The 56,380-nt window shown below is 54.2% G+C and carries 56 protein-coding genes, 4 tRNA genes, 1 other RNA gene, 1 pseudogene and 1 other annotated feature (1 of these 63 cut by a window edge); of the genes and pseudogenes, 32 read left to right on the top strand and 30 right to left on the bottom strand.

Annotated elements, in window-relative coordinates; all coding sequences use genetic code 11:
• Window positions 1–283: the end of a murein hydrolase activator NlpD gene (gene nlpD, locus ACUTSW_RS14945; protein WP_062791335.1), read on the top strand. Its footprint begins 704 nt before the window's first position; 283 of the gene's 987 nt are visible here — the last part of the coding sequence; its start codon lies off the left edge, out of view; its stop codon occupies window positions 281–283.
• 54 nt (window positions 284–337) lie between these two features.
• A complete protein-coding gene (gene rpoS, locus ACUTSW_RS14940) occupies window positions 338–1,336 on the top strand; it encodes an RNA polymerase sigma factor RpoS (RefSeq protein WP_004950287.1) in 999 nt (332 codons plus the stop codon).
• Window positions 1,337–1,416: 80 nt separating this feature from the next.
• Here rpoS and mutS read toward each other — a convergent pair whose 3' ends face one another.
• Window positions 1,417–3,972: a DNA mismatch repair protein MutS gene (gene mutS, locus ACUTSW_RS14935; RefSeq protein ID WP_062869665.1), complete on the bottom strand. Its 2,556-nt coding sequence runs from the start codon at window positions 3,970–3,972 to the stop codon at window positions 1,417–1,419.
• Between the two features lie 863 nt (window positions 3,973–4,835).
• Between mutS and ACUTSW_RS14930 the strand changes: the two genes are divergently transcribed.
• From ACUTSW_RS14930 to chbG, 5 genes are all read left to right on the top strand, one after another.
• Window positions 4,836–5,153, top strand: a complete 318-nt coding sequence (locus ACUTSW_RS14930; protein ID WP_006317708.1) for a PTS sugar transporter subunit IIB — start codon at window positions 4,836–4,838, stop codon at window positions 5,151–5,153.
• Window positions 5,154–5,164: 11 nt separating this feature from the next.
• Window positions 5,165–6,526: a PTS N,N'-diacetylchitobiose transporter subunit IIC gene (chbC, locus tag ACUTSW_RS14925; RefSeq protein ID WP_013811541.1), complete on the top strand. Its 1,362-nt coding sequence runs from the start codon at window positions 5,165–5,167 to the stop codon at window positions 6,524–6,526.
• Between the two features lie 48 nt (window positions 6,527–6,574).
• Window positions 6,575–7,960, top strand: a complete 1,386-nt coding sequence (locus ACUTSW_RS14920; RefSeq protein ID WP_445584773.1) for a glycoside hydrolase family 1 protein — start codon at window positions 6,575–6,577, stop codon at window positions 7,958–7,960.
• Window positions 7,960–8,823 carry a transcriptional regulator ChbR gene (gene chbR / locus ACUTSW_RS14915; RefSeq protein ID WP_013811543.1) on the top strand — a complete coding sequence of 288 codons (864 nt, stop codon included), beginning with the start codon at window positions 7,960–7,962 and terminating at the stop codon, window positions 8,821–8,823. The genes ACUTSW_RS14920 and chbR overlap by 1 nt, the downstream gene beginning before the upstream one ends.
• A 153-nt stretch (window positions 8,824–8,976) precedes the next feature.
• The gene (gene chbG / locus ACUTSW_RS14910; RefSeq protein WP_445584772.1) at window positions 8,977–9,738 is read left to right on the top strand and encodes a chitin disaccharide deacetylase; all 762 of its coding nucleotides are present in this window, start codon (window positions 8,977–8,979) and stop codon (window positions 9,736–9,738) included.
• A 34-nt stretch (window positions 9,739–9,772) separates the two neighbouring features.
• Here chbG and ACUTSW_RS14905 read toward each other — a convergent pair whose 3' ends face one another.
• On the bottom strand, window positions 9,773–11,158 hold the full coding sequence (locus tag ACUTSW_RS14905) for an MFS transporter (RefSeq protein ID WP_006323665.1): 1,386 nt from the start codon (window positions 11,156–11,158) through the stop codon (window positions 9,773–9,775).
• 250 nt (window positions 11,159–11,408) lie between these two features.
• Here ACUTSW_RS14905 and pncC point away from each other — a divergent pair, with 250 nt between their 5' ends.
• The 14 genes from pncC to luxS all read left to right on the top strand — a co-directional run bounded on the left by pncC (window position 11,409) and on the right by luxS (window position 21,232).
• Window positions 11,409–11,897: a nicotinamide-nucleotide amidase gene (pncC, locus tag ACUTSW_RS14900; protein ID WP_013811546.1), complete on the top strand. Its 489-nt coding sequence runs from the start codon at window positions 11,409–11,411 to the stop codon at window positions 11,895–11,897.
• 112 nt (window positions 11,898–12,009) lie between these two features.
• Window positions 12,010–13,074: a recombinase RecA gene (gene recA, locus ACUTSW_RS14895; protein WP_004950320.1), complete on the top strand. Its 1,065-nt coding sequence runs from the start codon at window positions 12,010–12,012 to the stop codon at window positions 13,072–13,074.
• A 64-nt stretch (window positions 13,075–13,138) separates the two neighbouring features.
• Complete coding sequence (gene recX / locus ACUTSW_RS14890; protein ID WP_004950322.1) at window positions 13,139–13,645, top strand: recombination regulator RecX; 507 nt, start codon at window positions 13,139–13,141, stop codon at window positions 13,643–13,645.
• Window positions 13,646–13,777: 132 nt separating this feature from the next.
• Window positions 13,778–16,405 (top strand): alanine--tRNA ligase, encoded by a 2,628-nt coding sequence (gene alaS, locus ACUTSW_RS14885; protein ID WP_445584771.1) that lies wholly within the window; start codon window positions 13,778–13,780, stop codon window positions 16,403–16,405.
• Window positions 16,406–16,657: 252 nt separating this feature from the next.
• Entirely contained in the window at window positions 16,658–16,843 is a 186-nt protein-coding gene (gene csrA, locus ACUTSW_RS14880) for a carbon storage regulator CsrA (protein WP_004950328.1), read from the top strand.
• Between the two features lie 309 nt (window positions 16,844–17,152).
• A tRNA-Ser gene (locus ACUTSW_RS14875) sits at window positions 17,153–17,245 on the top strand.
• Window positions 17,246–17,248: 3 nt separating this feature from the next.
• Window positions 17,249–17,325, top strand: a tRNA-Arg gene (locus ACUTSW_RS14870).
• Between the two features lie 60 nt (window positions 17,326–17,385).
• A tRNA-Arg gene (locus ACUTSW_RS14865) sits at window positions 17,386–17,462 on the top strand.
• A gap of 50 nt (window positions 17,463–17,512) precedes the next feature.
• Window positions 17,513–17,589, top strand: a tRNA-Arg gene (locus tag ACUTSW_RS14860).
• A 31-nt stretch (window positions 17,590–17,620) separates the two neighbouring features.
• Window positions 17,621–17,737, top strand: a non-coding RNA gene (locus ACUTSW_RS14855) — RtT sRNA.
• A 176-nt stretch (window positions 17,738–17,913) separates the two neighbouring features.
• On the top strand, window positions 17,914–18,480 hold the full coding sequence (yqaB, locus tag ACUTSW_RS14850; RefSeq protein WP_445584770.1) for a fructose-1-phosphate/6-phosphogluconate phosphatase: 567 nt from the start codon (window positions 17,914–17,916) through the stop codon (window positions 18,478–18,480).
• Window positions 18,477–18,905, top strand: a complete 429-nt coding sequence (locus ACUTSW_RS14845; protein ID WP_037430245.1) for a YqaA family protein — start codon at window positions 18,477–18,479, stop codon at window positions 18,903–18,905. The genes yqaB and ACUTSW_RS14845 overlap by 4 nt, the downstream gene beginning before the upstream one ends.
• Before the next feature lie 82 nt (window positions 18,906–18,987).
• Window positions 18,988–20,550, top strand: coding sequence for a glutamate--cysteine ligase (gshA, locus tag ACUTSW_RS14840; RefSeq protein ID WP_445584769.1), 1,563 nt, complete (start codon window positions 18,988–18,990; stop codon window positions 20,548–20,550).
• 166 nt (window positions 20,551–20,716) lie between these two features.
• Complete coding sequence (gene luxS, locus ACUTSW_RS14835) at window positions 20,717–21,232, top strand: S-ribosylhomocysteine lyase (RefSeq protein ID WP_004950350.1); 516 nt, start codon at window positions 20,717–20,719, stop codon at window positions 21,230–21,232.
• A gap of 70 nt (window positions 21,233–21,302) precedes the next feature.
• Here luxS and ACUTSW_RS14830 read toward each other — a convergent pair whose 3' ends face one another.
• Window positions 21,303–22,592 carry an HlyC/CorC family transporter gene (locus ACUTSW_RS14830; RefSeq protein WP_062869672.1) on the bottom strand — a complete coding sequence of 430 codons (1,290 nt, stop codon included), beginning with the start codon at window positions 22,590–22,592 and terminating at the stop codon, window positions 21,303–21,305.
• Between the two features lie 42 nt (window positions 22,593–22,634).
• Window positions 22,635–23,426, bottom strand: a complete 792-nt coding sequence (locus ACUTSW_RS14825; protein ID WP_445584768.1) for a cytochrome C assembly family protein — start codon at window positions 23,424–23,426, stop codon at window positions 22,635–22,637.
• Window positions 23,427–23,595: 169 nt separating this feature from the next.
• Here ACUTSW_RS14825 and ffh point away from each other — a divergent pair, with 169 nt between their 5' ends.
• The 5 genes from ffh (at window position 23,596) to rplS (ending at window position 27,220) form a co-directional block, all read left to right on the top strand.
• Complete coding sequence (gene ffh, locus ACUTSW_RS14820; RefSeq protein WP_062869673.1) at window positions 23,596–24,957, top strand: signal recognition particle protein; 1,362 nt, start codon at window positions 23,596–23,598, stop codon at window positions 24,955–24,957.
• Window positions 24,958–25,173: 216 nt separating this feature from the next.
• Complete coding sequence (rpsP, locus tag ACUTSW_RS14815) at window positions 25,174–25,422, top strand: 30S ribosomal protein S16 (protein ID WP_004932501.1); 249 nt, start codon at window positions 25,174–25,176, stop codon at window positions 25,420–25,422.
• An 18-nt stretch (window positions 25,423–25,440) separates the two neighbouring features.
• On the top strand, window positions 25,441–25,989 hold the full coding sequence (gene rimM / locus ACUTSW_RS14810; protein ID WP_004950368.1) for a ribosome maturation factor RimM: 549 nt from the start codon (window positions 25,441–25,443) through the stop codon (window positions 25,987–25,989).
• Between the two features lie 52 nt (window positions 25,990–26,041).
• A complete protein-coding gene (gene trmD, locus ACUTSW_RS14805) occupies window positions 26,042–26,809 on the top strand; it encodes a tRNA (guanosine(37)-N1)-methyltransferase TrmD (RefSeq protein WP_006323688.1) in 768 nt (255 codons plus the stop codon).
• Between the two features lie 54 nt (window positions 26,810–26,863).
• Window positions 26,864–27,220 carry a 50S ribosomal protein L19 gene (gene rplS / locus ACUTSW_RS14800; RefSeq protein ID WP_004950372.1) on the top strand — a complete coding sequence of 119 codons (357 nt, stop codon included), beginning with the start codon at window positions 26,864–26,866 and terminating at the stop codon, window positions 27,218–27,220.
• Window positions 27,221–27,383: 163 nt separating this feature from the next.
• Here the strand turns inward: rplS and ACUTSW_RS14795 are convergent, their stop codons facing one another.
• The 21 genes and pseudogenes from ACUTSW_RS14795 to ACUTSW_RS14695 form a co-directional block, all read right to left on the bottom strand.
• Window positions 27,384–27,602 carry an ogr/Delta-like zinc finger family protein gene (locus ACUTSW_RS14795; RefSeq protein ID WP_013811552.1) on the bottom strand — a complete coding sequence of 73 codons (219 nt, stop codon included), beginning with the start codon at window positions 27,600–27,602 and terminating at the stop codon, window positions 27,384–27,386.
• 89 nt (window positions 27,603–27,691) lie between these two features.
• On the bottom strand, window positions 27,692–28,846 hold the full coding sequence (locus ACUTSW_RS14790; protein ID WP_062869674.1) for a contractile injection system protein, VgrG/Pvc8 family: 1,155 nt from the start codon (window positions 28,844–28,846) through the stop codon (window positions 27,692–27,694).
• Window positions 28,843–29,304 (bottom strand): phage tail protein, encoded by a 462-nt coding sequence (locus ACUTSW_RS14785; protein ID WP_445584767.1) that lies wholly within the window; start codon window positions 29,302–29,304, stop codon window positions 28,843–28,845. The genes ACUTSW_RS14790 and ACUTSW_RS14785 overlap by 4 nt, the downstream gene beginning before the upstream one ends.
• A gap of 12 nt (window positions 29,305–29,316) precedes the next feature.
• Window positions 29,317–31,374 (bottom strand): phage tail tape measure protein, encoded by a 2,058-nt coding sequence (locus ACUTSW_RS14780; RefSeq protein WP_445584766.1) that lies wholly within the window; start codon window positions 31,372–31,374, stop codon window positions 29,317–29,319.
• Window positions 31,367–31,501 (bottom strand): GpE family phage tail protein, encoded by a 135-nt coding sequence (locus ACUTSW_RS14775; RefSeq protein WP_013811556.1) that lies wholly within the window; start codon window positions 31,499–31,501, stop codon window positions 31,367–31,369. Before ACUTSW_RS14775 ends, ACUTSW_RS14780 begins: the two co-directional genes overlap by 8 nt.
• Window positions 31,502–31,521: 20 nt before the next feature.
• Window positions 31,522–31,809: a phage tail assembly protein gene (locus ACUTSW_RS14770; RefSeq protein WP_012005306.1), complete on the bottom strand. Its 288-nt coding sequence runs from the start codon at window positions 31,807–31,809 to the stop codon at window positions 31,522–31,524.
• 63 nt (window positions 31,810–31,872) lie between these two features.
• Entirely contained in the window at window positions 31,873–32,382 is a 510-nt protein-coding gene (locus ACUTSW_RS14765; RefSeq protein WP_006323695.1) for a phage major tail tube protein, read from the bottom strand.
• A 13-nt stretch (window positions 32,383–32,395) separates the two neighbouring features.
• Window positions 32,396–33,565 carry a phage tail sheath protein gene (locus ACUTSW_RS14760; protein ID WP_062869677.1) on the bottom strand — a complete coding sequence of 390 codons (1,170 nt, stop codon included), beginning with the start codon at window positions 33,563–33,565 and terminating at the stop codon, window positions 32,396–32,398.
• 141 nt (window positions 33,566–33,706) lie between these two features.
• Complete coding sequence (locus tag ACUTSW_RS14755) at window positions 33,707–34,261, bottom strand: tail fiber assembly protein (RefSeq protein WP_445584765.1); 555 nt, start codon at window positions 34,259–34,261, stop codon at window positions 33,707–33,709.
• A gap of 1 nt (window position 34,262) precedes the next feature.
• Window positions 34,263–35,927: a phage tail protein gene (locus tag ACUTSW_RS14750; protein ID WP_445584764.1), complete on the bottom strand. Its 1,665-nt coding sequence runs from the start codon at window positions 35,925–35,927 to the stop codon at window positions 34,263–34,265.
• Between the two features lie 2,768 nt (window positions 35,928–38,695).
• Window positions 38,696–39,217 (bottom strand): annotated as a pseudogene (locus ACUTSW_RS14745) (phage tail protein I); the annotation flags it as partial.
• Window positions 39,210–40,118, bottom strand: a complete 909-nt coding sequence (locus tag ACUTSW_RS14740) for a baseplate assembly protein (protein ID WP_006323702.1) — start codon at window positions 40,116–40,118, stop codon at window positions 39,210–39,212. The pseudogene ACUTSW_RS14745 and the gene ACUTSW_RS14740, both read right to left, overlap by 8 nt.
• A gap of 4 nt (window positions 40,119–40,122) precedes the next feature.
• Window positions 40,123–40,473 (bottom strand): GPW/gp25 family protein, encoded by a 351-nt coding sequence (locus ACUTSW_RS14735; protein ID WP_063198802.1) that lies wholly within the window; start codon window positions 40,471–40,473, stop codon window positions 40,123–40,125.
• A complete protein-coding gene (locus ACUTSW_RS14730) occupies window positions 40,470–41,105 on the bottom strand; it encodes a phage baseplate assembly protein V (protein ID WP_445584763.1) in 636 nt (211 codons plus the stop codon). The genes ACUTSW_RS14735 and ACUTSW_RS14730 overlap by 4 nt, the downstream gene beginning before the upstream one ends.
• An 88-nt stretch (window positions 41,106–41,193) precedes the next feature.
• Complete coding sequence (locus ACUTSW_RS14725; protein WP_006323705.1) at window positions 41,194–41,658, bottom strand: phage tail protein; 465 nt, start codon at window positions 41,656–41,658, stop codon at window positions 41,194–41,196.
• A 69-nt stretch (window positions 41,659–41,727) separates the two neighbouring features.
• Window positions 41,728–42,240: a lysozyme gene (locus tag ACUTSW_RS14720; RefSeq protein WP_062869683.1), complete on the bottom strand. Its 513-nt coding sequence runs from the start codon at window positions 42,238–42,240 to the stop codon at window positions 41,728–41,730.
• Window positions 42,224–42,442, bottom strand: coding sequence for an HP1 family phage holin (locus tag ACUTSW_RS14715; protein ID WP_062869684.1), 219 nt, complete (start codon window positions 42,440–42,442; stop codon window positions 42,224–42,226). The genes ACUTSW_RS14720 and ACUTSW_RS14715 overlap by 17 nt, the downstream gene beginning before the upstream one ends.
• A gap of 3 nt (window positions 42,443–42,445) precedes the next feature.
• Entirely contained in the window at window positions 42,446–42,649 is a 204-nt protein-coding gene (locus ACUTSW_RS14710) for a tail protein X (RefSeq protein ID WP_037430256.1), read from the bottom strand.
• Between the two features lie 207 nt (window positions 42,650–42,856).
• Window positions 42,857–43,042: a hypothetical protein gene (locus tag ACUTSW_RS14705; protein WP_063198812.1), complete on the bottom strand. Its 186-nt coding sequence runs from the start codon at window positions 43,040–43,042 to the stop codon at window positions 42,857–42,859.
• A gap of 338 nt (window positions 43,043–43,380) precedes the next feature.
• Window positions 43,381–43,602 (bottom strand): TraR/DksA C4-type zinc finger protein, encoded by a 222-nt coding sequence (locus ACUTSW_RS14700; protein WP_062869685.1) that lies wholly within the window; start codon window positions 43,600–43,602, stop codon window positions 43,381–43,383.
• 75 nt (window positions 43,603–43,677) lie between these two features.
• Window positions 43,678–43,986, bottom strand: a complete 309-nt coding sequence (locus ACUTSW_RS14695; RefSeq protein WP_445584762.1) for a hypothetical protein — start codon at window positions 43,984–43,986, stop codon at window positions 43,678–43,680.
• A gap of 229 nt (window positions 43,987–44,215) precedes the next feature.
• On the opposite strand from ACUTSW_RS14695, the gene ACUTSW_RS14690 reads away from it, so the two are divergent.
• Window positions 44,216–45,112, top strand: coding sequence for a helix-turn-helix domain-containing protein (locus ACUTSW_RS14690; protein WP_445584761.1), 897 nt, complete (start codon window positions 44,216–44,218; stop codon window positions 45,110–45,112).
• Window positions 45,113–45,158: 46 nt separating this feature from the next.
• Here ACUTSW_RS14690 and ACUTSW_RS14685 read toward each other — a convergent pair whose 3' ends face one another.
• Window positions 45,159–45,923, bottom strand: coding sequence for a DUF481 domain-containing protein (locus ACUTSW_RS14685; protein ID WP_006323713.1), 765 nt, complete (start codon window positions 45,921–45,923; stop codon window positions 45,159–45,161).
• Window positions 45,924–46,488: 565 nt separating this feature from the next.
• Here ACUTSW_RS14685 and ACUTSW_RS14680 point away from each other — a divergent pair.
• Both ACUTSW_RS14680 and tyrA read left to right on the top strand, forming a co-directional pair.
• Window positions 46,489–47,562 (top strand): 3-deoxy-7-phosphoheptulonate synthase, encoded by a 1,074-nt coding sequence (locus tag ACUTSW_RS14680; protein ID WP_006323715.1) that lies wholly within the window; start codon window positions 46,489–46,491, stop codon window positions 47,560–47,562.
• 6 nt (window positions 47,563–47,568) lie between these two features.
• Window positions 47,569–48,690 carry a bifunctional chorismate mutase/prephenate dehydrogenase gene (tyrA, locus tag ACUTSW_RS14675; protein WP_445584760.1) on the top strand — a complete coding sequence of 374 codons (1,122 nt, stop codon included), beginning with the start codon at window positions 47,569–47,571 and terminating at the stop codon, window positions 48,688–48,690.
• A 40-nt stretch (window positions 48,691–48,730) separates the two neighbouring features.
• Here tyrA and pheA read toward each other — a convergent pair whose 3' ends face one another.
• The 4 genes from pheA to bamD form a co-directional block, all read right to left on the bottom strand.
• On the bottom strand, window positions 48,731–49,888 hold the full coding sequence (pheA, locus tag ACUTSW_RS14670; protein ID WP_013811572.1) for a bifunctional chorismate mutase/prephenate dehydratase: 1,158 nt from the start codon (window positions 49,886–49,888) through the stop codon (window positions 48,731–48,733).
• A 41-nt stretch (window positions 49,889–49,929) separates the two neighbouring features.
• Window positions 49,930–50,055 (bottom strand) — a sequence feature (Phe leader region).
• A complete protein-coding gene (locus ACUTSW_RS14665; protein ID WP_193378397.1) occupies window positions 50,007–50,054 on the bottom strand; it encodes a hypothetical protein in 48 nt (15 codons plus the stop codon). (Overlaps the previous feature by 48 nt.)
• Window positions 50,056–50,178: 123 nt before the next feature.
• Entirely contained in the window at window positions 50,179–50,520 is a 342-nt protein-coding gene (gene raiA, locus ACUTSW_RS14660) for a ribosome-associated translation inhibitor RaiA (protein ID WP_004950387.1), read from the bottom strand.
• A 313-nt stretch (window positions 50,521–50,833) separates the two neighbouring features.
• A complete protein-coding gene (bamD, locus tag ACUTSW_RS14655; RefSeq protein WP_006323718.1) occupies window positions 50,834–51,565 on the bottom strand; it encodes an outer membrane protein assembly factor BamD in 732 nt (243 codons plus the stop codon).
• A gap of 131 nt (window positions 51,566–51,696) precedes the next feature.
• Between bamD and rluD the strand changes: the two genes are divergently transcribed.
• The 3 genes from rluD (at window position 51,697) to clpB (ending at window position 56,109) form a co-directional block, all read left to right on the top strand.
• Window positions 51,697–52,674: a 23S rRNA pseudouridine(1911/1915/1917) synthase RluD gene (rluD, locus tag ACUTSW_RS14650; RefSeq protein ID WP_004950391.1), complete on the top strand. Its 978-nt coding sequence runs from the start codon at window positions 51,697–51,699 to the stop codon at window positions 52,672–52,674.
• The gene (gene yfiH, locus ACUTSW_RS14645) at window positions 52,674–53,405 is read left to right on the top strand and encodes a purine nucleoside phosphorylase YfiH (RefSeq protein WP_445584759.1); all 732 of its coding nucleotides are present in this window, start codon (window positions 52,674–52,676) and stop codon (window positions 53,403–53,405) included. Before rluD ends, yfiH begins: the two co-directional genes overlap by 1 nt.
• 130 nt (window positions 53,406–53,535) lie before the next feature.
• Window positions 53,536–56,109, top strand: a complete 2,574-nt coding sequence (clpB, locus tag ACUTSW_RS14640) for an ATP-dependent chaperone ClpB (protein WP_006323719.1) — start codon at window positions 53,536–53,538, stop codon at window positions 56,107–56,109.
• The last annotated feature ends 271 nt before the right edge of the window (window positions 56,110–56,380 follow it).

Here is a 56,380-nt window from a genome sequence, read left to right as displayed (position 1 = left end):
CTCCCGTGGGCAGCCTATCTTCGCTACCGCCGATGGTCGCGTAGTGTACGCAGGCAACGCTTTACGGGGTTACGGTAATCTGATCATCATCAAACACAATGATGATTACCTGAGCGCCTACGCTCACAACGACACAATGCTGGTCCGGGAACAACAAGAAGTGAAGGCGGGTCAAAAAATAGCCACCATGGGTAGCACCGGAACCAGTTCAGTACGTTTGCATTTTGAAATTCGTTACAAGGGGAAATCCGTAAACCCGCTGCGTTTTCTTCCGCAGCGATAGATTGGGCAGAATACGCTGATATTCTGCTCGCGGTATCACGGGTAGGAGCAGCATATGAACCAAAATACGCTGAAAGTTAACGAGTTACAGGATGATGCGGATTTCGACGAGAACGCAACGGAAGCGGAGTCATTCGACGAAAAAGCACTGGTCGAAGAAGAGGCCAGTGAGAGTGATTTAGCGGAAGAAGAGTTGCTGTCTCAAGGCGTTACCCAACGCGTATTGGATGCGACGCAGCTCTATCTGGGTGAAATCGGTTATTCTCCGCTGCTTACCGCAGAGGAAGAGGTTTATTTTGCGCGGCGTGCACTGCGTGGTGACGTGCCGTCCCGCCGCCGAATGATCGAAAGCAACCTGCGGCTGGTGGTGAAAATCGCCCGTCGCTACAGTAATCGCGGCCTGGCGCTGCTGGATCTGATTGAAGAGGGCAACCTCGGTCTGATCCGTGCAGTGGAAAAGTTTGACCCGGAACGCGGTTTCCGTTTCTCAACTTACGCAACCTGGTGGATCCGTCAGACGATTGAACGGGCGATAATGAACCAAACCCGAACCATTCGTTTGCCTATCCATATCGTTAAAGAACTGAATGTCTATCTGCGCACGGCGCGCGAGCTTTCTCATAAACTGGATCATGAACCGAGCGCTGAAGAGATTGCCGAGCAACTCGACAAGCCGGTCGATGACGTCAGCCGTATGCTGCGTCTGAACGAACGTATCACTTCCGTCGATACGCCGTTGGGCGGTGATTCAGAGAAAGCGCTGCTGGACATTCTGGCTGACGAGAAAGACAACGGTCCGGAAGACACCACGCAAGACGATGACATGAAACAGAGCATCGTTAAGTGGCTGTTCGAACTGAACGCCAAGCAGCGTGAAGTGCTGGCTCGTCGTTTCGGCCTGTTGGGCTACGAAGCGGCGACGCTCGAAGATGTGGGCCGTGAAATTGGCCTGACTCGCGAACGCGTTCGTCAGATCCAGGTTGAAGGTTTGCGTCGCCTGCGTGAAATTCTGCAGTTGCAGGGCCTGAGCATTGAGGCGCTGTTCCGCGAATAACGTCGGCAGTTGAATCGCATCAAAATAAAAACGGTGAGCATAATGCTCACCGTTTTTTTATGCCCGTAGCGCTGGCGGATTTACACCATTTTCTTCAGGCGGTAAAGCCACTCCAGCGCCTGGCGCGGCGACAGAGAGTCCGGGTCCAGCGCCTCGAGCGCTTCCACCGCCGGCGAGGTTTCTTCATTCAGCAGCGTCATCTGTGTGGCGTCAACGGTACCGGAGGCGGTATGGCTGGAGATGGCTTCCAGCTCACGCAGCTTCTGGCGTGCGCGTTTGATCACCTCGCGCGGCACACCGGCCAGCGCCGCAACCGCCAGACCATAGCTTTTACTTGCCGCGCCGTCCTGCACGCTATGCATGAAGGCGATGGTGTCGCCATGTTCCAGTGCATCCAGGTGAACGTTAACCACACCTTCCATTTTCTCCGGCAGGGTCGTCAGTTCGAAGTAATGGGTGGCGAACAACGTCATGGCCTTAATGCGGCTGGCCAGGTTTTCTGCGCAAGCCCAGGCCAGGGAGAGGCCGTCGTAGGTCGACGTGCCGCGACCGATTTCATCCATCAATACCAGGCTGTGCTCGGTGGCGTTATGCAGAATATTGGCCGTCTCGGTCATCTCCACCATAAAGGTAGAGCGGCCGGAGGCCAGATCGTCCGCGGCGCCAACGCGGGTAAAGATACGGTCCACCGGGCCGATAACGGCTTTGGCTGCCGGCACGTAGCTGCCGATGTGCGCCATCAGAACGATCAGCGCCGTTTGACGCATATAGGTGCTTTTACCGCCCATGTTGGGGCCGGTAATGATCAGCATTCGACGCTGAGGCGACAGTGACAGCGGGTTGGCGATAAACGGCTCGCTCAGCACCTGCTCCACCACCGGGTGTCGGCCTTCGGTAATGCGCACGCCCGGCTGCTCGCTCATGGTCGGGCAGGTATAGTTCAGCGTTTCCGCACGCTCCGTCAGGTTAGCCAGTACGTCCAGTTCAGCCAGCGCAGCGGCGCTTTGCTGCAATTCCCCGAGGTGCGGCAGCAGCAAATCGAACAGTTCGTCATACAGGCCTTTCTCGATCGCCAGCGCTTTGCCTTTGGAGGTCAGGACCTTGTCTTCATACTCTTTCAGTTCAGGAATAATATAGCGTTCGGCGTTTTTCAGCGTCTGGCGGCGCACGTAGTGGATCGGTACCAGGTGGCTTTGTCCGCGGCTGACCTGGATGTAATAGCCGTGCACGCCGTTGAACCCCACCTTCAGCGTGTCCAGCCCCAGCTTTTCGCGTTCGCGGATCTCCAGCCGGTCGAGATAGTCGCTGGCGCCGTCGGCCAATGCGCGCCACTCATCCAGCTCGCTGTTGTAACCGGGGGCGATGACGCCGCCGTCGCGCACCAGCACAGGCGGGGCTTCAACCACCGCTCGTTCCAGCAGATCCTGCAGTTCATTAAACTGGCCGACTTGCGACAACAGATGTTGCACATGCGGAGTTTCCACACCCTGGAGCAGAGCGTGAATATCCGGCAATTGCTGGAATGCATGGCGCATGCGTGCCAAATCGCGCGGACGGGCAGTACGCAACGCCAGACGCGCCAGTATGCGTTCCAGATCGCCCACCTGTCGCAGCGAAGGCTGCAGATCGGCATACAGATCCTGCAGTGCGCCAATCGCCTGCTGGCGGTTGTTCAGTACCTTGATGTCGCGGGTCGGCATATGCAGCCAACGCTTGAGCATACGGCTGCCCATCGCCGTTACGGAGCGATCGAGAATGGCCGCCAACGTATTGTCGCTGCCGCCAGACAGGTTCTGGGTCAGTTCAAGATTACGACGCGTTGCGGCATCCATGATGATGCCGTCTTGCTGACGCTCCATGGTGATGCCGCGGATATGCGGCAATGCCGTGCGCTGAGTATCTTTGACGTACTGCAACAGACAGCCGGCGGCGCGCAATGCCTGATGGGCCTGTTCCACGCCAAAACCTGTGAGATCGCGGGTGCCAAATTGCAGGTTAAGCTGCTGTCGTGCGGTTTCGGGTTCAAACTCCCACAATGGACGACGGCGCAGGCCGTGGCGCTTCTCGATAAGCGCCATGTGTTCAAAGGTTTCCGGATAAAGCAGCTCGGCAGGATTGGTGCGCTGCAACTCGGCCGCCATGGTTTCAATGTCTTCCGGTTCGGCGACGCGAAAACGGCCGGAGCTGATGTCCAGCGTGGCGTAGCCAAAGCCTCTTGCGTCCTGCCAGATCGCCGCCAACAGGTTATCCTGGCGCTCCTGCAGCAGCGCCTCGTCGGTAATGGTGCCGGGCGTGACGATACGCACGACTTTGCGCTCGACCGGGCCTTTGCTGGTCGCCGGATCGCCGATTTGTTCGCAAATGGCGACGGACTCGCCGAGCTGAACCAGCTTGGCAAGGTAGTTTTCGATCGCGTGGTGCGGCACGCCGGCCATTGGGATTGGCTCACCCGCCGAAGCGCCGCGTTTGGTCAGCGAAATATCCAGCAGTTGAGAAGCGCGTTTGGCGTCATCGTAGAACAACTCATAGAAATCGCCCATGCGGTAGAACAGCAGAATTTCGGGATGCTGCGCTTTAAGGCGCAGGTACTGCTGCATCATCGGCGTGTGTGAATCGAGTTTATCGGTGCTGGTCATAACGTTACCGTTTCCAATCCATTGAATTTAAAGTTAATTGTGATCTTCATTGTCATCATTAGGTATCACGCCGTTTCACAAAAAATCACTAAATCTGTGGGTTGCGAGCAAAATAGACGATAGCTCATGTAAATCAATCAGTTGGTCTAAAACGGAGCTTATATGACAGGCAAACAGGCTGGCAAATTTTTGTCGCCCGGGTCATCAAGATGATGAGGCTTGCGTGTTACTTGAAGCGCTACGAATAGAGGACCTTTTTCCACCGCTATACTAGCCCAGTGGGCAATCCGCTGTCACAGGTAAAAATTGGAAGCTTTGCGCAAAGTTGGCTTGCAATGAAAGGATGAAGTTGCAGATCAATCTGCCGGTCGGCACCAAAGTTCCATGATTTTTCCCTTCGCTGTTTTACTTTCCCTTTCCGTTGGCGTATGCCCGTTCGCTACAGATTTTCGGATGCTCCCTGTACCGCGACATAATCAACTATGAACTATTTTATACTGTTACCTTGAAGGCTATAAGACAAAGCCGCCGATAAGGCATATATATAGCATGTGTATTTACAACTTATTGTTTATAGATAATATTTAATGGTTCTCTTCGTTTTTATTTCGTCATGTGTATTTATTTGTTAAGCCGATCACATAATTTTTTTGCCCGAAATGTGAAGAGGGTCAAGCTGTCAGGTCAAGGAGAGACGGTTATGTAGAGCGGTGAATTACTTATCCGCGCCCGCGGCTCCGTATACTGTTCGCAACCAGGGCAACATTCATGGAGTCTTCACAAGGAAAGTGCGTAGGGCAATCGTCATTGCATCTGGCATACAAATGACATGTGGCTTTTTTGATTATCTCAAGGTGCTTGGTATGGAAAAGAAAAAAATCTATCTGTTCTGTTCTGCCGGTATGTCCACCTCTCTGCTGGTTTCAAAAATGAAAGCGCAAGCGGAGAAGTACGAGGTGCCGGTGATCATTGCCGCTTATCCCGAAGCTCTGGCTGCGGAGAAAGGCGCTGAGGCAGATGTGATCCTGCTGGGGCCACAGATTGCCTACACGCTTGCCGAAGTGCAGAAACAGTTGCCGCATAAGCCGGTCGAAGTGATCGACTCCGTTTTGTACGGCAAACTCGATGGCCTTGGGGTGCTGAAGGCGGCGGTTGCCACAATAAAAAAAGCTAACCAATAAGGGGCGTTGCCGTGAATACGTTAATTGCCTCGTTGGAAAAGGTCATTCTGCCCTTTGCCGTGAAAATTGGTAAGCAACCCCATGTTAATGCCATCAAAAACGGGTTTATCCGGTTAATGCCGCTGACGCTGACCGGGGCGATGTTCGTTCTGATCAACAACGTGTTTCTCAGCTTCGGTGAGGGATCGTTCTTCTTCTCCCTGGGAGTGCGGTTGGATGCATCCACCATTGAAACGCTGAATGGCCTGAAAAGCATCGGCGGCAGCGTGTATAACGGCACCCTGGGGATCATGTCCCTGATGACGCCCTTTTTTATCAGTATGGCGTTAGCTGAGGAAAGAAAGGTTGATCCGCTGGCAGCCGCGTTGTTGGCCGTTGCGGCCTTCATGACCGTAACGCCGTTCAGCGTGGGTGAAGCCTACGCCGTGGGGGCGAACTGGCTGGGGGGCGCCAACATCATTTCCGGTATGGTGATCGGCCTGGTGGTGGCGGAGATGTTTGCCTTTGTGGTGCGCCGCAATTGGGTGATCAGCCTGCCGGACAGTGTACCTTCTTCGGTATCACGCTCTTTCTCCGCGTTGATCCCCGGCTTTATTATCCTGTCGATTATGGGCGTGCTGGCTTACTGCCTGACGCTGTGGGGCACCAACTTCCACCAAATCATTATGGACAGCATCTCGGCTCCGCTGGCGAAAATGGGCAGCGTGGTGGGGTGGGTGTATGTGATGTTCTCCTCGCTGCTGTGGTTCTTTGGGGTACATGGCTCGATGGCGCTGGCGGCGTTGGACAGCGGCATCATGACGCCATTCGCGCTGGAGAACGTGGAGCTTTACAACAAGTACGGTTCCGTCGAGGCGGCGGTTGCTGCGGGCAAAGAGTTCCACATGTGGGCGAAGCCGTTCGTCGACTCTTACATTTACCTTGGCGGGACCGGCTCGACGCTGGGGCTGATTATCGCCATCTTTATCGCCTCACGCCGCGAAGACTATCGTCAGGTTGCCAAGCTGGCTACCCCGTCGGGCATCTTCCAGATCAATGAACCTATCCTGTTTGGTCTGCCGGTGATTATGAACCCGGTGATGTTTATTCCGTTCATCCTGGTTCAACCGGTATTGACGATTATCACCACGGTGGCCTATTACACCGGGATGATCCCGCCCATCACCAACATTGCGCCCTGGACCATGCCGGTCGGGTTGGGAGCGTTCTTCAACACCAACGGCAGCATCGTCGCCATGTTGCTGAGTTTCTTCAACCTGGGCGTTGCGACCTTGATTTACCTGCCGTTCGTAATGATTTCCAACAAGGCGCAAAGCCAGATCGATCAGGCGACCGAGAGCGAAGAAGATATCGCCAAGGCGCTGAAATTCTAACTGTCGGAATGGGGCAGCGTCTGCTGCCCCGGTTTTAGGGGCGTTTGAATGAAATATCACTTTGCTGACGATTTCTGGTGGGGAAGCGCCACGTCTGCGCCACAGTCGGAAGGGGCCTCTGTGCAGGATGGCAAGAGCCGGAACATCTTCGATTACTGGCATGAGACCGCTCCCGAACGTTTTCATCATCAGGTGGGTCCCTCCGAGGCGTCCACGTTTTATGACAATTTCCGCGACGATATCCTGCTGTTAAAAACGCTTGGACATAACACCTTCAGAACGTCCATCTCCTGGTCCCGGCTGATCCCGGAGGGCGATGGCGAAGTGAACCCTAAAGCGGTCGCCTTCTACAATGCGCTGATTGATAGCCTGTTAGCGCAGGGCATCACGCCATTTATCAATCTCTACCACTTCGATATGCCGCTGTGCATGCAGCAGAAAGGCGGCTGGGAAAGCCGGGCTGTGGTCGAAGCCTATGCTCGCTACGCCAAAACTTGCTTCACCCTGTTCGGCGACAGAGTCACCCACTGGTTCACGTTCAATGAGCCGATTGTGCCGGTTGAGGCGGGCTATCTGAACGATCTGCATTATCCGTGCGTGGTCGATTTCAAAAGGGCCGTCGTGGTGGCTTACCACAGCGTTCTGGCGCACGCCAAAGCGGTGAGTCATTTCAGGGCGCTGGGTAACGAGGGCACGATAGGCATTATTTTGAACCTGAGTCCGACCTATCCCCGCTCGACCCGTCAGGAAGACCTCCTGGCAGCCAACTATGCGGATCTGTTGCTGAACAAGAGCTTCCTCGATCCAGTAACAAAAGGGCGTTATCCGCAAGAATTGGTGGATTTGCTGAAAGCCAACGGGCTGCAACCACAGACCGAGCCTGAGGATGCACAGCTGATTACCGACGGGGTTGTGGATATCCTGGGCGTCAATTATTACCAGCCTCGCAGGGTTAAAGCGAAAGAAGGTTTTCGGACCACCGATAGGGTGACGATGCCGGAAGATCTGTTCAGCTACTATGAGATGCCGGGCCGGAAGATTAACCCGCACCGGGGCTGGGAGATCTACGAAAAAGGGCTGTATGACATTCTGATGGACCTGAAAGAAAACTACGGCAATATTCCCTGCTATATTTCAGAAAATGGCATGGGCGTAGAGGGGGAGGAAGCCTTTATCGGCGCTTCCGGCCGGGTGGAGGATGACTATCGCATCGACTTTATACGCGATCATCTCAAATGGTTGCATCAGGCGCTGGCAGAGGGGTCTCAGTGCAAAGGGTATCACTTATGGACCTTTATTGACTGTTGGTCCTGGCTCAATGCCTATAAGAATCGCTACGGACTAGTCAGGCTGGATAGGGAAAACCAACAGCGCACGCTTAAAAAGAGCGGCTACTGGTTTGCCGAAACGGCCAGACAAAACGGTTTCGACTAATGGGAGCGTATGCGGTGACTGATAATCAGGTTTCGCTGAATGCGAACGACGTTAAGCTGATTCGGGAGCAGGATTTTTTTAACTGCAAAGACTTTCATCTGTTTATCTATAACAAGGTGGAGAGTGCGACCGGGCTGCATCAGCATGACTACTATGAGTTCACCATTGTCCTGAGCGGTAAATGCTATCAGGAGATCAACGGCAAGCGGGTGCTGTTGGAGCGGGGAGACTTTGTTTTTATCCCTATCGGCTCACGTCACCAAAGCTTTTACGAGTTTGGCGCCGCGAAAATTTTCAACGTGGCGGTCGGCAAGGTCTTCTTTGAGGAGCATTACCTGCAGCTTTTACCGCGCTGTTTTGTCGCCTCGCAGGCCTATAGCCTCAAGAACGAGTTTTTGGCCTATATCGAGTCGGTGGTCGGCTCACCGCAGTTTCGCGAAGATGATTTTGCCGAGTTCCTGGAAACGCTGACTTTTTATATCGTCAGCCGCATCCGTCATTACAAGGAAGAGTGCGGCGAAGGCGATGACATTCCCCAATGGCTGAAGAACACGCTGGCGGGCATGCATGATAAAGCGATGTTTGGCGAAAAGGCGCTACTGAATATGGTTGAGCTGTCGGGGAAAACGCAGGAATACCTGACCCGGGCGATGCGGCGTTACTACCATAAAACGCCGATGCAGGTGATTAATGAAATCCGCATCAATTTCGCCAAAACGCAGCTTGAGGTGACGAACTATTCCGTGTCGGATATTGCCTTCGATTCAGGCTACGGTGACGTGAGCCTGTTTATTAAAAACTTTAAAAGACTCACCGAAGTCACCCCGGGCAATTACCGAAAAAAGTTCTACGGCCCTATTTAGGGCCGCTCCCGATAAGCATTAACGCCGATATTCCGAATACCTTTCAGGCCACTCATAGCCTGATGAAATAAGTTTCTTTGTAGACGTGAAGGGGACCTGTCGTACCAGACAGACGGCTTCCCCTTGCCAAAAATTTGTTAAATGGATGCCAAAATGGAAAAGTTACTGATAGTGAACGCCGACGATTTTGGCCTGAGCAAGGGCCAGAACTACGGCATTATCGAGGCGTTTCACTACGGGGTGGTCTCTTCAACTACCGCCATGGTGAATGGTGAGGATGTACACCACGCGGCGCAGTTAAACAGGATTTTTCCTGGGCTGCAGGTGGGGCTGCACTTTGTGTTGACTCATGGGCGCCCCTTGACCGTCATGCCGTCATTGGTCAATGAGCGGGGGGAATTGGGTAAGTGGCTGTGGGAAAGGGCCGAATCTGCAATGTTGGATTTGGACGAAATCTACAATGAGCTGGTAGGGCAGTACGACAAGTTTACGGCCGTTTTCGGTAAAGCGCCGACTCATATCGACAGCCACCATCATGCGCACATGCTGCCGCAGATCTATCCGTTGGTGGAAGCCTTCGCTCAGTCCAAATCCATTCCGCTGCGTATTGACCGCCAGGCAGTGGATCGACAAGGAATTCCGTTGCGTTGTGATCGCAGCACCGAGTGGTTTGATTCGGGTTTTTATGGCGAGGCTATATCCGAAGCCCTGTTTTTGCAGGTGCTTGACCGGGCCGACGAACGTGGCGTCGGCTCAGTAGAGTTGATGTGCCACCCGGCATTCCTGGATAAGACTCTGTTGGAGAGCAAATACTGCTATCCGCGGCTTGCGGAGGTGGAGGTATTGACCGCGCCAGGCATTAAAAACGCGATTGCGGAGCGCGGTTACCGCCTGGGATCCTTCCTGGATCTGTGATGCGCGGATACCGGCTTCAAGAAGGGGCCGATGATTAAAGCATCGAGTGGGCCTTTTTCAACCCCGTATCTTCATCGGGGTCTGCGCCCTGCGGGATGGGCTCCTCCGCTGCCGGCGTTTCGCTGGGTTGATCATCTACCGGATCCGGTGCGGCCTCCGGAGGCGGCATGGTATCGTGGATGATCTGCTCATCGAAGGTTGGGTTCAGTGCCGGGGAAAGCGGCGAACTGGTCAGACTGTCCGGCAGGGGAATATGCGGTAACGGCGCATCCTGCACAAACTGCGATTCGTCTTCTTTTACCGTACGGCTAAAGGCCACCAACAGCACGCCGCAAAGCGAGAAGAACGCATACAGAATGTTGCCGCCCAGGGGCTGAATCAGCGCACCGACCGCCAGTGGCCCGATGCTGGCACCGACGCCGAATGCCATCAGCAAACAGGCTGCCAACGATACGCGTCGCTCAGGTTCGATCAGATCGTTCGCCAATGCCACGACCAGTGGATACAGCGTGAATTGCAGCATGCTGACGATAAACCCCACCACCAGCAGCACCGGAAAATCAATGTGTGGCACCAGAGCCAGCGGCAGCGCCGCCACGATCAGTAAAATGGCATTGATGCGCATCAACAGCGTACGGTTATAGTGATCTGACAGCCAACTGAGCGGGAACTGCGCCACCAGCCCGGCAAAGATGGAGATCGCCATAAACAGGCCGGTTTGTTGGGTAGTTAGCGCCTGCATGCTGGCGTAGACCGGCGCCAGCCCATAGAAAGAGCCGACGACCATGCCGATCACCAGCGTGGTCGCCAGTACCTTGGGAATGGCGCCGATAAAATAGCGCAGTTCCATTGGCGCCGGTGACATATGACGCGCATTGGTGCGGGTGGTGAGGGCGATTGGCACCAGACAGAGTGCAAAACACAGTGCGATCACCAACAAAGTGGTGATGCCGAGATTGGTCTGCAGCATCAGAACCACCTGGCCCAGCGACATGCCCAGGTAGGTAGCCGCCATGTAGAAACCGAAAACCCTACCGCGCTGATTGGATTCCGATTGGTCGTTCAGCCAACTCTCCAGCACCATAAACTGACACATCATGCACAGGCCGATAATCAGGCGCAGCACCACCCAGGCCGGAATGTATTCCGTCAGGCCGTGCCCCAGTACTGCGGCGGTAATGATGCCGGCGCAGGAGACGTAAGCGCGGATATGGCCGACGCGGGCAATCAGGAAATGACCGACTTTACCGCCGATCACCAGGCCGATGTAGTTGGCGGCGATAATCGCGCCGATCAGCGCGCCGGTGACGTGGATTGAGGTTAAGCGCAGGGAGATGTAAGTGGTGAGCAACCCTGAACCCAGCAACATCAGCAGGGTGGTGGTATACAACGGAAAGAAGACGCCTAACGTTTTTTTCACTCTATCATCCTAATCTTTTGTCCTGGTTTGCCTGGGGCCAGCCATGCCGGCAGCATAGACAGCCCTGTGAGATCCCTCATCTGGAAACGCCTCTCGTAACCCGCGCGTTACATTTGATACTAGCAGTTTGACCCACGGCTTAACACTGCCTCTCCTGCGAAGCACTGCGCATTTATGTCATCGCGCCGTCGGCCAGGCATTGATAAGTGCTACTATCGGGCGCATATACCTGATTCGCTATGGAGGGGTTATGAGTGAAAATCAACTGCGAGAACTCAGCATTGCCGTAGGGGAAAAACTGAAGGCCAAAGGTCTGTGGATCACCTGTGCGGAATCCTGTACCGGCGGCGGCATCGCCAAAGCCATTACTGACATTGCCGGCAGCTCCGCCTACTTCGATCGTGGGTTCGTCACCTACAGCAACGCGGCGAAACACGAGTTGCTGGGCGTGGCTGAAGCGACTCTTGCCGCCCACGGTGCCGTGAGCGAGGAAGTGGTTCGCGAGATGGCGCAGGGGGCATTACACGCGGCGCAGGCCAGCCTGGCGCTGTCGGTCAGCGGCATTGCCGGCCCGGACGGCGGCAGTGCGGAAAAACCGGTGGGTACCGTATGGTTTGGTTTCGCCGAACGCTCTGGGCAGGTGTTGGCGCACAAGATGCAATTTGCCGGCGATCGTGATGCAGTGCGGCTTCAGGCGACGATCTTCGCGCTGCAAACCGCACTTGACGAATTTTTGTAAAATTAGGCTTGATACTGTATGACCATACAGTATAATTAGCGACATTTCCTGCACAACATACATTCCGTGGCAGTGTGGGGTAACACCGGCATTGCGAAACGAAGGAGCAAAAATGGCTATTGATGAGAACAAGCAAAAGGCGTTAGCTGCGGCACTGGGCCAGATTGAGAAACAGTTCGGCAAAGGCTCCATCATGCGTCTGGGTGAAGACCGTTCTATGGATGTAGAAACGATCTCTACCGGCTCACTGTCACTCGATATCGCACTGGGTGCGGGCGGCCTGCCAATGGGCCGTATCGTTGAAATTTATGGCCCGGAATCCTCCGGTAAAACCACTCTGACGCTGCAGGTTATCGCTGCCGCACAGCGCGAAGGCAAAACCTGCGCATTTATCGATGCCGAACACGCGCTGGACCCGATTTATGCCAAAAAACTGGGCGTCGATATCGACAACCTGCTGTGTTCCCAGCCGGACACCGGTGAGCAGGCTCTGGAAATTTGTGATGCCTTGACCCGTTCTGGTGCGGTTGATGTGATCATCGTTGACTCCGTAGCGGCGTTGACGCCAAAAGCGGAAATTGAAGGTGAAATCGGTGACTCACACATGGGCCTTGCGGCACGTATGATGAGCCAGGCGATGCGTAAGCTGGCCGGTAACCTGAAAAACGCCAACACGCTGCTGATCTTCATCAACCAGATCCGTATGAAAATCGGTGTCATGTTCGGTAACCCGGAAACCACCACCGGCGGTAACGCACTGAAATTCTATGCCTCCGTTCGTCTGGATATCCGCCGTATCGGTGCGGTTAAAGAAGGCGATGAAGTGGTGGGCAGTGAAACCCGCGTTAAAGTGGTGAAAAACAAAATCGCTGCGCCATTCAAGCAGGCTGAGTTCCAAATTCTGTACGGTGAAGGCATCAACAGCCGCGGTGAACTGGTCGATCTGGGCGTTAAGCACAAGATGATCGAGAAAGCCGGCGCCTGGTATAGTTACAACGGCGATAAAATCGGTCAGGGCAAGGCGAATGCCTGCAACTTCCTGAAAGAAAACCCGGCTGTTGCCGCTGAGTTGGACAAAAAACTGCGCGATCTGCTGCTGCACAGCAACGGTGAACTGGTTACTGCTACCAATGAAAGCTTCGATGATGGCGAAGCTGAAACCAGCGAAGAGTTTTAATCGCTGTTGAGGCTGGTGCGTGTCGTTTAGGCAGCACCAGCGTCGATTAAATCAGGCTTGAATAATGAATGATTTGCTGAGCCGCGCAATGCGCCTGCTGTCGCAACGCGATCATAGTGAAGCTGAACTGCGCCGCAAACTTGCGGCGCAGCCATTTATGGCGAAAGCCAGATTCGGCTCCAAGACCCCCAGCCCCTCAGCACCTCCTCCTGAAGAACCCGTAGATCCCGCCGTTATCGAACAGGTTATTGCCTATTGTTACCAGCACAACTGGCTGGACGATCAACGCTTTGCCCGCAGTTATATCGGCAGTCGCAGCCGTAAAGGTTACGGCGCGCAGCGCATTCGCTCGGAACTGATGCAAAAGGGCGTGGATAAAGAGCTGACTCAGACGGCGCTGGCAGACTGTGATATCGACTGGTGTGAACAAGCCAAACTGGTGGCGCAGCGTAAATTTGGCGACGAGCTGCCAACGGACTGGAAAGAGAAAGCCAAAGTGCAGCGTTATCTGCTCTATCGGGGCTTCTTTCAGGAAGAAATTCAGTCAATTTACCGTGATTTTGCGCAATGAGCGCACACGGGGTTTTACTTCCCTCTGAAGAAAATTTATCTTATCCCCACTTTTTGTTCGTGAGCCAGATGCCATCGTCAGGATGCCGCGCTCTTGCTCACGTGTCGTTATTCTAGCCTTTCCGGGAAAATTATGAGCAAGAGCACCGCTGAGATCCGTCAAGCGTTTCTCGATTTCTTTCATAGTAAAGGCCACCAGGTTGTAGCGAGCAGCTCCCTGGTACCTAACAATGATCCGACATTGTTGTTTACCAATGCCGGCATGAACCAATTTAAAGATGTTTTCCTGGGGCTGGACAAGCGTGCCTATTCCCGCGCCACTACCTCACAGCGTTGCGTGCGTGCGGGCGGTAAGCATAACGATCTGGAGAACGTCGGTTATACCGCGCGTCACCATACGTTCTTTGAAATGCTGGGTAACTTCAGCTTCGGCGACTATTTCAAACACGATGCCATCAGCTACGCATGGGAACTGTTGACCGGCGAAAACTGGTTTAACCTGCCGAAAGAAAGGTTGTGGGTGACCGTTTATGAAACCGATGACGAAGCCTTCGACATCTGGCAGAAGCAGATTGGCGTACCGGCGGAACGCATTATCCGTATCGGCGACAACAAGGGGGCGGCCTTCGCGTCCGACAATTTCTGGCAAATGGGCGATACCGGCCCATGTGGCCCGTGCACCGAGATCTTCTACGATCACGGCGATCACATCTGGGGTGGCCCGCCAGGCAGCGCGGAAGAGGATGGCGATCGTTACATCGAGATCTGGAACATCGTTTTCATGCAGTTCAACCGTCAATCTGACGGTACTATGTTGCCTCTGCCAAAACCTTCGGTAGATACCGGTATGGGCCTGGAACGCATTGCCGCGGTGCTGCAGCATGTGAACTCCAACTATGAAATCGATCTGTTCAGCAAGCTGATTACCGCTGTGGCGGAAGTGACCGGCGCGGTTGATTTGGATAACAAATCCCTGCGTGTTATCGCCGACCATATCCGTTCCTGCGCCTTCCTGGTGTCAGACGGCGTAATGCCGTCAAGCGAAGGCCGCGGCTACGTGCTGCGTCGCATCATCCGTCGCGCTATCCGCCATGGCAACATGCTGGGCGCGAAGGAGAGCTTCTTCTATAAACTGGTTGCGCCGCTGATCGAAGTCATGGGCCCGGCAGCCGACGAATTGAAGCGTCAGCAATCGCTGGTTGAGAAAGTGTTGAAAACCGAAGAAGACCAGTTTGCCCGTACGTTGGAGCGTGGTCTGGCGTTGTTGGATGAAGAACTGGCCAATCTGCAGGGCGATACCCTGGATGGAGAAGCCGCCTTCCGCCTGTATGACACTTACGGTTTCCCGGTCGATTTAACCGCAGACGTGTGCCGTGAGCGCGGTTTGAAAGTGGATGAAGCCGGCTTCGAACAAGCTATGGAAGCGCAGCGCCGCCGTGCGCGCGAGTCCAGCGGCTTCGGTGCTGACTACAACAGCATGATCCGCGTTGATGGCGCCAGCCAGTTCAGCGGGTATGACCACGAAGAACAGCAGGCTACAGTGACGGCGTTGTTCCGCGACGGCCAGCCGGTGGATGAGATCCACGCGGGCGAAGAGGCTGTTGTCGTACTGGATGAAACGCCATTCTACGGTGAGTCAGGTGGTCAGGTTGGTGACAAAGGCGTGCTGAAAGCCGCCGGCGCGGACTTTGTGGTTAGCGATACGCAGAAATACGGCCAGGCTATCGGGCATCAGGGCAAGTTGTCCCATGGCGTGCTGAAGGTGAAGGATCGCGTCGATGCGCAGATTGATATCGCCCGCCGTAACCGTATTCGTTTGAACCACTCAGCTACCCACCTGCTGCATGCCGCATTGCGTCAGACGCTGGGCGAGCACGTGGCGCAGAAAGGCTCGCTGGTTAACGATAAATATCTGCGTTTCGATTTCTCGCATTTTGAAGCGATGAAACCGGAACAAATCCGCGTTGTGGAAGATTTGGTTAACCAGCAGGTGCGTCGTAACCTGCCGGTGCAAACCGAAGTGATGGCGCTGGACGATGCCAAAGAGAAGGGCGCGATGGCGCTGTTTGGCGAGAAGTACGACGACAGCGTACGTGTACTGACCATGGGTGACTTCTCTACCGAACTGTGTGGCGGTACTCACGCCAGCCGTACCGGTGATATCGGCCTGTTCCGCATTCTGACCGAATCAGGTACCGCAGCGGGTATTCGCCGTATTGAAGCCGTAACCGGCGAGGGCGCAATTGCGACCCTTCATCAGCAAAACGATCTGTTACAGGACGTTGCGCAGCTGGTGAAAGGTGACAATAGCAACCTGACGGACAAGGTGCGTGCGGTGCTGGATCGTACTCGCGCACTGGAGAAAGAGTTGCAGCAGTTGAAAGATCAGCAGGCTGCGCAGGAAAGCGCTTCGTTGTCCAGCCAGGCGAAAAAAGTCAATGGCGTGCAGCTGTTGGTCAGCCAGCTTGATAACGTTGAGGCGAAAATGCTGCGGACCATGGTTGACGATCTTAAAAATCAGCTGGGTTCCGCAATTATCGTGCTGGCCACTACGGCTGACGATAAGGTTAGCCTGATTGCCGGCGTGACCAAAGATTTGACCGACCGGGTGAAAGCCGGCGAGTTGATCGGCCACGTAGCGCAGCAGGTTGGCGGCAAAGGGGGTGGGCGCCCCGATATGGCGCAGGCCGGGGGTACCGATGTCGGTGCCCTGCCTGCGGCCTTAAACAGCGTAGAGGCCTGGGTGGCTTCGAAACTGTGAATATAAATAAATAGCACTTATAAACGCCATAACTCATTGCTGATTATGGCGTTTTTAGCCTGTGCTAACACAATTTAGTTACAATTCCGGGAACAAAGTTTTTCAGGTCGGCTAAACTTATTATTATCTGAGGTGAGACCAAGCCTGCTTACACTTATTGTGGGTTAGATGGCTTACGTTTTCGCAGCATATGATGGATAATGACGGGGAAACTGAGAGACCCGACTCTTTTAATCTTTCAAGGAGCAAAGAATGTTAATTCTGACTCGTCGAGTTGGTGAAACCCTCATGATTGGCGATGAGGTCACTGTCACAGTGTTAGGGGTCAAGGGCAACCAGGTTCGTATTGGTGTGAATGCCCCTAAAGAGGTGTCAGTGCACCGCGAAGAAATCTATCAGCGCATTCAGGCAGAGAAGTCTCAACAGACGACCTTCTGATTTCGAAGCAGCGTCTCGTTGCTTGGCGAGACGCTACTGTGCTTTTTTGTGCCCATCATTATCCTTTCCCGCTTTCTTCTTCTCATTTCCCGATTGCAGCCATTCGCTTTGTTTGCGGTTTTACCTTGGTTGCCTGTTGATAAAACACTCCTTTTGCCGTGAAATTGCCCATGTTGAGCGTGAATTGCTCAAACGCACGTGAGTTGGGAAAAATTGTTTGACTTAAAAGTCGGAGAAAGTAATATGTGCGCCACGCAGTGCCGATGAGCTTCTCTAAAGCAAGTTAGGCACAATTCGAAAGAAGCGTATGGTGAGGTGGCCGAGAGGCTGAAGGCGCTCCCCTGCTAAGGGAGTATGCGGTCAAAAGCTGCATCCGGGGTTCGAATCCCCGCCTCACCGCCATTTGCATCCATAGCTCAGCTGGATAGAGTACTCGGCTACGAACCGAGCGGTCGGAGGTTCGAATCCTCCTGGATGCACCATATTTTGCAGTATGGTGGGGTAGTAAAACGTACCATACGGTATCAAAAAAGAATTCCTGTGCATCCATAGCTCAGCTGGATAGAGTACTCGGCTACGAACCGAGCGGTCGGAGGTTCGAATCCTCCTGGATGCACCATTCTTTCTGTCAAACTTGTTTCTTCAAGCAGACAAAACAAAAATAGTAATGCATCCATAGCTCAGCTGGATAGAGTACTCGGCTACGAACCGAGCGGTCGGAGGTTCGAATCCTCCTGGATGCACCATCTAAGAAAAACCCGCTTCGGCGGGTTTTTCGCTTTTCTGACCGCTAGGAGAGCGGTTGGAGGTTCGAGCCGAGCGCAGCGAGACAACGTTGCTTCAGCAACGGCCCGCAGGGAGAGGCGCAGCCGAATCATCCTCCTGGATGCACCATCTAAGAAAAAACCGCTTCGGCGGGTTTTTCGCTTTTCCGGCTTTGGCAAAATACTTTCAGCACTTCTCTTCTCACCGGACTTTTCGCAGAGCACATTCCGCCATTACGCGATCAGCGACAACCTTCCGGCTTTACGCTAAAGTAGTTTTCTTTCCTCAACGATCATGGAGTAACGATGTACGACCGCTATCAGGGTCTGATCTTCGACATGGACGGCACTATCCTTGATACCGAGCCGACGCACCGTAAAGCGTGGCATGAGGTGTTGGCCCGTTACGGTATGACGTTTGATGAAGCGGCTATGGTGGCGCTGAACGGTTCTCCGAGCTGGCGCATTGCCCAGTCGATTATTACCCGCCATCAGGCCGATCTCGATCCCCATCAACTGGCTGCGGAGAAAACCCGTGCGGTGGAAACTATGCTGCTGGATACCGTGCGCCCATTGCCGCTGATTGAGGTAGTCAAAGCCTATCACGGCCGTCGTCCAATGGCGGTTGGCACCGGCAGCGAACACCGTATGGCGGAGTCTTTGCTACGCCATTTGGGCCTGTTCCACTGTTTTGATGCGATCGTGGGTGCCGATGACGTACTGCGGTACAAGCCCGAACCCGATACTTTCCTGCGTTGCGCCGAGCTGATGGGTGTGCCGCCGGAAAAATGCGTGGTGTTTGAAGACGCAGATTTCGGTATTCAGGCGGCGAAAAGCGCCAATATGGCTGTCGTAGACGTTCGCACGCTTTGAGTAGTACGCTGGCGGTTATGTCGTTATTCGGCAGCAGCTTCCTCAGTGCGACGCTGCTGCCGGGAAATTCAGAGATTGTTTTGGTTGCCTTGCTGACCAACAGCCGTGTCTCACCGGAATTACTGGTGTTGGCCGCGACGTTGGGGAATACGCTCGGTGGGTTGACCAATGTCATTATAGGACGCTTGTTGCCGGCGTTGAAACCGCAGCGGGGGCTGGAGACAGCGCTCGGGTGGATGAAGCGCTTTGGCCCGGCTGCGCTGTTGCTCAGTTGGGTGCCGGTAGTGGGCGATTTGTTGTGCGTGTTGGCAGGTTGGCTGCGCATGCCCTGGGGCCCTGTAGCGCTGTTTCTGTGTATCGGAAAGGCGCTGCGTTACATCATTTTGACTATGATAACGTTACAGGGAATGGCCTGGTGGCATTAACGAAGTGAATATAACTCAATATTCACTCGGGTGCAGATTCAGTATGCTTACGAGTTATTGTTTTTAGAAGCGGGAGGTCAATTTGATCCCGGACGTATCACAGGCGCTTTCTTGGTTGGAAGCCCATCCCCATGCATTAAAAGGTATTCGTCGCGGCATTGAGCGTGAAACGCTGCGTGTCACTGCGGACGGAAAACTGGCGACAACCGGACATCCGGAAAAGTTGGGGGCGGCATTAACGCACCATTGGATTACTACAGACTTTGCCGAGGCGCTGTTAGAGTTTATTACGCCGGTTGACGATAACCTCGACCATCTGTTGACGTTCCTGCGCGATATCCATCGTCACGTGGCGCGTAATCTGGGTGATGAACGCATGTGGCCGCTCAGCATGCCGTGCTTTATTGAAGCCGAGCAAGACATTGAGCTGGCGCAGTTCGGTTCGTCGAATATTGGCCGCATGAAAACGCTGTACCGTGAAGGATTGAAAAATCGCTACGGTGCGTTGATGCAGACCATTTCCGGCGTGCATTACAATTTCTCGCTGCCGCTGGAGTTCTGGCAGGCATGGGCCGGCGTTCAAGACGCAGAAAGCGGTAAAGAGCAGATTTCTGCGGGCTACTTCCGCTTGATCCGCAATTACTACCGTTTTGGCTGGGTGATCCCGTATTTGTTCGGCGCGTCGCCGGCGATCTGTTCCTCGTTCCTGAAAGGGCGTGAAACCGCATTGCCGTTCGAGCGTACTGAACAGGGGATGTGCTATCTGCCGTATGCCACTTCGCTGCGATTGAGCGACCTGGGCTATACCAATAAATCTCAGAGCAATCTGGGCATTACCTTCAACGATCTGCAAAGTTATGTCGCCGGTCTGAAGCGGGCGATTGTCACGCCTTCCGAAGAGTTCGCCGAATTGGGTGTAAAGGACGGCGATCGTTACCTGCAATTGAACAGTAACGTGCTGCAGATTGAAAATGAACTGTATGCGCCGATCCGGCCGAAGCGCGTGACCAAAAGCGGTGAGACGCCGTCAGATGCGCTGCTGCGCGGCGGTATCGAATATATCGAAGTTCGTTCGCTGGACATCAACCCGTTCTCGCCAATCGGCGTGGATGCGGTGCAGGCGCGCTTCCTGGACCTGTTCCTGGTGTGGTGTGTACTGGCCGATGCGCCAGAGATGAACAGTGATGAACTGCTGTGCACGCGCAAAAACTGGAATCGGGTGATCCTCGAAGGACGCAAGCCTGGCCAAACCATAGGTATGGGCTGTGATGACAGCCGTGAGCCGCTGGAGAAAGTCGGTAAGGCGTTGTTTGACGATCTGCGACGCGTAGCTGAGGTGCTGGATAGCGAAGCCGGCGATCGCCAGTATCAGCAAGTTTGCGATGAACTGGTTGCGGCGTTTGACGATCCGGAGCTGACGTTCTCTGCTCGAATCCTGAAAGCGATGAAGGAAGAGGGAACCGGCCGTGTGGGCTTGCAATTGGCCGAGCAGTACCGTCAGATGCTGATGGAAGAGCCGTTGGAAATTCTGACCGAAGCCGATCTGGCGAAGGAACAGGAAGCCTCATGGCAGCGTCAACGCGACATAGAAGCCAGCGATACGCTAAGCTTTGAAGAGTTCCTGAAGCAACACGGCGGGGGCTGAAAAAGAAAAAGGCCACATCAATGTGGCCAAATATGCATCTCTGATGACAGGGATGATGATAACAAATGCGCGTCTTTCACATACTCAGACTCGCTGGGTTGGAAAAGGTTTCCTGGTTAGTTAAAAAAGTTTCGAAATAAATACTCTTTCACGAGGAGGTAACGAAATGCCACTGCTGGATAGCTTCACCGTAGACCATACCCGCATGGCAGCCCCGGCTGTCCGCGTCGCGAAAACCATGAAAACTCCTCATGGCGATACCATCACCGTGTTCGATCTGCGCTTCTGTCGGCCGAACCTGGAAGTGATGCCAGAACGCGGCATTCATACGCTGGAACACCTGTTTGCCGGCTTTATGCGCGATCATCTGAACGGCCAGGGCGTTGAGATTATCGATATCTCCCCGATGGGATGCCGCACCGGTTTCTACATGAGCCTGATCGGCGTGCCGGAAGAGCAGCGCGTTGCCGATGCGTGGAAAGCGGCGATGTCCGACGTGCTGAAAGTGACTGACCAGCGCAAAATTCCTGAGCTGAATGAGTTCCAGTGCGGGACTTATCACATGCACTCTTTGGAAGAGGCGCAGGAAATCGCCAAGCACATTCTTGATCACGACGTGGTAGTGAACCACAACGAAGAGCTGGCGCTGCCGAAAGAAAAGCTGCAGGAACTGCATATCTAGTTCACAGCCACAGGCTACAGCGATAAAAAAAAGACGCGAGGTTCGCGTCTTTTCTCTTTCTGGCGGGCAGTCAGCGCTGTTGAACGCTGGATTGCAGCGACTTTATCGGTGTGACCCGCACCTGTTTTATCATATTGTCTTGCACGTCGAGGATATCGACGTCGTAGTGACTTACGCGCACACGGGTACCGATCTCGGGGATCTCTTCCAACTCTTCCAGCAGCATGCCGTTAATGGTGCGAGCCTCGGTGGCCGGCAGTGTCCAGTTGAACGCCTTGTTTAACTCGCGCACGTTGGCAGTACCGTCTATCAGTACGGAGCCGTCGCTCTGTGGATTAACTTCCTCCGCCAGCGTGGGTGACATGGAGGTCGTGAAATCACCTACGATCTCCTCCAGAATATCTTCCACCGTTACCAGCCCCTGAATATCACCGTACTCGTCCACCACGATGCCGACTTTCTCTTTATTCCGCTGGAATTTGACCAGTTGGACATTGAGTGGCGTACCTTCAGGCACGTAGTAAATTTCGTCAGCGGCGCGCAGCAAATTCTCTTTGTTAAACTCTTTCTTCTCGGTCATCAGCCGGTAAGCTTCACGCACCCGCAGCATACCGATGGCGTCATCCAGCGAGCTGCGATACAGCACGATGCGGCCGTGCGGCGAGTGGGTAAGCTGGCGCATGATCGACTTCCAGTCGTCGTTGACGTCGATACCGACGATTTCGTTGCGCGGTACCATGATGTCATCGACCGTCACCTTTTCCAGGTCCAGTACCGAGATCAGCATATCTTGATTGCGGCGGGAAATCTGCGAGTGGGATTCATTGACGATGGTGCGCAGCTCGTCCTTGCTCACCGCATCGCTGACGCGCACGTTGGTGCGAATGCCGAACACGCGCAATATCAGCGTGGTGATGCCATTGAGCAGCCACACTAGCGGGAACATCACCTTCTGCAGAGGTGCCAGTAAAAAGCTGCTGGGGAAGGCGATGCGTTCCGGGTACAACGCCGCGAAGGTTTTTGGCAGCACTTCGGCGAACAACAGCACGGCGAATGTCAATATGCCGGTAGCGATGGCTACGCCGAGGTCGCCATACAGGCGCATGCCGACGATGGTCCCCAGTGCCGACGCGAGAATGTTCACCAGATTATTGCCGATCAACACCAGGCCAATCAGGCGATCCGGTTTTTGCAGCAATTTCTCGACCCGGCGGGCAGAGCGGCTACCCTGCTTGGCGAGATGACGGAGACGATAGCGGTTGAGCGTCATCATGCCGGTTTCGGATGCTGAGAAGTAAGCGGAGACCACAATCATGATCACCAGAATAATGATCAGGGTCCCTGTCGAAACGTGCTCCAACGCGGTATTCCTTATATAAGGGAAAAGAGGGCCTGAGGCGGCTTAGCGCACCATGACTTGTTGAATCAGACGGCTGCCGAAGTAGGCCAGCGTCAGCAAGAAAGCGCCGGCAAAGCTGAACCAAACGACGCGGCGTCCGCGCCAACCTTCATGATAATGGCCCCACAGCAGAACGATGTACACAAACCAGGCCATAATGGACAGCACAGCTTTATGAACGTTCTCTTTACTGAACAGGTTATCCATATAAAGCAGACCGGTGCACAGTGTGAGCGTGAGCAGCACTACGCCGATCTGGGTGATGTGGAACATTTTGCGTTCGATACTCATCAGCGGCGGCATGTCGGCACTGAAGGACAACTTTTTGTTTTTTAGCAGGTAGTCCAACCAGGCAAGCTGCAGCGCATACAGTGCGGCAATAATCAGCGTAGCGTAAGAGAACAGCGCCAGACCTATATGCACCATCAGCTCCGGGCTGGCTTCCAGATGGGTGATGAACTCGCCCGGCATAAAGCTGGCGAAGGCCAGATTGATCATCGCGAAGCTATAAACGATGGGCAGCAAGAACCAGCCGCGATTGCGTGAAGCGACAAAGGTCATGATCGAACAAATGATCAGGCTGACGATGGAACCGATGTTCAGCAGGCTGAGATTTTGCCCGGCGCTGACGTCAAAGATACGTTGCTGCAGTGCGATGGCATGGCAAACTAGCGCCACCACCGCCGAGACGATAGCAAGCCGACGGTATGCGCTGTTCTTCCGCAACAAGCTGGGAATAATCAGTCCAAGGCTGAGCAGGTAGGCCATCAAAGCCACAATGGAGAAAACTGGCATAGCGTTTAATTTTGCTTCGGCATGGTTAATTGGATTGCCAGTATAGCGTTGAGCGCGTTCCACTCCAACCGATCTCCAACGCTGAGGCAGAGATCCTGTACGCTTCGTGTTATCATCGCCGCAATTGTGTCGCCAAAGCGGCCTGTCATTACACGTTGAGCATGAGACGATGTTTGAAAATTTAACCGATCGATTGTCGCGCACACTGCGCAATATCAGCGGCCGTGGGCGGCTGACCGAAGAGAATATCAAGGAAACCCTGCGTGAAGTGCGCATGGCGTTGCTGGAAGCGGACGTTGCGCTGCCGGTAGTGCGCGACTTTATCAACCGCGTCAAAGAGAGTGCGGTGGGGCATGAAGTCAACAAGAGCCTGACGCCGGGGCAAGAATTCGTCAAGATCGTCAAGAGCGAGCTGATTGCCGCGATGGGCGAAGTGAATACCGAGCTGAATCTGGCGGCGCAGCCACCGGCCGTGGTGCTGATGGCGGGCCTGCAAGGTGCCGGTAAAACCACCAGCGTCGCCAAGCTCGGTAAATTCCTGAAAGAAAAACAGAAGAAAAAAGTGTTGGTGGTTTCCGCGGACGTTTACCGTCCGGCGGCGATCAGGCAGTTGGAAACGTTGGCGGAAGGCGTCGGCATCGATTTCTTCCCGTCGGATGTCAAAGAAAAACCGATCGACATCGTTAACCGTGCATTGCAGCAGGCCAAGCTGAAATTCTACGACGTGCTGATCGTCGATACCGCCGGCCGTTTGCACGTAGACGAAGCGATGATGGACGAGATCAAACAGGTGCATGCGGCGATCAAGCCGGTGGAAACCCTGTTTGTGGTCGATGCCATGACCGGTCAGGATGCCGCCAATACGGCCAAGGCCTTTAACGAGGCGCTGCCGCTGACCGGCGTAGTGCTGACCAAGGTCGACGGCGACGCGCGTGGCGGTGCCGCGCTGTCTATCCGTCACATCACCGGCAAGCCGATCAAGTTCCTCGGTGTGGGCGAGAAGACCGATGCGCTGGAGCCATTCCATCCAGACCGCGTAGCGTCACGTATTCTCGGCATGGGCGATGTGTTGTCGCTGATCGAAGATATCGAAAGCAAGGTTGACCGCGAGCAAGCGGAAAAACTGGCTAACAAACTGAAGAAGGGCGACGGTTTCGATCTGACCGACTTCCTGGAGCAGTTGAAGCAGATGCGTAACATGGGCGGCATGGCGAACATGCTGAGCAAATTGCCCGGTGCCGGCCAATTGCCGGACAATGTGAAATCGCAGATGGACGATAAAGTGCTGGTGCGCATGGAGGCGATCATCAACTCGATGACGCTGAAAGAGCGCGCCAAACCGGAAATCATCAAAGGTTCGCGCAAACGTCGTATCGCGATGGGCTCCGGCATGCAGGTGCAAGATGTTAACCGCTTGTTAAAGCAGTTCGACGACATGCAGCGCATGATGAAGAAGATGAAGAAAGGCGGGATGGCGAAGATGATGCGCGGCATGAAAGGTATGATGCCGCCGGGCTTCCCAGGCCGCTGACAGGCGCTTGCCCCCTGGGGTGAGCGTGTTTAAGCATTTGCCGTTCGCGGCAAAAACCGCCCGAAATAGTGCTGGCCGAAAAAAGTTGTTGACGGTGATCTACGCTTTAGATTGCTTTTTGCGCCAAAATGAGTAAAATTTTCGGGCTTTTTATATTGCAACCGGGCCCCGTTCCCTCAATGGGGCCCGGCTGTTTTATTAACTAAAGAGGATGTTATGGTAACAATTCGTTTGGCACGTGGCGGCGCTAAAAAGCGTCCGTTCTATCAAGTAGTAGTGACCGACAGCCGCAATGCTCGTGATGGTCGCTTCATCGAGCGCGTAGGCTTCTTCAACCCGATCGCATCTGGTCAGGCTGAAGCACTGCGTCTGGACCTGGACCGCATCGAACATTGGGTCGGCCTGGGTGCAACCGTTTCTGATCGCGTTCACGCGCTGATCAAAGACGCTAAGAAAGCAGCTTAATCTGTCGCGGTGGTGGCAATGAGCAAGCAACTCAAACCGGTAGCACCGATCGCGCCGATTGTACTCGGTAAAATGGGGTCTACTTACGGCATCCGTGGTTGGCTCAGAGTATTTTCATCCACCGAGAATGCCGAAAGCATTTTTGACTATCAGCCCTGGTTTATCCAGCAGGCGGGTCAATGGCAGCTTGTCGAGTTGGAAGACTGGAAGCGCCACAGTCAGGACCTGATCATCAAAGTCAAAGGCGTTGACGATCGGGATGCTGCGAATCTACTGACCAATCGCGAGATTGTCGTGGATTCCGAACAACTTCCCGAGCTGGAAGGTGATGATTACTACTGGAAAGACCTTATGGGCTGCCAGGTAGTCACTACCACCGGCTACGAGCTGGGTAAAGTCGTCGATATGATGGAAACCGGTTCGAATGACGTGATGGTTGTGAAAGCTAACCTGAAGGATGCGTTCGGCATGAAGGAGCGGTTGGTCCCGTTTCTTCATGGGCAGGTTATCAAGAAAGTCGATCTCACTGCTCGCGTGATTGAGGCAGATTGGGATCCTGGTTTTTGACCTCCGAATTAAACGGTCGAAACAAGTGGAATAACGGTATGGGGATTGGCTTGTGTTCATTGGTATTGTAAGCCTGTTTCCTGAGATGTTCCGCGCGATCACCGATTACGGGGTGACTAGCCGGGCAGTAAAAAATGGCCTGCTGAGCGTGCAGTGTTGGAGTCCGCGTGACTTCACCTACGACCGGCATCGTACCGTGGACGATCGCCCTTATGGCGGCGGCCCGGGAATGCTGATGATGGTGCAACCCTTGCGGGAAGCTATTCATGCAGCAAAAGCAGCGGCAGGCGAGGGAGCAAAGGTGATTTATCTGTCACCTCAGGGGCGCAAGCTGGATCAAACCGGCGTGTGCGAACTGGCGGCCAACTCGAAGATGATTCTGGTTTGTGGCCGTTATGAAGGGATAGACGAGCGCGTAATCCAAACCGAAATTGATGAAGAATGGTCAATCGGCGATTATGTTCTCAGCGGTGGGGAACTGCCGGCAATGACCCTGATCGATTCTGTCGCCCGTTTTATACCGGGTGTACTGGGCCATCAGGCTTCAGCAGAAGAGGATTCTTTTGCCGATGGATTGCTGGACTGCCCGCACTATACCCGTCCTGAGGTGTTGGAAGGGATGGAGGTTCCGCCGGTTTTACTGTCGGGCAACCATGCCGAGATACGTCGCTGGCGCTTAAAGCAGTCGCTGGGCCGTACCTGGCTTAGAAGACCTGAACTTCTGGAAAGCCTAGCTCTGACTGACGAGCAAGCGGTGTTGCTGGCTGAGTTCCAACGGGAACATCAGGCCAAGCAGCAGGACTATGAAGGGAACGTCTGAGCATTTGGCTCGACGGGACCGATATATCAGTTTACCTAGGGTAAGAGACATATTATGAGCAACATTATTAAGCAAATTGAACAAGAGCAGATGAAGCAAGACGTACCTGCATTCCGTCCGGGTGATTCCGTGGAAGTGAAGGTATGGGTCGTTGAAGGTAGCAAAAAACGTCTGCAGGCATTCGAGGGCGTGGTTATCGCTATCCGTAACCGCGGTCTGCACTCTGCATTCACTGTTCGTAAGATTTCCAACGGCGAAGGTGTTGAGCGTGTATTCCAGACTCACTCCCCAGTAATCGACAGCATTACTGTTAAACGTCGTGGTGCCGTTCGTAAAGCCAAACTGTACTATCTGCGTGAGCGTACTGGTAAGTCTGCTCGTATCAAAGAGCGTCTGAACCGCGTCGGCTAACGCTGCATCCAAAAGTTAATAGCTATGAAGGGGTTGGCAATATGCCAACCCCTTTTTTTATGTTTATTGTTTTTGAGTTTCATATACAAGATTTTATTTCGCAAATGCGATATTCAGGTTGTATTTGGAAGATATAAAAAAGCCTGCTGTCGCAGGCTATGCATTAGAGTGCGGCAGCGCGCTGTTTGCCTTTTTCCGTGTGCGGCTGAGCCGGGATGATATCACCGGGCTTTACGATCACCCGCGCGACGGACTCGTGCGTGGCAAAGGTGCAGCTGCAGTTAATGTTCTGGCATTGATGATAGCGCTCCTTGGTCGACTCGCTCAGGTAGCGGCTGGAGCGAGTGTGGGCCACGTTACCGCATAGTGGACAGTGCATCATAGTTGAATCCCCCTTTCGACTGCATCAAGTTATGTGACTTATAATAACTCATTAACTTGCAAAAGCAAGTTAATGTGATGAAAGAGATCTCAGGTTTCTTTAGTGGCGATATCGATCCCCTCAATGTAGACATTGAGCTCCAGGTTGCTGAAGAAGCCACCGTTGCTTAAGGTATGACTGACTTTATTTACCACCCAGAGCTGTCGATCGATAGCTTCTTTGAAACCGAATACCTTGACGGGCGTCTCCGGGAACAAATCGGGTTGGCCGGTAGCCAGAGTGATGCTGAAGGTGGCTATTCCCCTTTGCAACTGTTCAAACAACGATTTTGCCGCCCGCATGGCAGTTTCTTTGTCACTGAAGATCTTGGCAATGTGATAGACCTGTTTTTCCTTACCGACCATATAGCTGTTGGTATGCTGCTGTTCGGTTGTGGCATGGTTACTTGGCCTGGCAGCGGGATGCTGGGTGACGCGGGCATTTTCCAAGCGATTTGTTCGCTCAATTTGTACGCTGCTGCTTGCCCGTTCAGGCTGTTCGGTATTTAGCCAGCTGGCGCTGACCCCGGTGTAACTGCCGCGATCTTTTAGTTCAAAGCGATGGCTGTCTCCGTCGTTGCGGGTCAGTGTTTTAAACGGGTTTGGTTCTCCCCGAGGGCTGCGGCCGTATCCGGGGCGGATAAACTGCAGGCGTTGGTATTTGACGGTCACCCGGGCACTGTTTGCCAGAGCCAGCCGGGAAAGAAACTGAACGTCAGTTTCATCCGTTTGGTCGACATGTGGGATTCGGGTTGCCGCCAGCTCATTGCTCAAATAGGGTTCGCGCAGCCCATTGCGGGTTGAGATTTGTTGCACTATTTCGCCAAAGGTTGCATTTGAATAGGACTGGGTGCGGGATTCGTTCAGTGAGCCGCGAAAATCGATGCTGCGCGCCGTGATCATGATCATGTCAGGGGCACCTGAATGGACGACGGTATCGACGATGAATTTTCCTTGGCCAACCAGCGCCGAGTTCTCCCACCCCAGGAACAGTTCTAGAATGGCTCCCCTTGTGGGCAGGGCCATCAGGCCATCGCTGTCGTCCAGGGAAATACTCAATTGGTCCGCGCTCAGGCCACCGTTATCCACCATATTCAGTGAAATAAGCCTGTTACGGATATCGCTGGTAATATCTTTGTCAGCCAGAGTCAGGATAAAATCGGGAGCCGGCTTGGCCCCCATTGGTTGAAATACATCGGCGATCATAATGAAATCCCCGTCGCTTTTTGCGCTTTATTCAACAGATCGCCGGCTTGCTGACGTAAATCGCCGAACATGGCATACAGCGACTCATCCACACGCTTCAAAGTAATGCTGAAGTTGATTTCGCGAGGCTGACCGTTGGCAAAAAACTGTTTGTTGTCCTGCGTGATTTTTTCGATCACAAACATGCCGTAAATAGTGCCGGTACCTTCGATAAGTGGCCAGGCCCGTCCTTGTTCTGCCATGGTTTGCAGGGCGAGCAACGAAAGTCGACCACCGGTCAGTTCAGGCAGCAACTGTCCGCTCAGGGTGATTGTTTCTGCGTCCATCCCCAGAAACTGAGCACTGGGCCGTTGGCCTACGCGGTTCCCTGTCGGCCAACGATAGCTCAACTGGCGGTTCATGCTTTGGTAGGGTAGGGTACGCAACATAAATACGAACAACCCCAATGTTAGCATCATGAGTCTGGCTCCTTATGTAAGCGCATAAGCGCTGAGGTTTTGATTACGGCGGGTATTCTCGACGTCCATCATGGCGGTACGGACGATATGCTCCATTTCCTCACGCGTACTCCCCGCAGGTACACTGATGGCGACGTTATTGGTCAGCACGCTGTGATCGGTAACGACAGGGCCACTCGTTGGGCGAACGGCACGATAGTTTTCGTTCCCCAGACTCAACACACCACCGCTGGGAGAAAGGCTGCTGTCGTATTCTGGTGAAGTAGGATCCGCTTTTTCATTGCCAAACCACCCGATGGCTTTATCGATAAACCCCCTTGCCTTACCTATTAAGCCGATGAGTTGGTTAAGCGCATCGCCGGGCAACCTAAAGGCCCAGGCCAGCCATTCACCCAGCTTCTTTCCGTAAGCTGCAGCGGTGTCCAGTTCTTCTTGCGTGCTTTTGATTGGTGTCAACAAGGCCTTGAACCAGTCGTATACTGGCCTTAACGTATCCATCACGCTGTTGAAAGCGGCAATAACTGGAGAAAATGCATCGCTGATCGGCCCCATAGCCGCGCTGAAACTTTCTGCTACTCCCCCTATAAAGGCACTTATAGGCTCCCAATATTTATAAATTAAAGCGGCACCGCCGATAATGGCCGCCACTACGGCGACGATCGGCAGGCTGAGAGCGGCAAAGGCACCGGCAATAACCGCACCAACGGAGGTAAATACGCTGCCCAGCAGGCCAGCACCGGCCATCAACATGTTGATGGCACTCAATGCCGGGACGATAAAGGTGCCAATAGTCGACAGGCCGCCAAGCAGTGCGGTAATGGCAATACCTACCGTCATTAAGCTGTTGGCCAATGCGGGGTTTTCTGTCGACCATTGAGCGAGGGTGTTTAACCAGCCGGTCGCGGTCTGCGTCAGCTGACGTAGGGACGAGTCTTGGCCGGTAAACAGATCGATGCGGATACTGTCCCATGAGGCGAACAGCTTTTTGATATCGCCATCCAGATTGTCACCCCTGACGGTGACGATAGCCTGAGCGGCACCGTCTACTTTCCCCAGGCTACGCCCCTGAGGCGCCAATTGCGCGGTGGTTTGCTCCAGCCCCATGCCGTTCTTTAGGGCTGCCGGAGCGGCGGCCTGCATTTTTTTATCGAGATCGGAAAGGCTCAACTGATAACTGCTGCTGGCCTTGGCCATCACATCGGCGATGTTTTCCGCCTGATCGGCAGGCAGTTGAAAAGCCTGCTGGATGCCCGACAGCGCTTTTACTGCTTCATCAATGCTGCTACCACTAGCCTTGGCCAGGTTCAGCGCGGCGGGAACGGCAGCCAGAACGTCTTGTGGGTTATAGCCGGCGCTCGCCAGAGCGGATTGAGCCTGAGTGACATCCTGTGCGGATTGCCCCTTGGCTGCTCTGCTGGTCGCCTGCTGACGCAGGGCGATCAGCCGTTGATCGCCGCTATCTAATCCCAGCTGCGCTTGTACTCCGGACATTTGTTGTTCAAATTTTATCCCCGGTACCAGTAATTTTTTACCGGTGTCGAAGGCTTTGTTGGCCAGGCCAAAGCCTTGCGAACTGACGTCGCGAATTTTTCCAATTCCATTCTGACGGGTTTGAAAATCATCAAGTACCTCAGTGCGTCTTTGTTGACGCAGTTTTTGGCCGGTACCGCGATGATGGTTAATATAACTTTGAGTCACGTCCGATTTTTTTTTGGCTTGTTGTTGGGCTCCGACTAAATCCGCAGTATCTATTCCTTTTGCCTGTAGTTGTCGTTCAAGCCGGTTTTGTTGGAATGACGCGATGGCGCCACGGGCCTTTTGCACAACGTAATTCAGATTAACTTGTTGTGTTGTTTCGATATCCTCGGGCGAAGATAGAAATTTGGGCAAGGTGTTACGGGTATTTTTAATCTCCTCGAATTTCTGGAATATATCTGACTGTGCTTCTTTTATTTTCAGTAACTGGGTTAACTGAGAATAATTCTTCTGCTCTAACCTCAGCTGTTTGCTGAGGTTTCGGACTGCGGCGTCCTCTTTCGCCAACGCCTCTTTGCTGTCGGTATTACTCATCTGTATTTACTCCGCTGCGTTGCAGCGCCCTGTGGCGCCAGCCTATTAGCTCTGTCAGCGTCATGCCGCTCATCTCCGATGGCGGCCAATGAAAAATCACTGCGATGTCCGCCATCAGATCGTCCACGGTCAGAACGGGGTCGATGTTTATTCGGCCGATTTCGGCGACAAAAAACCGATCACCTGGCCGGCCAGTGCAATCAGGTCCGGCAGTTCCAGGCGCGCACACTCTTCCTTGGTCAGATTCGGATAGGTGACGCGCGGCAGGATGGTGATCAGGGCGTCAACGTCGGCGTTGGCCAGGGCCGCCAAACCGATGCCACGCAGGCTGCCGGCATTGGGTTTGGTGACTTGCACTTCGCGGATTTCGCTATCGCCACGCTTGATCGGGGTTTCCAGTACAACGGTATTTTCTGGGGATGCATTCAGTTCCATGGGATTTCCAATTATCAGTCAGGTAAAGAAGGCCAGCGCACGGCTGGCCATTAAAGTTATGAATTACAGGCCAATGGCACGACGGTGAGCCGCCAGCAGATCCACGCCGTCGACTTTCTCGATCATGTTGACGGTATCGATCTCGATCAGCTCTTTGCCGTCGATGCTCAGCTTGAAGTAGGTACAGTCTGTAGAGACCTTGGTTTCGGTGTCTTCGCCTTGCTTGAAGTCGCCGCTGTCGATTTCCTTGTGACGGCCGCGCATCACCACTTCGAGTGCCGAAACTTCGCCGGTGTCATCACGCTGGAAAGAGCCGGTAAAGCGCAGCGGCACTGCATCTACGCGGCCCCACTGTTTCAGCACCAGCTCATCGATGCCGCCCATGGTCCACTCAACAACCAGCGCATCGTCGTCCAGACCGAAGTCCACGGACGCCGCACCGCTCATGCCGCCGCCGCGGAATTTTTCCAGCTTGCGGGTCAGTTTCGGCAGGGTCATGGCTGAGACCACGCCCATGTAGTTGAAGCCGTCGTTAAACAGGTTCAGGTATTTCAATTTTTTTGGCAGTGCCATGATTCAGGTCTCCTTAGCTGTTCACTGACGCGGCGAAGTTCGCCAGGTAACGGTCGGTAATGCGCTGGCGCAGGGTCAAATCTTCCAGCGGTGGAACCGGGGTATAGTCGTAATCGATAAACAGTTTGCCTGCCTTCAGGGTGTCCTTATCGTTGGCGTTTTCGTCATACCAGCAGTCGCCGTCGATGATTAATCCTGCAGATTTCAGCTCGCGGAACTTGGCTTTGATGCCGTCGATCATGTCGCGGATCAGCGTAGGCGTAACCGGGCGGTCAATCGCCCACAGGTGCGCTTCAGCCAGGGTGTCAGCCAATACCTGCGCGGTGCGGGTGTAGTTTTCGAACTGGAATAACGGATCGTCGGAGCAGGTGCGTGAGCCCCAGAACTTGAAACCCTCTTTGCGGATCAAGGTGGTGACGCAGCCCTGGTTCAGCAAATCGGCGTCGGTACCCACGGTTTGCAGATCCCAGAACACGCTGGACGAAATGCCGCTCACGCCGTTCACACCGACGTTGGACAGGGTTTTGTGCCAGCCGGTTTCCTGGTCGATTTTGGCACGCAGACCCAGCGCACGTGCAGTGGCGAAGGCAATGTCGCTACTGCTGGTGGTGGTGTTCCAATTGACAAAATCCGGCCAGATCAACATCAATTCACGCTGGCTGAAGCCTGCGCGGTACTTGATGGCGTCGGAAACGGTTTTGCAGCCGTAGGCGCTGATATAACCGAAAGCACGGAGTTGTTGGCAGATGCCGGCCAATGCAGTAGCCACTTCCAGGTTGTCGTGGCCTGGTACACCCAGGATACGCGGCTTCACGCCCAGTTCGGCCTGTGCAGCCAGCAAGGCTTTCATGCCGGTATACTTACCGTTCTCATCGGCACCGCCAATGATATTGGAGGTGGTTTCGGCTTCGTCTTTGCCTTCCGCCACGCGCACTACGACGGTAACCGGTTTGGCCTGCTCGGCAATCGCCAGCAGCGAGCGTGACAGAGTGCCTTTCTTCCCGGCCTGGCCGCTGGCGGCCAGAACGTCAGTGATCAGCACCGGGGTGTTGAGGGGAAACAAGGTTGCATCGGCATCTTCTGCGGTACAAACCATGCCGACAATTGCCGTCGAGACGGTGGAAATTACGCGGGTGCCTTCGTTGATTTCGAGGACACGCACGCCGTGGTGATAATCACCCATAGTATTACTCCGTTTGTGGTTGGTAGTTACAGGATGCCCGTCACGGTGCGGCGGCGCACGTCATTGGGTATGTATGGGATTTGGTACAACAGCAGGAAAAATAAAGATAAAAAAAACGCCCCGAGCGGGGCGTTGAGTGTGTTACTGCGGCGGCTGCGGCCAATCAATATCGGGGGCTGTGCCAGGATCTAGCCGGCTAAGCAAAACGCGATAGGTTTTCCAGTCGGTCAGACGCCGTTGTTCTTCATCACTCGCTATTCCCAATTCGATGGCATCGCTAAACGTTGCTATTTGAAGTGTGGCCTGTTTCATCAGATCCTGTTTTTTATTCATAGCTTGCTGTTGCAGTTCCGCGGATGAATATTCTCTGGGTTTAACCTGTATCCCATCAAAAAACCAGCGGCCATCGATATCAGCACCTTCGGGCAGTTGGTCTATTTCTGCAACGCTCATGTTTTCCGGGAAAAAACCTGAAACGTCATAATGACCTTCGGCATTCGATTTGTTGGTGATTGAGCGAATTATTCCATTGTTGTCATACATTATTTTTATAGTGTCATTGCGGAAGTTTTTTTGGCACTCATACCAATCATCACCACTTTCAGACTTTAAGAATAGAACGCCATGTGAAGCTGCCAGCGATTTTTGATCCGCAGTTTCTGGTTCAGTGATAGTGAAATTTTTTATGTTTTTCATATTAAACGCTCCAGACGGTAACCCAGGTACCGTTAATGAATTTTTGTAACGGACGGCGAAAAACAATATCAATAACTTCGTCTTTATTGTTGTTTACTGCCCCGGTCAAAACATAACCGGCGCTGTCTGTATAACCAGGGCCGTTCCAGGATACAGCACTTTCTACATTGCCCAAGCGAACGTCGCGAACGAAGTTTTGATTAAGGTAATTACTTAAATAGCCTCCCCAAATGCTACCGTTGATATCACCATTGGTTTGAAAGGCGGCAGTGCCAGCATATAAAGTATTGCCTGCCCGGCATTCCCCTGTGACATATAATGTGCGATCGATATAGGCATCAAAACCAACAGAAAAATTTTCATTAACTCGAACAACTTTGGCTCCCAGAGTGAGCTTCCCTGGATTTTCATTAATAATGCGAACATCATAATCTCCAGACGTGTTGGCATAATGAAAATCTATATAAGGAGAAGCGCCAAATAGTTCAATGCCGGCTTTGGCCGTCAACTGGCCTGAAATAACTGAGTTACCATTCACAGTTAATGACGGCGTAGTCAGCCCCGATTTGGTTTCGATGGCGCCATTAACCGTTAGACCACCGCTAATGGTATCGCCGCTTTGTTTAACAAACTTGCCGTCGGCCTCGCCTTTGCTGTAAGCACCGACATCTGCCGCTGTAGGTTTATAGGCAGTGGTGTAAATTCGGTACCACGACAGTGGTTTCTCCGGTGTGCTGGAGCTGCCGATATAAGCGGCTGCGCTATTTTGGATTGCCAGATAACCACTTGAAGGGCCGCCATCGCATGGCAGGTTTATTACCCCATAAGTTCCTGAACCCGGTGCGTTTTTCGATGTGCCATTGACCCGATAGATTTCACCAATATTGCCGTAGGCGTCGGCACGATGCATTGATCCTGAACCGAGACCGAACGCGCCAACTTCCATCAAGTTTGCAGCTTCAGTTCCCACGTTGCGTGTGGCTGCGCTGCCTAAACCCAGATTGCTTCGTGCAGCACCTTTATCCGCCACATCTTTCAGGTTTGCGGTGATTTTTAGCGAGGCGTCATTCACCGCCTTCACCGCCTTTGGTGTTGCCGCCAGGGATTCGTTGTTGCTGTTGCTGTCATTGCTTAATTGGATAAAGCCTTTGGCCAGCAGAGTGGCATCCGGATGATTGCGTGAGCGGGCATGCTCGGCGATTGCCGCATCCAGCGTGTCGCGGGAAACCAGCACGGCAGTTTTGTCCGCCACAATCATCGCGCTGGCGTCACCTTTGACCAGCAGCACCATGCGCACTACCTGGGTGCGACCGGCGCCTTCGGCCAACAGTGGTTTGTAGGTATCTGGGGTATTGGCGATCGCCACCAGCACGCCGTTTTTATCGTACAGCCCCAATTCGCGGATCCACCAGCCGCCAGCGTCTTCCGGGATCACCAGCTCGGCGATCACCTGATTATTACTGTTGGCATCAACCTGCAGCGAGTTCAGCGCGGCACGACGTTTTTCGCCCACCAGTTCGGTCTGGCTTTCACTGGGAATGGTGGCTGAACCGCCGCCGTCACCCACTGCCATTTGAGTGATTTCCAGCTTCTGGCCGGTTGCTGCGGCGTTAGCCAGCAGTGCTTTGCCCTGATCGGTGAGCAGGGCGCGGTATTTTGCTGTCATAGTGTTGCTCTCTTCTGTTCGTCGACCAGATAGTTAAGGCCGCTCTTGTACATCACATACAGGCTCAATCCGCGCAGGATTTCACCCGACCAAAAACCGAAGAACATCCCATTGTCGGTACCGGGACGCGGTGCCGGCGACCATGCGCCATCCATCACGTCGCCAGTGGCCAGATAGTTCTTCTGTAACTCTGTTACGCATTGCTCAATAAAGTGATCTGTGTCGCTGACCGAGCAACCGGCCATTTTTGCCATTACTGCGCCGGCCAGCCACAGGCCGCACATATGGCCGGTGAAGTCGTGTTGGTCGGGTTGCGGAACGCCGGTCATCGGGAAATCGGTCGGCGTGATGCCACCGGAATCCTGGGTAAAACCGATCAGCCAGCGCAGCCAGTTTTCGACATAATCAACCAGTTTGTCCGGCGGCGTTTTACCCGCCAGTTTCAGTTCATACCAGGCGCGGGCCGCACCGAAGAAAGCGCGTGGCTGATAGCCGGCCCATGCAGTACCCTTGCCCCAGTGGTACATGGTCCAGCTGTCCGCACTGCCGTAGCTCAGGTTATCCCAGCGATTCCAGATATAGGCGGAAGCACCGGGACCTAATACGCCGAACTGCTGCTGATACCATTGTTGCGATTGCCACAGGAACTCGACCATATTGTTGAGCATCACGTCGTCGGGGTCGGCATCGGCATGGACGAAAATAAAGGGATACTGGTAGCCCGGATAAGGCATGCCGTGCCAGCCGTCAAACTGTTGGCTGTCGGCCTGGTAGATATTGGAAAACGGAATCACCCCAGGCGTACAGAACAGGCTGTCCTGACGATGATCCAGCATGGTGCAATCCCCCAGCAGGGCGGTATAAGGGTTTTCCGCTTGCAACGTGATGCGGTACTTGATGGTGTAACCGTCATCAGCGTTAAAGGTGGGGGGAATATCGTTCAATACGTAATAACTGAAATTGGCGTCCGCCACGTTGCCATCCTGCAGGATGGTGATCTGTTCAACGGTGCTGACGTTGGGGCGCGTGGGTTTTACATCGCCATCTTGATGATCCGGTTGGTAACCGCTCAGCACCGCTGCATCCGGGGAAAAGGTTGCCAACATCCACTTGCCGTCGGTGGCAGGCAGCATCCAGTACCAGCGCCATTTGTCGTCATCTTCCAGGCGCAGGTTAAAGTCGGCGTCGGCGCGGTAAACCAATTGAGTGACAGGGAAGCGCTCTTGGGCAGTCAGCCAGGCGCCAATGACCATGCCGGCATCATCATTGGGGAAGCGGGCGTTGATCACCATTGCGCTGCGGCTATCGTAAACCTGTTCTTCAAACAGACTGCCGATCACGCAACCACCGTAGTCGGTCACCGCGCGTTGGTCGGCCAGTAGATAATCGCTGCCGTCTTCGCGGGTCAGCGCCGCCAGACTGCTGAGTGCGATATCGTACGTTTTCACCTGTGCAAGGGTGGATTGCGGCAAGCCTATTCCCCACTCGATGGCCTGCGCAGCCTCTTTTTCCGGTGCAATGGACAACTGCAGTTTGCAGGAAATAGGCTGATTCAGGTCATCAACACCACCGAAAGTGGTGCGAACTTTTGACTGTTTGCCAACGCGGAACCACACGGATTGCTGTTCCAGTGACTGCTGTGACGCAACTTCTTTGCGCAGGGTGATCATGCCATCGGCATTGCGTGCATAGCTGACGGGCGCGCCGGCAGGGTATGACCAGTCATAGGAGATACCGTCGGTGAATGGCGTATTGGCATGCAGACTCTGGCGGAAGAATTTATCCTGCGCATCAATGTCGGTGTATTCGATGGCGGTGAACTCAACGCTTTTCCACGCTTTGAAATAGCGTTGTTCGCCGGTGATTTTGTAAAGCAGATAACAGGCGTCAGCGAACCACAGCTCGGCGTCTGCCGCATTGCCCATGGCGTTGTGCGGTACCGGGACGTGCAGCGGACGATTATGCTGGATCTGATTGCGTTCAATCATTACGCCGCCGTGTTCGACCGGCTGGCGATTGGCAAAGTTCAGCTTATGGCTGCCGTCGAGCGTGGCGTCTTCCAATTGCACGGTGCCGAACTGAGCTGCGGGCAAGTCTTTGGCGAGAATGTCGCCGTCGGCATTAATTTGATACCCCTGCCAGTTGATGATCCACGCCACGTCATAGCGTTTGCCATCGCTGCTCCAGTCAACGTTGCCGGCGGCGTCAGTCGCATGCACCTTCGCATTGATGGCGTCCCATGCCAGTGTGCCGTCAAAGGCGAAGGTGGCGATATCCAGATATTCTCCCCAGTAAGGCGCGCCCTGTGGGATCTGGGTTTTGCCTTTGTTGAAGGTCATCGACACGCCTTTGAAACCGCTATGCGTCGGATCCTTGTTGTCTACCGGCCAGTTAGCCGGTACGGGTTCCTTGGCATTGACAATCCAGTTAGCCACCCAGCGCCGGGGCTTGTCCGGGATGGGAGAACCGTCGTAAAAATGCGTCACGTAGGCGTCGAAGCAGGCGATGGCCTGATCCAGGTACTTCTGCTGTTTGGTCGCCAGATAGGCATGGGCATAACCGAGGATCTGCAGCGACTGCCCTTCGGTGGTGGCGTCGTTGGGCAATCCCGCCATGCGGGAAAGTTCTCGTTCATGACGTGAGTCGGCCAGAACATGTTCTTCATTGAGAACAAAATGCTGCTTGGTCGAATCCAGGGTGGTGCCGGTATTGCGCTGTAAAAACTGGTAATGGCTTTCCAGCATCTGCCGGGCAAATTCAACGTAGTCTGGATACACGGTGGTGATCTCTGCGTCATAATTGCCGCCGGCTACCTCAATGTTGCCGGATGCTTCCAGATTCAGCGCAAGGTTGGTCAGCTGGCGGCTGACTGGCTTGGCGTCGGCGATCATCCGCTCCATTTCCAGGTACATTTCTTCGGTAATGCCGCTCTCCAGCACGCCGATATCCAGCGAGAAAGTGCCGGGTTCGCCGTTGGTTTCCCACCATTCGCGCAGTTTAATCAGGTAACCCAGCGGCTCCACCACGCGGCGAATAGCGCCGATGGTGCCTTTATGGCGGTGTACGAAGAAAGCGGAGGAGACGACGTTGCGCTTGGCTTCTTCCGTCCAGTCTTCATCCCAATGATCCACCGAAAACGCCCAAGCCAAATAGGGCAACAGGTTGAGCGGGCAGGTGGCAGGATCCCACAACTCGCGCAGTGGTACCGGCATTGTGGCCAACTCGGCGCAGGCGGCCGCTGCGGCGACTTCCAGCGCTGATGAGCCAACCGGCAAAAGACGGTTATTCATCTGAACCCCCTACGGTCAGTTGATAGTCGGAGCAATATGACGCCTGGGTTTTATCCAAGACGATGTCGGCAGGAGGGCTTTTCAGCTCCACCCGCTGAACCCCTTCGGCGTGCAATGCCGCATAAATTGCCGACAGACGGATATCGCGTCCCAGGCGGTGTTGGGCACTGATGTAGTTTTTTAGCTTGGCTTCGGCGGCACGCCGGATCGGTTCTGCTTCCGGACCGGGGTAGAGGTATAACGTGGCCTCGATACTGTAATTGACGATGGTAGCGGAGCGAACGCTGACGCGGTCCGCCACGGGGCGTACATCTTCGTCATTCAAGGCTTTATCGACGATGGCTATCAGCTCGGCGCTGGCGGTGCCATTCCCTTCGCGCGACAGTACTGAGATCAGCACGTTAGCCGGACTGGGGCTGGTTGCGGATACGTCGGCCACCCGGCCATCGGCTGAGCGGCCGTGGTACTCGTAGGAACCGCTGGAGCCGGCGACGCTCAGTCCTTCAAACGCCTGCTGGATACGCACGCGGAAATCGCTATCGGACTCCATAATCGCAGGGGTCGGCGGGATGACCGTATCGTCAGGCTGCTGCACCACCAGGCGTTGAACCTGGAAGTTGGCACCAAGCTGATCGAGGTCACTGCCGCCGGCGTAGCCGAGCATCACCGACTGTGCGGCTTCGTTGACACGTTGGCGCAGGATCAGCTCGCGATAGGCGTTTTCCTGCAGCAGTTTGACGATTGGCTCCGATTCCAGCGTCAGCGTGCGCGCAATCGCTTCACGCTGCTCTTCCGGGTAGAGGGAAATCAGCGTGGCCTTACGCTCGGCCAGCAGCGATTCGTAGTCGAGAGAGTCCACCACCGTCGGGGCGGGTAATAAGCTCAGGTCAATGGTTGCCATGGTATCAGCTCACTGAAACAGAAAGAGAAAAGGTATCCGGCGTATCCGTGCGATTGCCGGTGATGTCGACCACCATTTTTCCGTCAATGGTGGTGCTAAAGGTGATGCCGCTCAGTTGAATGCGTGGTTCCCACTGCAGCAGTGCGCTGTAACAGGCGGCCATAATCTGCAGCCGCAGCACGTCGTTTTGCGGTTGATCCAGCAGTTCGGACAGCAGAGAGCCGTAGCTGCGGCGCATGGTGCGTGAGCCAATCGGGGTGATCAGAATGTCGCTCACCGACTGGCGAATATGTTCGAGGTCGGTGACCGTGCGGCCCGAGCCTCGGTTCATGCCGAGATATTTCGCGTTGTTCATGCTGGTTTGTCCGTTTGGCCTCCGCCGTTCTGCACACCGCCGTGGGTGTGGGTATGGACTACAATGCCGTTGGAGCTGATGCTGCCGCCGGAGTGGTTGAGATCGCCGGTCATCGAGCCGCCTTGACGGATGGCGATGGTTCCGGTGGTTAATAACTGGGTGCATTCCACCTCGGGAGCATCCAGCGTAATTTTGCTCGTTGCGCGGCAGGTGATGGCCGGCGCGGTGACGTTCACCTGTTCAGTGGCATCAATAGTGGCGCTTTTGATGCCGATAGCCTTCAGTGATCCCGCAGCCGGTTCGTACTCGATCACCGCGCCGTCGGGAAAGATGATGTGCGCCGCTTGCGCCGAAGCCGAGGGGGCCGGGTTGGCATCGGAAAAAATGCCGGGCAGCACGAAAGCGGTATCGAGTTCGCCGCCCAGCGACAGCACCAGCACCTGTTCGCCAACGCTGGGCGCCCACCAGGTCCGGGCACCACCGGCGCGGCCGGACAGCCAATTAAGCCAGTCAGTGAGGTTGCCACCGGTGGCGACGCGGCAGCGCCCGCGGTCGAGATCGACCTCGCTGACGGTGCCGATGCGTATCAGGTTGCGCACCAGGCGCTGAATATCGAAGTTGTCTGTGTTCATCTCTCAAGAATGCCGTTGGGTGAAGAGGGCGACAACGCCGCGGCGTTTAGCTGACGCCAGCACAACCGAAGCCGCTCCTCTGGTAAATTTATGGCTGCTGAAAGTGGCTGATCAGCTCACCGTGCAGATAAACCTGGGTGAATCGCATGACGTTCTCCGGCTCAGGCGGTTCCGCCAGCGGTGTGATGTGCAGCGCGCCGTCGCGTTGTTCAACCAGGATGCGTTCGGTCAGCTGTAGCTGTAGATCGAGTTGACCGGCGGAGGCGACGTCGTGCTGGAATGCAAAGCCGTTTTTACGTTTTTCGGGATTGGCGAGGAGGTCCGGTTGGTGGCTGCGCAGCCAGGCCAGCACGGTGACCATCACCAGATCGTTATTGGCTGTCGGTTCGTTCAACGACAGGTTGAGCTGGTATTGGTATTCGAACGACAGCGAAGCGCCCAGCGTAGAAACCACGCGGCCGTTATCGAGGCTGAGGCGTAGCCTGTCGGGGTACGCCTGCAGAGCAGGCAGAGCGTTGACCAGCGCTGTGCGCAACTGCTCGGGTTTTAACATGATATGTCTCCTGGCAGGCGGGGCCTGCTTGGGGGGATGAATAGAAGAAAGCAACGCCAGAAGCCGTCGTCATGAACGGCTTCCCTGCAGGCATAACGCTTGTTCGGCGTTGCGGCGGCGTTCCAGCCCTTTGCTTTTGACGCCGTTGACATAAACCCAGCGCGGTAATTGATCGCAGGCTGCCTGCCATTGCCGGCGTTTAATAAAGGTGGCCAGGGTGGAATTACAGGCGGCATTGACGCCGACGTTAAAGGCGAAGGCGCTGACTGCGTCATAAACCTGCTGCGGCATCGCTACATTGATGCAGCGAGCTATGCCGCGTTCGACGTTGCGGACATCGTCGAGCAGATTGGCGGCCGCCTGACGTTCGCTGATGACGGCACCCGGTTTCACGCCGGCGGTATGGCCGATGCCGCTGGTCCAGACGCCTGCGCTGCACTGATAAGGGGCGAGCTGACAGCCTTCAAAATCGGCGATCAGGCGCAATCCTTGTTCGGAGGTTTGCAGGGTATCGAATTGCGGCAGTAAGGCGGCGATCGCCAAAATAACGGCCACGCTGCAGCGTTTAGCGAGTGAGTTCATCGTAGACTCCGGGTTTCAGGCCGTTTTTTTTTAATGACTCCAACAGCTGATAGCTTTTGCGCCGGTAGTACCAATTCACCGCGAAGGTGCCGACACCGACCGCTGCGCCGACCAGAATGGCGATATCCTGTGCAGAGTGTCGTCCGAGCCAGGCCAGGCCGGCTGCCACTATGTAGGCGAAGGTTGATGTGAATTTTTCCATCGCTTAGTCCCAGAGTTTGACGGTTTCGCGTTGCGCCGCCGCCGGCAGGTCCGGTAGCTCGATCGGGTGACCGTGCGGAAGCAGCGGGCCAACGTTGGCCAAGCCGATATTGGCGAGATAGACCTGCTCTACCAGACGTTGTGTACGGCCGTAATAGCGCCAGCAAATCGCGTCAATGGTGTCGCCCTGTTGTGCATAAATTTTCATCATTACCATCCTGCGATGTGAGTGGGTGAGAGGGGGGCTGGCCCCCGAATGCTCATCAGTTTCCCGCGTGCGGTAAGAGCCGGCAATGCAATGGCGTTGTGGATGAGGTGGCACAACTAAAGCGAAAAATGTGCGCGACAGAAACGAAAACACCCGCTGGTTGCGGGTGTTGGAAAAAGGGGCGTTTAGGCGTATTCAGGCGATGGCCTAGCGGGGGGCCTGCCTGTCGGCCGGGTAAAATATTTCTTGATAATCGTTGTCTGGCAGTACTTGGCCGGCGAGATCCGAGATCAGTGACATGGCGATCAGTAACTCGGTGGAGCTGCATTGTGCAGCCTGTGAAACATCGGCGATGAACTGGATTCGGGACAGTGTTACTTGTTGTTTATCCATGACATTCACTGTTTTTACCCTCTATTAAGTATACTGTTTATTTATACAGTATTAAGCAAAACGCTAAAGGCGTCAATGGTCAGACTTATCATTTGTGCAGTAAAAATATGCCCAGTCATTGATTAGCAGAAATTGTACGAGAGGGGCCTTGAAGGCAATGTTCGCCTTCTGAGCAGGACTTGCCGTTGCTGAATGCGTGTCCATAACTGGCGTGCGAAACGAGTCCCCATGGCGCCAGTGGGTTCAGCCGCTGCCGGTGGCGTTCGGTGAACTGCGCCCGCAAATATAGGGTGGCGCGGGGTGATCCCGTACCGGCACGAGGAAGGAGAGCATGGCTTTTAGCGTCGAATAAAATGACGTTGTTGGGCCTCTGCGATTTCCTGACAGGCCACACAGCGGCTTACGCCGGGAATGGCGATGCGCCGTGCCGTCGGGATCGCGGCTTCGCATTCGATGCAAAACAGTGCCGAGGTCTGTGTTATTGCCGGTCTGGCGTGCGCGATTTGCTTCTCGAGCATCAGCGCTTGGCGCTCTTGCGCCATATCAATGGTGTCAGCCAAGGTATGTTCTCCTGACAAGGGGCGAATTTGGGCCGAGAGGCATCCGGCGGATTGCACGCCTGGAATGACCAACGGTTATTTTTTCTGAGTTAGCTGGCAGTCTTCTTCGCTGATATAGCGCGGCAGCGACTTGCCCAGCGCAATAAATTCATTGAGCGCAGCAACAATTTTCTGTCGCTGGGAATAGCTCATTTCGTGGAACAACGGCAGCAACGAGTGACTTTCGGTCAAGCCGGCGTGAAAACACAACGTGTGGCGTAAATGCAGCTGCGCCGTGTTGTAGATCTCCTCAGCCTGGTTGGTCTGTCGGGCAAACAGCGTACGGCGGATTTCTGCAATGCGCCGCAGGCCGATAGCCCGTTGCTCTTCAGTGGCCAGCAGCATGACAACCTCCTTGGCATGCGAATTGACGTTTTACTTGCAAAAGCAAGGTCCGATTCTCCCCGGGCACCTGCAATACAGAGTATCGAACCCGATACCTATAGACTTGCTATTGGCATGATGCGGTGTTTGCATTTTCGTCAATCATGTCGCATCATCTTAACTAAAGTGACATGAAAATCGTTTTTCAAACGATCTGACGCTACTTTAGATCGCAAAATGCGACTTGTAAATGCAAATTTTGATTTTAATCGGTGATGATATGCGTGAAGAGACTGTGAGTGATAATGCCTCTGTGGGCGCAGTGATTGAAAGGATCCTTTCATCTTATGGCGTTAGTACGCAAAAGGAGCTGAGCGAAATCCTCGGGATAGCCCCAAATAACATCAGCAGCTGGCAACAGCGCGGCAGCGTGCCCGGCTATGTGATCATCAGCTGTGCATTGGCCACCGGTGCAGATTTGGCTTGGTTAATGAACGGCGAACTTGCAAAAACAAAAAACACCCACAAGCCAGTGCAGCCTGCGCAAGGTAAAGCGCTTTATGATCGGGTGCTTGCTTCGGGTGGGAAGAGTGTGCTTCGTCGTATTCTCGATGCCTATGGCTTCAGTCTGCAAAAAGAACTGGGGGATCTGCTGGGGATTTCTTCGGGCACGATGAGCACCTGGGTGCGCCGTAACTATTTCCCTGGGGATATCGTGGTGACCTGCGCTCTGGATACCGGCGTGTCTTTGTTGTGGCTGGCGACCGGCCAGGGAGAGATGTTGGCCGACAAAGGGGCTGAAGCCGCGCCTGCAGAAGGGCGAATCTTGCCTAAATATCGATTGATCGCCGGGCAGTTGAAAGACGCGGGCGAATGGGTGGCGGACAGTTCGTTGATCCCGGCCAGTGTAGCGCAACCGGCCTATATCGACGGCGGGCGGTTATCCTGGCTGGTGGATTTGTCGGTGACGCACATTGCCAACGGCCGTTGGCTGATCGACATCGACGGCAACCTGGACGTCTATGATATCGCACGTCTGCCGGGTAATCAGGTGCAGGTGAGTGGAGGTCATACGGATTTTCAATGTTCTCCCGATGCACTGAAAGCGTTGGGCATAGTCTGGCTGACGCTGAGCCCGCAAGCATAAAAAAAGCCCATCAATGATGGGCTTGGTCGAGTGAGGCTTGGAAGGATTACAGGCCGTAAACCAGCGAGACCGAGGTGGTGGTGTCGGTATTTTTCGGCGCAGACGCCGGTGGTTTACTGTTGTAAGTCACGGTGTAAGCCAGGCGCAGCGAGAACTTGTCGTTGATCGCAACGCTCAATGCGGTTTCGGAGTTCAGCGTGGTTTCTTCGTTAGCCAGTGCCGAAACGCCTTCAGAAAACTTGGTGGTGTCGGTCAACTGGTACGAATAGTTGGCTGCGCCGTAGGCCAGCGCTTTCGTTGAACGGCCGCCGCCGTGATATTCATCGTGGCGCACACCCGGACCAAATTCTACCCGTAAATCGCTGAGCGGCCCGTTGAGCAATTGACGACCGTAACCGCCGGTTGCAGTGGAGCGAGAATCGTAACCGTTAAAACGATCGCTCAGCCAGCTTGCCTGACCGAACAGATAGTTGCGATCGGACAGGTTATAACGGGTACGGCCGCCGGCCTGATACTTTTCCGATGAGCGCACGTTGGAAGACGTGGTGTTGTTGGCCGCTCCCCACAGGCTGTAGGCAGCATCGCTGTTAAACCAGGTCATGCTGGTATTGGCCAACAGGGTCGAACTTTGCGAGTTGCCTGACTGGGAGTTGTATCCGGCCTGGACATTACCTTCAAACGGTTTTTTGGCGGTGGCCGGGTCGTCCATCGCAGTGAAAAGCGTATTGTCGGCAAAGGCTGAAACGCTGGTGAAGGCAGTCAAACAGCTAATGAATAGTGGAATAGCGCGACGAGCGCGTAAAGAGAGCATTTTGGATCCAGTTGTTAAGAGTGATTATAGGTGATAACGGTCACATTATAACGATTCGGCATTGCGACAAAAATAGCCGTGATTAGCTTAAGTTTTAAATTTTCCATCCTCACTTATTCACTTTTCTTCTACTTAATTAACCCCTCCCGTTGGCATATCATGCTAAGTGTCCTTAAGGTCTGATGGGTTTTTAGACGAGATTGTCGCCAGTGGGCAACAAAACCGGCTGTCATAGCCCCGTTGAAGCTCTGTTCCTGCCCGTCATGCACTGTAATGTTTTATGTACATTAATGTTTACGGTTGTCGCCTGAGGTGTTCAAAACAATAGGCCGTAAATCAGAACCGGAAAAGTTGATTGATTTTATTTTTATTTATTTAAAATCAATATAATGAATGTTTTTTGTTACTGGCGATATCTTGGGTTTTTGGTGGCGTTGTGTGGTGGTAATTTTTTATTTACGGATTTCGGATTGAAAACTTTACAGTTCGTGGTAGGGTAAGGCTCTGAAACGCTCAACGTTCTCATCACGCTTACGCATAACGGCAAAACGACAGGAATAGCATCATGCAAAAAGACGCGCTCAATAACGTACATATCAGTGCAGAACAAATTCTGATCACTCCGGAAGAACTGAAGAACCAGTTCCCGCTTAGCGCCAGCGATGAAAATGAAATCGCCACTGCGCGCAAAACCATCGCCGATATTCTGCAGGGGCGCGATCACCGTCTGCTGGTGGTGTGCGGGCCTTGTTCTATTCACGATCCGGATGCGGCACTGGATTACGCCCGTCATTTGAAAACCCTGTCGGCTGAATTGAGCGATCAGCTGTATATCGTTATGCGTGTCTATTTTGAGAAACCGCGGACTACGGTCGGCTGGAAAGGCCTGATTAACGATCCGTACATGGATGGTTCGTTTGACGTTGAGGCAGGTTTGCACATCGCGCGTCGCCTGCTGCTTGACCTGGTCGGGATGGGGTTGCCGTTGGCGACCGAGGCGTTGGATCCGAACAGCCCGCAATACCTGGGCGATTTGTTCAGTTGGTCAGCGATTGGTGCCCGTACTACAGAATCACAAACTCACCGTGAGATGGCTTCAGGGCTGTCAATGCCGGTAGGTTTCAAGAACGGTACCGATGGCAGCCTGGGTACGGCAATTAACGCCATGCGCGCAGCGGCAATGCCGCACCGGTTTGTCGGTATTAATCAGGCGGGTCAGGTGTGCCTGTTGCAAACTCAGGGTAATCCGGATGGCCACGTGATCCTGCGCGGCGGCAAAACGCCAAACTACAGCGCCGAGCACGTTGCGGCTTGCGAAAAACAGATGCAGGATGCGGGACTCCACCCATCCTTGATGATAGATTGCAGCCATGGCAACTCGAATAAAGACTATCGCCGTCAGCCGGCGGTTGCCGAGTCCGTGGTTGAGCAGATCAAAGCGGGTAACCGTTCGATTACCGGCATTATGCTGGAAAGTCACCTGCACGAAGGCAGCCAGTCTTCCGAGCAGCCACGTGCAGATATGCGCTACGGTGTTTCTGTTACTGACGCCTGCATTAACTGGGAGAGTACAGAGACGCTGCTGCGCCATATGCACCAGGAACTCGGCGCTGCGCTGACGGCACGCACTGGAGAGTAGTAAGTTATGGTGGCTGAACTGACCGCGTTGCGCGATCAAATCGACGAAGTGGATAAAGCGCTGCTGGAGCTGCTGGCGAAACGCCTGCAACTGGTGGCGGAAGTGGGCGAAGTTAAAAGCCACCACGGTTTACCGGTATACGTTCCCGAGCGTGAGGCGGCGATGCTGGCCTCGCGCCGTAAAGAAGCGGAAAACCTTGGCGTGCCGCCGGATCTGATCGAAGACGTACTGCGCCGCGTGATGCGCGAGTCTTACGTCAGCGAGAATGACAAAGGCTTTAAAACCCTGTGTCCGCAGTTGCGCCCGATTGTAATTATCGGCGGTAACGGCCAAATGGGGCGGTTGTTCAACCGTCTGCTGACGCTGTCCGGCTACCAGGTCAAGGTGTTGGATCAGGAAGATTGGCCGCAGGCCGACGCATTGTTGGCGGATGCCGGCATGGTGATCGTCAGCGTGCCTATTCACGTGACCGAACAGGTGATTGGGCGGCTGCCGCTGTTGCCGGCGGATTGTATTCTTGTCGATCTGGCTTCGGTAAAAAATCGTCCGCTGAATGCCATGCTTGCGGCACATGGTGGCCCGGTGCTGGGGCTGCACCCGATGTTCGGGCCGGATGTAGGCAGCGTGGCCAAGCAGGTCGTTGTGTATTGCGATGGACGCCAACCGGAAGCCTATCAGTGGTTGCTGGAGCAGTTGCAGGTGTGGGGCGCTCGTTTACACCGCATCAGCGCAGTTGAGCACGATCAGAATATGGCGTTTATCCAGGCGCTACGCCATTTCGCGACTTTTGCCTATGGGCTGCATTTGGCGGAAGAGAATGTTCAATTGGAACAACTGCTGGCGCTGTCTTCGCCAATCTACCGGCTGGAACTGGCGATGGTCGGGCGACTGTTTGCTCAGGATCCGCAGTTGTATGCGGATATCATCATGTCGTCGGAAGAGAACATTGCGCTGATTAAACGCTACTACCAGCGTTTTGGCGAGGCGATAAAGCTACTGGAACACGGGGATAAACAGGCGTTTATCCAGAGCTTCCAGAAGGTGGAGGACTGGTTTGGCGATTACGCCCAGCGCTTCCTGGTGGAAAGCCGTTCGCTGCTGCGGCAGGCGAACGACAGTCGGCAATAAGTTATCAGGGTTCGGCTAGCCGAACCCTTTTTTATTTCATTCAGGACGGATTGACCGGTACCACGCTGTCGCTGGGATAGCAGCCGAGTACTTTCAGGGAACGGGTAATCGGCGTCAGATCTTTCAAGGCTTTTTGCATCGCTTCAGAACGCAGGTTCGCCTGCACATCGATATAAAACATCTCTTCCCATGGATTGCCGTTAATTGGACGGGACTCCAGTTTGGTCATGATGATGCCGTTGTCACGTAACACCAGCAGCGCTTCAACCAGCGCGCCTGACTGCTGGCCTGTGGCCATAATCAGCGTGGTTTTGGCCGGTACTTGTTCCGACACCTCGATAGCCTTGCGCGCCAACACGATGAAGCGGGTAATGTTCTGCTGCTGGTTTGCCAGGTTGTGTTCCAGTACCTGCAGACCATACAGCGCGCCGCCAGCCTCACTGCCTAATGCCGCAGCTTTCGGTGAGTTTAGCTTGGCGACTTTTTCCATTGCTGCCGCGGTGCTTTCGCAGTACTCGATTTTCCAGTGCGGGTAGCGGTTAATGAACTGGCTGCACTGTTGGAACGGCTGCGGGTGGCTGTACACGGTTTCGATCTGATTCAGGTCGGTGTCGCCGGCTACCAGAACGCAGTGATTGATCGGATTGGTCAGTTCGCCGACGATCGACAAGCTGGTGTGTTGCAGCAGATCGTAGACGTCGTTGATCGAGCCGGAACTGGTATTTTCAATCGGCAGGATGGCGTAATCCGCTTGACCGGTTTCGACCTGAGTGAAAATGTCCTGGAATTTATGGCAACCACACTCAATCAGTTGGTCGAAGTGGCGGGCGGCGTATTGGCGCGCGGCCAGGTGCGAATAAGATCCTTTCGGCCCGAGGAAGGCAATGCGGGCCGAATGTTGGCTGATTTGATTAAGCTGATGCTGCAACAGCGCTTGCTGGGTCAATACCGAGTCTTCGATAATCAGCTGGAACAGGCGGGTAACGTAAAAACCGTCGAGATCGTAGGGTTTGGCGGCAGCGATTAACGCATCCAGCAGATCTCGCTCGCGTTCTTTATCGCGGATGGGACGATGGGAATGCAACTTGGTTTTTCCGACCTCCACCGCCAGCTCACGGCGCTCTGCCAGCAGGGCCAGCAGTTTGAGATCCAGTGCGCTGATGCGTTCGCGCAGCACGAGTAATGGGTTGTCAGTCATAATCAGCTTCTGCCTTGTATTTTTATACGTCGTAAATAGCCATAAAAAAAGCCCCCTGTTTCAGGAGGCTTTGCTGTTCGTCTTCGCATTCTTTATCACACGACGAAACGCCTCCCAATCAGGGGAAGGTAAAAAAGAATGCGAAGAAAAACGGTTTGCGGGCCATGCGTTATCCAAAATAGGCGTGAGACAGGTTTTAAAGTAACCGCAGGCTTTTATCTCTGTCAATAAAAACCCCAGACAAAAAACGCGCCCTCAGGCGCGTTTGAAGTGAAATAGCCGCTAAACGGTTATTCCTGTTCCGGCTCAACTTCCGGAACGATGTCTTTCACACTGGCGGCGGCGCGGCGTGCTTCGCCTTTGTGCTGCACCTTATTCAACTGACGCTCCAGCTTGGCGATCAGATCGTTAACGGCGGTATACATGTCTTCATGTTTTGCGCTGGCGACCAGCGGGCCGTTAGGGGTGGTAATGGTGGCGTCTGCTACAAACCCTTTAGGTTCTTTGGATAAAACAATATGCGGGTTAATCAGCTGGGCCTGCCATTTTTCCAGTTTGGTGAGACGGTCTTCGACGTGACTGCGGATTGCGGGAGTGATATCCATTTGTTTGCTGGTAATGTTCAATGTCATATAACTTACCTCTTCTGTCTTTCCGTCTTGGATGACCCCAGCATACCGCGCTTTTTGCTTAAATGCGTGATGAAAATCACGTTTTTTTGTCACTTTTTGCAAAGTTAGTTCAATCTGTGATTCAGCATTTGAATCGGTCATCTAACGCTTGAGTCTTGCGGGCAGAACGCGCATTATTGAACGGATAAGCGGTTGTGCAATCTTGCTAATACCGTGTTTTTGCTTGTGTATTTTTCAAATCATGACCAAATCCGCAGCAAATAAAAACGGCAGCCGAAGCTGCCGTTTTGCTTTTCTGCCATCACTAATCCGCTTATGACGGATTGGCGGCAATCACTTTGGCCACTTTGTCGGCCTGGCCGCTCAATTGCAGCTGTTTGTAAGCGTTTTCCATCAGAGGTAAGGCGTCGCGCGTGGCCTGGGTATCCGGATATTCACGCAACATCTGATCGGCACGATTAACGACCGCGACGTAAGCACCGCGTTTAGTGTAGTATTCCACCACCGAAAGCTCATATTTGGCCAGGCGGTCTTTCAGATACACCAGACGCTTGTTGGCATCGGTTACATACTGGCTGGTCGGGTATTGCTGAATCAGCTGGCTGAAATCGCGAAAAGCAGCGCGAGCATGCTGTGGATCGCGGTCTGAACGATCGACCCCGAAGAAGCCTTGCAACGCACTGTCATCCAGCGCCATATCGGTCAGACCACGCATGTACATCACGTAGTCGATGTTCGGGTGCGTTGGGTTCAAACGCATGAAACGATCGATAGACGCCTGAGCCAGCGGTAAATCGGCAGATTTATAATAGGCATAAATCAGGTCCAACTGAACCTGCTGGGAGTACGGCCCGAAAGGATAGCGGTTATCTAACGCTTCGAGTTGCGTAATCGCGCCCTTAAAGTTACCGTCCTGCAGTTTTTGCTGGGCAGTAGCATAGATTTCCGAAGGTGGGTTGTCGGGAACCGCATCCTTGGATGTGGAGCAACCTGCCAGCGCCAGGCTCAACGTGGCTGCCGCCACCAGATATTTCATACGCGTCATGACGTTTTGATTATCCTCAGGGTGTTATTCCGGGAGACTGTCCGTTAAGCTCCCGACAAAGACCAGGTACAATAGCACATTATATTAAACGGCATCGCCGTGAAAACCCAACGTTAACGAAGAAGCTGCATATGGCACAACAAGTACAACTCACCGCAACGGTGGCCGAATCTCAACTCGGACAACGTTTAGATCAGGCTTTGGCCGAATTGTTCCCTGATTATTCACGATCTCGCATAAAAGAATGGATCCTGGACGATCGGGTACAGGTTAATGGCAAAACGACGAACAAACCGAAAGAGAAAGTGCTGGGGGGAGAGACGGTCGCCATCGATGCCCAGATAGAAGAAGAGGCCCGTTGGGAACCGCAGGATATCGCACTGAATATCGTCTACGAAGACAGTGATATTTTAGTGATCAACAAGCCTCGCGATCTGGTTGTGCACCCAGGCGCCGGTAACCCGGACGGCACTGTGCTCAATGCGTTGCTGCATTACTACCCGGAAATTGCTGACGTGCCGCGTGCCGGCATCGTGCACCGTCTGGACAAAGACACTACAGGCTTGATGGTGGTGGCGAAAACCGTTCCTGCGCAAACCCGCTTGGTCGAGGCATTGCAGGCACGTGAAATCACCCGTGAATACGAAGCGGTCGCTATTGGTACCATGACCGCCGGCGGTACCGTTGAAGAGCCGATCTCACGCCACTCCACCAAGCGCACACATATGGCGGTGCACCCGATGGGCAAACCGGCGGTGACGCATTACCGCATTATGGAGCACTTCCGTGCGCATACCCGTTTGCGTCTGCGTCTGGAAACCGGTCGTACCCACCAGATCCGCGTGCATATGTCGCACATCAATCATCCGCTGGTAGGCGATCAGTTGTACGGTGGCCGCCCACGTCCGCCGAAAGGCGCTTCGGAGGCATTTATTGCTACGCTGCGCGGTTTCGATCGCCAGGCTCTGCACGCCACTATGCTGCGTTTGTATCACCCAATCAGCGGTATCCAGATGGAGTGGCATGCGCCGTTGCCGCAGGATATGGTCGATCTGATTAACGCGCTGAAGGTCGATACCGAAGAATTCAAAGATCAGATGAATTGGTAATGGATTCGCTTATCCTGCCTGATTGGCCGTTGCCTGCAGGGGTAAAAGCCTGCAGCACCACTCGTGGTGGCGGTATTAGCCTGCCGCCATATGATTCGCTCAACCTCGGCACCCATGTCGGGGATGTGGCGTCTGCGGTGGAGAGTAACCGTGAACGGCTGATGGCAGGCATGAGCCTGCCGCAAATGCCGCTTTGGCTGGAGCAGGTTCACGGTACCCGCGTAGTGCGGCTGGATGGGCAAACCCCAACCGATCTGTGCGCGGATGCGGTTTACAGCAATGTGCCGGGGCAGGTGTGCGCAGTGATGACGGCGGACTGCCTGCCGGTGTTGTTCTGCTCACATGCCGGTGATGAAATCGCCGCTGCCCACGCCGGTTGGCGCGGGCTTTGCAATGGCGTGCTGGAACAGACTCTGGCGGCATTTACCGCTGAGCCGGGCCATATCAGCGCCTGGCTTGGTCCGGCAATCGGTCCACAGCAGTTTGAAGTGGGGCCAGAGGTCCGCGCCGCATTTATTGCGGTGGATAGCGTCGCAGCTGCCGCTTTCACTCCGCACGGCGATAAGTTTCTGGCAGATATCTATCTGCTGGCTCGTCTGCGCCTGCAGCGCGCCGGTGTAAAACTCATCTACGGCGGTGATCGCTGTACGGTTAGCGAAATCAGTCATTTTTTCTCCTATCGACGCGATGGAATAACCGGACGTATGGCAAGTTTAATCTGGCTGATATAACCTATTGAATTAGGACGGTCCGCTGACGCATAACGTTGTACTGATAATATAGTGTCGAAATAACCTTGAAAATTTGAGGGATGACCTCATTTAATCTCCAGTAGCAATTTTGACCTACATTGGAGGTGTTATGCGTCTGGATCGTCTTACCAACAAATTCCAGCTTGCCCTCGCCGATGCCCAATCCTTAGCCCTTGGGCACGACAACCAGTTTATGGAACCGTTACATCTGATGAGCGCTCTGCTCACTCAGGAAGGGGGCACGGTTCGTCCATTATTAACTTCAGCCGGTATCGATAGCGGGCGCGTGCGCACCGAAATCGAACAGGCATTGTCTCGTCTGCCTCAGGTTGAAGGCACCGGTGGCGACGTTCAACCGTCCCATGAGCTGGTGCGCGTTCTGAACCTGTGCGACAAGCTGGCGCAAAAGCGGGCGGACAAATTCATTTCTTCCGAACTGTTCGTCCTGGCGGTGCTTGAAGATCGCGGAACCTTGACCGATCTGCTGAAAGCCGCCGGAGCAACAGCCGATAAAATCAGTAAGGCCATTGAGCAAATGCGGGGTGGTGACAGCGTGGAAGATCAGGGTGCTGAAGATCAGCGTCAGGCGTTGAAGAAATACACTATCGATCTGACCGAGCGCGCCGAACAGGGCAAGCTTGACCCGGTTATCGGCCGTGACGAAGAGATCCGTCGTACCATTCAGGTGTTGCAACGTCGTACCAAGAATAACCCGGTGCTGATCGGTGAGCCTGGCGTGGGTAAAACTGCGATTGTCGAAGGTCTGGCGCAGCGCATCATTAATGGTGAAGTGCCGGAAGGCCTGAAGCACAAACGCGTGTTGTCCCTCGACATGGGGGCGTTGATCGCCGGGGCTAAATACCGCGGTGAATTTGAAGAGCGACTGAAAGGCGTACTGAGCGATCTGTCAAAACAGGAAGGCAGCGTCATTCTGTTTATCGATGAATTGCACACTATGGTCGGCGCGGGCAAGGCCGATGGCGCAATGGATGCCGGCAACATGCTTAAACCTGCGCTGGCGCGCGGGGAACTTCACTGCGTTGGCGCGACCACGTTGAACGAATACCGTCAGTATATAGAGAAGGATGCGGCGCTTGAACGTCGTTTCCAGAAAGTCTATGTGGCTGAGCCGAGCGTCGAAGATACCATTGCTATCCTGCGTGGCTTGAAGGAGCGTTATGAGCTGCACCACCATGTGCAGATCACCGACCCGGCGATAGTTGCTGCGGCCACGCTGTCACACCGCTATATCTCCGATCGTCAGTTGCCGGATAAGGCTATCGATCTGATCGATGAGGCTGCGTCAAGTATCCGTATGCAGATGGACTCCAAACCGGAATCGCTCGACAGGTTGGAACGCCGCATTATTCAGCTCAAACTGGAACAGCAGGCGCTGAACAAAGAGTCGGACGACGCCAGTAAGAAACGCCTGGAAATGCTCAGCAGTGAGCTGGAGCAGAAAGAGCGCGAATATTCAGAATTGGAAGAAGAGTGGAAAGCCGAGAAAGCTTCGCTCTCCGGCACCCAGAATATAAAGGCGGAACTGGAGCAGGCCAAGATCACTCTGGAGCAGGCGCGTCGCGTCGGCGATCTGGGGCGCATGTCGGAACTGCAATACGGCAAGATCCCTGAGCTGGAAAAACAGCTCGCCGCCGCTACACAGGCCGAAGGCAAGACCATGAAGCTACTGCGCAACCGGGTGACCGACGCGGAAATCGCTGAAGTGCTGGCGCGCGCCACCGGTATTCCGGTAGCCAGAATGTTGGAGGGCGAGCGTGACAAACTGCTGCGTCTGGAGCAGGAGCTGCATTCCCGGGTAATTGGCCAGGATGAGGCGGTCACTGCGGTATCCAATGCAATCCGCCGCAGCCGTGCGGGATTGTCCGACCCTAACCGGCCGATAGGCTCGTTCCTGTTCCTTGGCCCTACCGGGGTGGGGAAAACCGAGCTGTGCAAAGCGTTGGCGTCGTTCCTGTTCGACAGTGACGATGCGATGGTGCGTATCGATATGTCCGAGTTTATGGAGAAACATTCGGTATCGCGGCTGGTGGGCGCACCTCCGGGCTACGTTGGTTATGAAGAGGGCGGTTATCTGACCGAGGCCGTGCGCCGTCGACCTTATTCGGTGATCCTGCTGGATGAAGTGGAGAAAGCGCACCCGGATGTGTTCAACATCTTGCTGCAGGTATTGGATGACGGGCGTCTGACCGATGGTCAGGGCCGTACCGTTGATTTCCGCAATACCGTGGTGATCATGACCTCTAACCTTGGGTCTGACCTGATACAGGAACACTTTGGTCAGATGAACTATGCGCAGATGAAAGAATCGGTTATGGAAATGGTTACTCATCATTTCCGTCCGGAATTCATCAACCGTATAGATGAGGTGGTAGTGTTCCATCCGCTCGGCCAGAAGCATATTGCCGAGATTGCCAAGATTCAGCTGGCGCGTCTGTACAAACGTCTTGAGGAGCGTGGTTACGAAGTCACCATGACCGAACCGGCATTGGCACTGTTGGGCCAAACCGGCTACGACCCTGTTTATGGCGCGCGTCCGTTGAAACGCGCTATCCAGCAGGAAATCGAGAACCCGTTGGCGCAGCAAATTCTTTCCGGCAAGCTGATCCCAGGCAAACTGGTGACGCTGGATGTGGAAAACGAGCATATCGTGGCCAGGCAATAACGGCTATTTAGCGTAATAACAGAATGGGGAGCGGGATACCGCTCCCTTTTTGTTATCTACTTTTTGCCGGGCTTGTGAGATTTGCATCCTCCATAACCCTAAAACCCCACTTTTTAGGCTAATAAATATCCTAAAAAGCCATTATTGGTTAATGTTTGAGCTCTTGAAAAGTTTTTTGCATTTAGGGGTTGCGGCCTTCTGAGAACTCCCTATAATGCGCCTCCACTGACCGGGAACAACGACTCCTCTAACGAGAACCAGTCGCCCAGCT

The sequence above is a fragment of the Serratia sp. TSA_198.1 genome (genome assembly GCF_052686505.1).
Note: the sequence above shows the minus strand (reverse complement) of the source record. Positions and strands in the feature narration are given on the sequence as shown.

Bases quoted from the DNA above. Each gene is read 5' to 3' on its own strand.
- ACUTSW_RS14765 (WP_006323695.1), bottom strand. From the start codon at position 32,382: ATGGCACTGCCAAAAAAATTGAAATACCTGAACCTGTTTAACGACGGC.
- ACUTSW_RS14690 (WP_445584761.1), top strand. From the start codon at position 44,216: ATGCAAATTTTGATTTTAATCGGTGATGATATGCGTGAAGAGACTGTG.
- pncC (WP_013811546.1), top strand. From the start codon at position 11,409: ATGAGTGAAAATCAACTGCGAGAACTCAGCATTGCCGTAGGGGAAAAA.
- ffh (WP_062869673.1), top strand. From the start codon at position 23,596: ATGTTTGAAAATTTAACCGATCGATTGTCGCGCACACTGCGCAATATC.
- ACUTSW_RS14725 (WP_006323705.1), bottom strand. From the start codon at position 41,658: ATGTTAAAACCCGAGCAGTTGCGCACAGCGCTGGTCAACGCTCTGCCT.
- clpB (WP_006323719.1), top strand. From the start codon at position 53,536: ATGCGTCTGGATCGTCTTACCAACAAATTCCAGCTTGCCCTCGCCGAT.
- yfiH (WP_445584759.1), top strand. From the start codon at position 52,674: ATGGATTCGCTTATCCTGCCTGATTGGCCGTTGCCTGCAGGGGTAAAA.
- alaS (WP_445584771.1), top strand. From the start codon at position 13,778: ATGAGCAAGAGCACCGCTGAGATCCGTCAAGCGTTTCTCGATTTCTTT.
- rluD (WP_004950391.1), top strand. From the start codon at position 51,697: ATGGCACAACAAGTACAACTCACCGCAACGGTGGCCGAATCTCAACTC.
- ACUTSW_RS14795 (WP_013811552.1), bottom strand. From the start codon at position 27,602: ATGATGCACTGTCCACTATGCGGTAACGTGGCCCACACTCGCTCCAGC.
- rplS (WP_004950372.1), top strand. From the start codon at position 26,864: ATGAGCAACATTATTAAGCAAATTGAACAAGAGCAGATGAAGCAAGAC.
- ACUTSW_RS14735 (WP_063198802.1), bottom strand. From the start codon at position 40,473: ATGAACAACGCGAAATATCTCGGCATGAACCGAGGCTCGGGCCGCACG.
- ACUTSW_RS14695 (WP_445584762.1), bottom strand. From the start codon at position 43,986: ATGCTGCTGGCCACTGAAGAGCAACGGGCTATCGGCCTGCGGCGCATT.
- ACUTSW_RS14785 (WP_445584767.1), bottom strand. From the start codon at position 29,304: ATGATGCTAACATTGGGGTTGTTCGTATTTATGTTGCGTACCCTACCC.
- rpsP (WP_004932501.1), top strand. From the start codon at position 25,174: ATGGTAACAATTCGTTTGGCACGTGGCGGCGCTAAAAAGCGTCCGTTC.
- ACUTSW_RS14930 (WP_006317708.1), top strand. From the start codon at position 4,836: ATGGAAAAGAAAAAAATCTATCTGTTCTGTTCTGCCGGTATGTCCACC.
- pheA (WP_013811572.1), bottom strand. From the start codon at position 49,888: ATGACTGACAACCCATTACTCGTGCTGCGCGAACGCATCAGCGCACTG.
- ACUTSW_RS14770 (WP_012005306.1), bottom strand. From the start codon at position 31,809: ATGGAACTGAATGCATCCCCAGAAAATACCGTTGTACTGGAAACCCCG.
- ACUTSW_RS14755 (WP_445584765.1), bottom strand. From the start codon at position 34,261: ATGAAAAACATAAAAAATTTCACTATCACTGAACCAGAAACTGCGGAT.
- ACUTSW_RS14790 (WP_062869674.1), bottom strand. From the start codon at position 28,846: ATGATCGCCGATGTATTTCAACCAATGGGGGCCAAGCCGGCTCCCGAT.
- ACUTSW_RS14920 (WP_445584773.1), top strand. From the start codon at position 6,575: ATGAAATATCACTTTGCTGACGATTTCTGGTGGGGAAGCGCCACGTCT.
- tyrA (WP_445584760.1), top strand. From the start codon at position 47,569: ATGGTGGCTGAACTGACCGCGTTGCGCGATCAAATCGACGAAGTGGAT.
- ACUTSW_RS14760 (WP_062869677.1), bottom strand. From the start codon at position 33,565: ATGGGTGATTATCACCACGGCGTGCGTGTCCTCGAAATCAACGAAGGC.
- bamD (WP_006323718.1), bottom strand. From the start codon at position 51,565: ATGACGCGTATGAAATATCTGGTGGCGGCAGCCACGTTGAGCCTGGCG.
- ACUTSW_RS14740 (WP_006323702.1), bottom strand. From the start codon at position 40,118: ATGGCAACCATTGACCTGAGCTTATTACCCGCCCCGACGGTGGTGGAC.
- chbR (WP_013811543.1), top strand. From the start codon at position 7,960: ATGGGAGCGTATGCGGTGACTGATAATCAGGTTTCGCTGAATGCGAAC.
- ACUTSW_RS14825 (WP_445584768.1), bottom strand. From the start codon at position 23,426: ATGCCAGTTTTCTCCATTGTGGCTTTGATGGCCTACCTGCTCAGCCTT.
- ACUTSW_RS14705 (WP_063198812.1), bottom strand. From the start codon at position 43,042: ATGGATAAACAACAAGTAACACTGTCCCGAATCCAGTTCATCGCCGAT.
- ACUTSW_RS14750 (WP_445584764.1), bottom strand. From the start codon at position 35,927: ATGACAGCAAAATACCGCGCCCTGCTCACCGATCAGGGCAAAGCACTG.
- ACUTSW_RS14710 (WP_037430256.1), bottom strand. From the start codon at position 42,649: ATGAAAATTTATGCACAACAGGGCGACACCATTGACGCGATTTGCTGG.
- ACUTSW_RS14715 (WP_062869684.1), bottom strand. From the start codon at position 42,442: ATGGAAAAATTCACATCAACCTTCGCCTACATAGTGGCAGCCGGCCTG.
- recA (WP_004950320.1), top strand. From the start codon at position 12,010: ATGGCTATTGATGAGAACAAGCAAAAGGCGTTAGCTGCGGCACTGGGC.
- raiA (WP_004950387.1), bottom strand. From the start codon at position 50,520: ATGACATTGAACATTACCAGCAAACAAATGGATATCACTCCCGCAATC.
- csrA (WP_004950328.1), top strand. From the start codon at position 16,658: ATGTTAATTCTGACTCGTCGAGTTGGTGAAACCCTCATGATTGGCGAT.
- mutS (WP_062869665.1), bottom strand. From the start codon at position 3,972: ATGACCAGCACCGATAAACTCGATTCACACACGCCGATGATGCAGCAG.
- recX (WP_004950322.1), top strand. From the start codon at position 13,139: ATGAATGATTTGCTGAGCCGCGCAATGCGCCTGCTGTCGCAACGCGAT.
- ACUTSW_RS14780 (WP_445584766.1), bottom strand. From the start codon at position 31,374: ATGAGTAATACCGACAGCAAAGAGGCGTTGGCGAAAGAGGACGCCGCA.
- luxS (WP_004950350.1), top strand. From the start codon at position 20,717: ATGCCACTGCTGGATAGCTTCACCGTAGACCATACCCGCATGGCAGCC.
- ACUTSW_RS14720 (WP_062869683.1), bottom strand. From the start codon at position 42,240: ATGAACTCACTCGCTAAACGCTGCAGCGTGGCCGTTATTTTGGCGATC.
- ACUTSW_RS14730 (WP_445584763.1), bottom strand. From the start codon at position 41,105: ATGAACACAGACAACTTCGATATTCAGCGCCTGGTGCGCAACCTGATA.
- chbG (WP_445584772.1), top strand. From the start codon at position 8,977: ATGGAAAAGTTACTGATAGTGAACGCCGACGATTTTGGCCTGAGCAAG.
- yqaB (WP_445584770.1), top strand. From the start codon at position 17,914: ATGTACGACCGCTATCAGGGTCTGATCTTCGACATGGACGGCACTATC.
- rpoS (WP_004950287.1), top strand. From the start codon at position 338: ATGAACCAAAATACGCTGAAAGTTAACGAGTTACAGGATGATGCGGAT.
- ACUTSW_RS14680 (WP_006323715.1), top strand. From the start codon at position 46,489: ATGCAAAAAGACGCGCTCAATAACGTACATATCAGTGCAGAACAAATT.
- rimM (WP_004950368.1), top strand. From the start codon at position 25,441: ATGAGCAAGCAACTCAAACCGGTAGCACCGATCGCGCCGATTGTACTC.
- ACUTSW_RS14685 (WP_006323713.1), bottom strand. From the start codon at position 45,923: ATGCTCTCTTTACGCGCTCGTCGCGCTATTCCACTATTCATTAGCTGT.